This window comes from Niabella aurantiaca DSM 17617, from assembly GCF_000374125.1.
GTDB classification, from domain to species: Bacteria; Bacteroidota; Bacteroidia; order Chitinophagales; family Chitinophagaceae; genus Niabella; species Niabella aurantiaca.
Genome location: NZ_KB893628.1, coordinates 56898 through 114568, shown reverse-complemented (window position 1 = coordinate 114568; position 57671 = coordinate 56898). Strand labels below are relative to the sequence as shown.

The window sequence follows — 57671 nt, the reverse complement described above, 5'->3', positions numbered from 1 at the left end:
TGAGATAATCCGGAAGCTTTTGAAATCAAGGGGCTGTTTCAAAGTCGATTTATAACGTGTTGTCATTCGGCAAGACAGAATAAAGGCTTTGATACAGCTTCTTTTATTTTTAATGCGGTAGTCCTGAGCCATAGCGGCGGACATTAAAATAGACGCTTTATTTTCAAGCGGCTGTTGCGATCTTTTCGAAAATTCCGTTTAAAAAAGACCGGCATCCATGTTATTAAATGATTTGTGAAGGAACAAACCGCGGCCTGTGCTCCGGGCGGATCATACATTTATAAAGATCGTTTTGATACCGGTTCATTATAAAGCCATTTTTGAACGATAAACCTAATATTTATGCAACGATTAACTGCTACAGTACTGCTTATCATGATGATCTTAGGATTTTCCTGCAAAAAATCTTCTGAAAATGTTACAAAAGAGCATCAGAAGTTCTTGGGCGCCTGGAAGCTGACCGGTACAACGGGTGGTTTCGGTCAGTTGCTGACGCCCTATCCTGAAACGCCCCAATATGTTTTTTTGAATTCCAACGGAGTCATGGAAGTGTATAACGGCAAAAACAAAAAGACCGAACAGGCAGCGTTTATAATTTATGAAAAGATCGTATGCGGAGACGAGGAAAAATCGACCATGCTCCACACCACCTATAATTCCGGGAAAGAGTATGCTATCCGCTTAAATGGTGACGATCAATTGACGATCGGATCCCCGGCATGTGTGAATGATGGCGGCGTTAATATATTTGAACGGACATATCGGAACCTGCCTGCCGCCTTGTCTTCAAAGGCCGCGTTCTAAGCGATCAAAACAGTACGGGTCCTGTCCAAATTAAAAGCATGAAAACGCTTACAGACCGCCGTTACTTTTGCTTTGTTTTTCCTCGCGATGCATCCGCCCTAGCGGGTCCTTTTAAATTGAAATGGTCAGATAAAAGCGTATCCAATATAGTGAAACCATAAAAGAGATTATGGATAAAACCCGCGGCTCCCGGCTCTTGCAATCCTATTGGATTTAAAATGGAAGCGGGTCGTTAAGGTTGTTTTTTATAAACGGGGAATAATTGTATTTTTAGCAGATGCAAACTTTGACCATTACGAAGATCGGACTGTACAGGCTGTTTATTCCCTTAAAAGAACCCTTTATCATTTCCCTGGGGCCAATGTATAACGCAGAAAGCGTGGTGGTACAAATAGAGACCAATGCCGGCATTACCGGTTGGGGAGAGTGCAGCCCTTTTATGAGCATCAACGGCGAGTCGGCAGATACCGGCCTGATCGTAGGGCGGTATTTTGAGAAGGCGCTGCTGGGCAAAGACCCGCTGGGCATCGCAGACCGGGTAGCGGATATGGATCGCATTATTTATGGCAATAAGAGTATCAAAAGTGCTTTTGATATGGCCCTGTATGATATTGCGGCCAAACATGCGGGGCTGCCGCTTTACCGGTTCCTGGGCGGTGAAAAGAATAAGGAAATAGCTACCGACTATACTGTAAGCGTAGACGCTCCCGGGAAAATGGCGGCCGATGCCTTAAAGATAAAGGAAGCGGGTTTTCCGGTCATTAAAGTAAAGATCGGTAAAGGAGGCGCACAGGATGTGGAGCGGATACGGGCCATACGGGAAGCCGTGGGCAATGAGATCCCACTGCGTGTGGACGCCAACCAGGGCTGGGAAGTGACCGAAGCGATCGAAACCCTGAAGGCCCTTGAACCCTTTAATATCCAGCACTGCGAAGAGCCCGTACCCCGTTGGGAATTTATGCAGCTGCCCCGGATAAAAGCAGAAAGTCCTGTTCCTGTGATGGCTGATGAAAGCTGTGGTGATCAGCACGACGCAAAACGGCTGATCGATCTGGATGCCTGTGACCGGATCAACATCAAACTTGGAAAAAGCGGCGGTATTTATAACGCTTTGCAAGTGATCCGGCTGGCGGAAGCCGCCGGCATGGAAATACAGATCGGCGCCTTCCTGGAATCGCGGCTGGCCATGACGGCTTTTGCCCACCTGGCGCTTTGCAGTCCGAATATTGTTTATTTTGATTTTGACACGGCACTGATGTTCAGCGAAGATCCTGTTGAGGGGGGCATCCTTTATAAGGAGAAAGGCGTAATTGAAGTTCCGGAGGTACCGGGTATCGGGGCCATGATAAAGAATGCGTTTTTAAAACCGGAATGATGGTGGGGTTATCTAAACGGTTCTGTTTTTAGATAAACTAAAACCCATATGGGATGACGATTTGTTCCTTTGTTTTCAACGACATCGCAGATACAATATTCTTTAAGACGCCATATCGTATCCAATATTTTATTGATCATCTATGTAAAAGATTCGTATTTCATACAGTTGCTTTAACTATATAAAACACGAATCTTTATAATATGGTGCCGGATGGGGGTTTACTGCTGCTCTTTTGCCAGTTTCTGCTCCCATTCCCATGCGGTACGCATCATATCATCCAGGCCGTATCTGATCTCCCAGCCCAGGCTTTTTACGGCATGGTCGTTATTGGCATAGATGGCGATCACATCGCCCGGCCGGCGGGGACCGATCTCGTAATTCAGTTTTACACCGCTTACTTTTTCAAAGGATTGAATGGCTTCCAACACCGTAACCCCGTTCCCGGTTCCCAGGTTAAAGATCTCATAATTGCTCTTGTTTTTCGTTCCCTCCAGGTATTTTATGGCCAGGGTATGCGCATGGGCAATATCGCTTACATGAATAAAATCACGCAGGCAGGAGCCATCTCTTGTATCATAGTCGGCACCGTAAACCGTCATTTTGGGAAGCTTTCCGATGGCGGTTTGCGTAATGGCCGGCACCAGGTTCTGGGGACGTCCGATGGGCAGCTCTCCGATCCGGATGGAGGGGTGTGCTCCTACCGGGTTAAAATAACGCAGCGCAATCACATTGGCATCATATACTTTTGCAAAATCGGTCAGGATCTGCTCACCCATTTGCTTGGTAGCTCCATAGGGCGATTCTGCCGGTTTTGTAGGCGTGGTTTCCACAACCGGTATCTTATCCGGGTTTCCATATACTGTACAGGACGAAGAAAACACAAAATATGGGGTGCCAAAATCCCGGGCGCATTTTAAAATATTGATCAGCGAATTCAGGTTGTTTTCATAATACACCAGGGGCATTTCTACCGATTCTCCCACAGCCTTGTATGCGGCAAAATGAATGATGCCCGTTATATCCGGGTTCTCCTCAAAAATAGCATGGGTGTCATCAAAATTGCAAAGATCCACTTTGTAGTTCTTCACATTTTTGCCGGTGATTTTTCCAACGTTTTCCAGGACAAAAGGCTGCGAACGGCTGTTATTGTCCACCGAAATGACCTCGTATCCGTTTTCAATTAAGTCTACAATGGTATGCGACCCGATATAGCCACAACCACCTGTCACCAAAATCTTACTCATATAATTTTTATTGAGTCACAAAGGTGCGGATTTTTTTTTTAGATTCAGGATGCCCGATTCTCGATTTGAGAAAAATCAGTATCTGTTAAGATACAAAAAAAGTAACCGGGTTTCGGATACTTCTATTTGCCGTTGTATGATTTTGAATTTCTACTGGATCCCCGGAACGACCAGTTTCATGATGAAATAAACGAGGCTGGCCAGCACCGCGCTCACCGGTATGGTCAGGATCCAGGCCCAAACCAGGTTGATGGTTACCCCCCAGCGTACGGCAGATAAACGCTTGGTAGCGCCTACCCCCATGATGGAGCCGGTAATGGTATGCGTGGTGCTCACGGGGATCTTCATCGCCTCCGTGGCAAACAGGGTAAGAGCACCTGCGGTTTCTGCGGCTACCCCCTCAAAAGGGGTTACCTTGGTGATCTTGGTACCCATCGTCTTTACAATTTTCCAGCCGCCGCTCATCGTGCCCAGGGCAATGGCGGTATAACAGGCCAGCGGTACCCAAACCACCATATGGTTCAGGTTATAGGCACCGGGGTCATAGGCCACCAGCGCTGCCATAATGATGCCCATCACCTTTTGGGCATCGTTGCCACCGTGCCCGATACTAAAGATAGCGGAAGAAACCAACTGCAGCCGCTTGAACCAGATATTGGCCCGGTGTGCATTCAGCCCGCTTAAAAACAGGGAGAACAGGGCCATAATGATCAGGATGAGCCCCAGCAGGATGAATTTAAAGTTGTGGGAATAGAAAATAAGCTTCAGGAAATAGGATTCATAGTGCGATTTCAGCATGGCCGGATCTGTTTCCAGGACGAGGCTTAAAAAAACAAATACTGCAGCTACCACCAGGAAGGAAAAAAGTTTTACCCGCCAGCCTTTTTTAAATGAATTGATGAACCAGATGGAAAAAAGGAATGCGATGATCATCCCGATGATGGGGGCCAGGAAAATAAACGCGGCAATGGTAAGGATCACACTGGAGTTCACCGCCGTAAACGGGTTGCCGGCGCCCATTCCGATAGCGTGGGAGATACCCGCCCCGGCAAACCCGCCGATCAGCGTATGCGAGGAAGAAGACGGAATACCCCGCCACCAGGTAAACAGGTTCCAGATAATGGCCGCGATCAGCCCGGCAAAAATCACGTTGAGATCGATAAAGTTCTCTTTGACGGTTTTGGCAATGGTATTGGCTACCCCGTGGTCCTTAAAAATAAAATAAGCCACAAAATTGAAAAGGGCCGCCCATATCACCGCCTGAAAAGGGGTCAGCACTTTTGTCGATACAACGGTAGCAATGGAGTTGGCCGCATCATGAAACCCGTTGATGTAGTCAAATATTAATGCCAGGGATATGATAACAACGAGATAGGTAAACATGAAGAAGGTTTGAAGTTTTACGTTTAAAGTTTGATGTTAAGGAGCTGCTGGTTCGTATAGAAGCGCTCCCGGATCTTAACCTTAACCTAAATCTAATTTAGGCGTATTTGATAATAATGGATTCGATCACATTTCCTACGTCTTCACACTTATCCGTAACTACTTCCATTGCCTGATATACCTCCCGCTTCTTGATGACCTCTTTGGCATCTGCTTCGGTATCAAATAGATATTCGATACTTAAGTCAAAAACATCATCGGCCTGATTCTCAATACTGTTGATCTTTACAAGGGCCTCAGTAATATTCCGTACCTTTTTCATGTCCCGCAGTTCCATTACAGCGGCCTGTACCTCTTCTGCTGCCTGAACGATCAGCTCAGCCATTTTGTGCATACCGGTTTCATTGGGGTTTACCCGGTAGGTGGTGATCTTTTTTGCTGTAGCATAAATATAATCGGCAATATCATCGAGGGAAGTGGCCAGGGAGTGAATGTCTTCGCGGTCAAACGGAGTAATAAAGTTCCTGCCCAATTCTGTAAATACGCTGTGCGTTAATTCATCGTTACCATGCTCCATATCAATAATGGCCTGGGAAAGGGAATTGCGCTTGTCCGCATCGGTTTCATTGACCATCTGTTTTAAAAGTTTACCCATTGAAGCTACATTGGCAGCGATCTTCTCAAACAATTCAAAAAAAACGGTATTGCTGGGGGTGAAAATTTTTAGAAAAGAGTTAAGTCCCATGGTATGTTTTTAAAATTGGTGGCAAAATTATCTCCTTCATTGTAGTATAATTATAAAATTACAGGAATTAATAATTCCTTAATATAGGATTTGGACTTTCATTTGGGTTTTTTGATTAGGAGCGCCTGATTTTAACGGAAAAGACAACCGTTTTCAACAGAAAATGCAAGCAGCACCTGCGGCTTAACATTATGGTAATGCTGACGTGATGATTTGGTAACATGGCGGTAACAATGGGGTAACAATGTGATCTGAATCTTTGCAGAAATATTCAATATGCAAATTAGGCTGCTGCTCACAGGGCTTTTAATCATTCTCAGTAATTATATTTTTTCTCAGAATATTACGGGGAAAATAACAAACGCGGTAACAGGTGAACCGGTTGCCGGTGCTACGTTGTTGATCGAAGGATCCAATAAAGGCGCCATATCCGAGTCAGACGGAGCATTTCGCATAAACGTAGGAAGTAATCAATCGGCTACTATAAAAGTAACGGCGCTTAACTATATTACACAAACCATCCCATACAAGCAGGAGGCCTATGTTGCAGACAGCGGGCTGACCGTAACCCTAACGCCGGCCTCCGGGGAGCTGGCAGGTGTTGTGGTATCGGCAAGGGCACGTCAGCAGGGCACCGTAGCGTCTTTGTACCAGGCACAGCGTACCAGCGCTTCCATCTCAGACGGGATCTCGGCCGAGGCCATCCGTAAATCGCCGGACCGGTCGACCGGGGATGTATTAAAAAGAGTAAGCGGCACAACCATACAGGACAACAAATTTGTGATCATCCGGGGATTGAACGACCGTTATAACCTGGGCCTTACAGACGGTAGCTTACTGCCCAGCACCGAGCCCAACAGGAAAGCTTTTTCTTTCGATATCATACCTTCTTCAATGATCGATAACATGATCATTACCAAAGCGGGTACCCCCGACCTGCCGGCAGATTTTGCAGGAGGGGTGATCAATGTAATCACCAAGGAAGTGCCTACACGCAAGTTCATCGATTTCACACTGGGGATAGGGTATAATTCTGTTGCTACCTTTAAAGATTTCAGATCGGGATACCGGTCCGGGACGGACTTCCTGGGCTTTGATAACGGCGCCCGCCAGCTGCCCGCCAGCTTTCCGGGCACCGATGCGATCGAAGGAAGACAGCTTAGCCAGGAACAGGTCAACAGCGCGCTTTTGAGCCTGAACAACGATTTCAATATAAAAACAAGAAAGGCGCTGCCACAGCTCAACCTGCAGGCAAATATGGGCGACCTGCGGATCTTTGAGAACGGGAACAAATTCGGTTATACGGCAGGGATTACCTATACCCACTCCGAAACCGTAAAAAAAGATGTCTTACGCCAATATGACGATTATAATTATAATGACAATACATATAAATATTCCAGTAATATAGGGGCCCTGCTTAACTTATCTTATCAGACCGAGAAGGGGAAGTACTCTTTTAAGAATTTATACAACCGGATCTTTGATGACAATCTCCTCTACAGGGAAGGCTCCAACCTGGGCCGGGGCAGCGATATCCGTTTCTATGCCTTTGACCTGATCCAGAAATCACTGCTTAAGAATACATTTAAAGGAGAAAATAAGCTGGGTGAAAATGGCGTGGTGCTGGATTACCTGGCCTCCTTTAACCTGGTGACCAATAACCGGCCGGACCAACGTAAAGTGGGCTATTCCCGGTCTATGGGAACCAGCAATGCATTTATTGCAGACCTGGGAAACCTGGGGAGGGAGAACAACCGGCTGTTTGGCGACCTGAACGAAAAGATCTACAACGGCGCGGTGAACCTGAAAGTGCCCGTGAACCTGTTTGAAAAATCATCTGTTAAATTCGGCGGATTTGCGGCCTACAGGGATCGTGATGATAAAAACAGGATGATCGGCCCCGTGATCAATCCCGGAGGCCCCAATGAGGAAGAGGTATTGCGCAGCCCGATCGATCAGTTATTTACCCCCGGTGTGATCAACTCCGGTATCTACTCGCTAAAAGATCTTACCCAGGGGCAGGACCGTTATACCGCTAATGCCGGCAACTATGCGGGGTATGTGCTGCTGGACAACAAGTTCACCAACAAGCTGCGCCTGGTATGGGGTGTCCGGTACGAATACTATAAGCTGAACGTAAACTCATCGCAGAATTTCAGCAAAACGTGGACGGATGTTTTACCATCGGCGAACTTCACTTATTCGATAACACCAAAGACCAACCTGCGGGCCTCTTATTTCAGAAGCCTGGGCCGGCCGGAGTTCAGGGAGGTTGCACCGTTCTATTATTATGACTTTGAGCGGATGGCGAATGTATTGGGGAACCCGGATCTTACCCGCTCTCAAATTGACAACTTTGACCTGAAATATGAATGGTTCATGGCGCCTGGTGAAATTATTTCCGCCTCCCTGTTTTACAAAAAGTTCAGGAACACGATCGAAACATCGATCTACAAGGCACAAAGTGCACTGGAGGTAACCACCAACAACTTCCCATCGGCCACCAACATCGGGTTTGAAGCGGAGATAAGAAAGAAACTGAACTTTATCAGTGAAGGACTGAGGCAACTGGAATTTTATACGAATGTGGCGCTGATCCAGTCAAAGGTGAAGCTGGATGGACCGCTGTACCTGCCGGACGGGTCTACGATCACAGACAGACCGCTGACCGGCCAGTCGCCGTATGCCATTAATACCGGACTTTCTTATCAGACAAGAGACAATAAGTTTGGTGCAAATGTGCTGTACAACAGGATCGGACAGCGGATCGACCTGGTAGGCGGTAACCTGTATGGAATGGTATATGAAATGCCGCGCAACCTGCTGGATGCCCAGGTGTCGTACCAGGTAAGCCCCAGGAGCTCGTTCAAACTCAATGCAAAAGATATACTGAATGCGCCCATCCGGTTCTATTTTGATCAGAACGGAAACGAAAAATTTGACGGAAGCTCGTTCCAGAACGGAATGAATACATTGAACAAGGACTGGATCCTGGAAGAATACCGGCCGGGTACTACCGTAACCCTTTCCTATACCTATAAATTCTAAAGATCGTTAACACAATCAACACCCTCCGGTAATGATTTGGTAATATTTAACTTCTACTTTTAAAAACTTAAACATTAAGAATATGAAAAAACAAGTTACATTGTTGTTCAGCGTTGCAACACTGCTCTTCGCTTCCTGCGGCAGCGATAAAGGCGATACGATTGATCCTCCAAAAACAGGAACGGAGATCGTTGTAGGCCAGGCAAGCGGTTCCGGTGATCCCCTCCCTTCCACCATAACAGCGAATACGACATGGACAGCGAATAATAAATACCTGCTTAAGGGATTTGTGTATGTTGCTGACGGCGCTACACTTACTATAGAACCGGGTACCGTAATAAAGGGAGATAATAAATCCAAGGGAACATTGATCATTGCCCGGGGCGGAAAGATCATTGCACAGGGAACTGCTGATAAGCCCATTGTATTTACTTCTAATTTCCCCAAAGGGCAAAGAAAGGCCGGTGACTGGGGCGGGCTGATCCTTCTGGGAAAAGCGCCTTCTAATACAACGGCAGATAAATCCAAAGTGGAAGGTGGTTTAACCGTTCCTACAGGCACGACCCTCAACGAATATGGCGGCGACAATCCTGCCGATAATTCCGGGATATTAAAATATGTACGTGTGGAATTTGCCGGGGTGGAATACTCTACAGATAATGAAATTAACGGGATCACTTTTGGCGGGGTTGGATCCGGAACACAGGTGAGCTATGTTCAGGTATACCGTTCCGGTGATGATGCCATCGAATGGTTTGGCGGCACCGTAAATGCAGACCACCTTGTGGCTACCGGTACCTGGGATGATGATTTTGACACAGACAATGGTTATTCCGGTAAAGTTCAGTTTGCCATTGCCCAGCGCAACCCAGCTTACAGGGATAAATCAGAGTCGAATGGCTTTGAGTCCGATAACGATGGCAATGGTTCTACAAGAACGCCGCAAACAAAAGCCGTTTTCTCAAATGTTACCATCATCGGTCCCATGAATGGCACGGGCAATACCATTCATGAATATTTTAAACATGGAGCCCAGATCCGCCGTAACTCTTCCCTGTCTATTGTAAACTCCGTGTTCGTTGGATTCCCGATCGGTGTTTATATTGATGATACAAAAGGTACAGCCACTTCATTGAACTATCTCGCCGGCAGCCTGATGTTTAAAAACAACATTATTGCCGGTTGCCCGGAGCCGGTTAAAACAACGAACCCGGTGATCAAACCGCAGATCGAGAGCAATAATGCTGTTTTGGCTACGATCGCCGAAGCAAAAGTTGCTGATGCATACAAATTCAATGCAACCCCCAGCTTCCTGTTGGCGGCAGGTTCTCCTGCACTTACCGGAGCAAATTTTGACGGTATTTCCGGTTTTCAGGCCGTTGCTTACAAAGGCGCTTTTGATCAGACCAATGACTGGACAAAAACATGGACTACCTGGAATGCAGAGCAGAACGAGTATTAACAACTGCTCGTTTTGCATTGTAACATTTTTGAAAGAGGGCCCGCTGCGGTTCTCTTTCTTTTTTTAAACCCGGCTATATGATCACCCTTAAGCATATATTTGAATCCTCTGCATGGCAATTACAATAACCGCCTGTGCAAAGGAACAGCAACCTCAAAAAAATGCAGCCGGGCTGTGGACGCTTACAGAGACTCGTACCGGATGGGACGGTATAAAAAAGGAGCGGCGATCGGATATAAGCAGACCGTGCTGTTAAACCCGGACAGTACGTTCCAGGTAAAAAGAACCAATGGAACAACGACAAGAACGGAAGACGGGATCCATATTGTGTACACGAAAATGAACCATAACGGAAGGCTGCCGTTCCAGTCTGTATGATCTATTTGCTTTTGACGCTGGGGTGCAGGAAACCCTCCCGGCAATACGCCCTCTGTCTGCCGGGCTGTTTGGCGATATATACGGGGCGCTTCATACCGCCGCTCAGGTTCACAACACCGCATCGTTGCACGCATAACAAACCCCTCTTTTTCTTCGGCTCCGGACCCGTTCTTTTGAGTAGAAAGACCTTTGAGGCTTGCGGGTCTTTTCCTGTTGTAATAAGAAAATTGTAATAAAATTAATTATTACAAAAACTGTATCACAAATTTGTGATAAAAAGCCTGTAATAGTAAAAAGTATTACAAATTTTTGATCACAATAGCCTGCGTAAATTTGCAATAGCTAAAACGTAACATATGAAATACTTTAGAACTCAACTGCACCTTACTCAACAGGAGCTGGCGTTCCTCCTGGGCGTTTCGCAATCCCTTTTGAGCATGTACGAAAAGGACCTGCGTGAACTGCCCGACCGGGCCTCCCATAAACAGGCCCAACTGGAATGGGAACTGCACCAGTTTCAGCAGCAAAAAAGTATGCCGGATCCCCGGGAAGCGCTTCGTCAGCAAAAAAAAATGCGAAAACTGGAAAAACTGCTGGACAACCAGGCCCGCGAAGCGGAGGAGGATATACTGCGCATAGATGAGGCCCTGGATAAAATGAAGGAGCGGCAAAAACAACTCGACTTAAAACTGGCTTTTATAAAAAGGCTGATGGCGGCGGGAGGCCCCTGGCAGGAGGATAAAGACTTACTGCAGAACATGGCGCTCGGGGCAGAGGTTGCCCTGGATGGTTGCGACCCGGTGCGCCAGCAGGAAGTGGCGTATAAACTGCTGTTGTTAAAAGCCCGGATGAAGGCGGCGCGGCAAATACAAAGAGTGGTAAAGCAATCGCTGAACCCAACGGCGAGCGGGCGGTGAGGTCTGATGCCCGCGGCCTGCAGCGTTCACCAATCTGTCATGGATGATAGGCATATGCTACCTCGTAACGTATGTTTTTTAGTTGCGGCAGTAATTTACCCATGGGCAGGTCTTCCTTTTGGGGGGTGGGCTCACAAACGGAGTATTGCTCCCCGTTAAACAGAATGGAAGTGCCTACCGGCTTTTCCAGCTTTACGGCAATGGTCACATGCCGGGGATATACCAGTACGATCATGGGCCGGTTGTAGAGCTCTTTGACCAGGTAAAAAAAGAAGAGGACCCGGTCCTCGCAATCGCTGCCTTCGTAGAGCAGTGTTTGTTCCGGTGTCAGCCGTTTTTCCCGCCCAAACTGGCGGGTATCTTCTTCAAAGGGAAAGGCATACCGTGTAAAACGCATCAGGTAGTCGATACCGTCTTTTACCGAACGGCCCTTCAGTTCCTTTTTTAACATCGGAATAAGGGATGCCTGGGTGGCATTACTCACCGGTATGGAAAAATAAGTACTGTAATCTACTGTAGGGTAATTGGCGAACAGGTTTTTGATCTTGGGGTTTACCTTTACCCGGTAGTCGTAATCCTGGTCGTAAATGGTAAGTTTCAGGTCCCGGGTTACATAGTCCGAGGTTTCAAACCGGGGCAGCCGGGTGACCTTGTAGGAAAAGGACCGTTGGTGCCGGGGAATGGGCAGCGCTACTTCTTTAAAGGGTGTTTTTTCAAAATCAATATTACTGCCATAGTCATGGTAGTTCAGGCATACATACTGCTTACCCTGCTTCATACGATAAGGAATGTTGTAAATGTTCTCATCGCTCTGGATGTAGAACAGTAGCTGCCGGCCATGAAGGCTCAGCAGGGGGTCAAAACCGGATTGCAGCATAAAATACCACTTGTACAGGGTATAACGGATATAATTTTTTTCTTTGGGGCTGATCTGCTGCACAACGGCGCGCACCAGCTGGTAGTACAGCCAGTCGTCGGCACCTTCCTCGGCTTCGTATTTTTTTAATGCGGCAAGCACCGCGGAGTAATCCCTTTGCCGGATAGTCGTATAAAAATCAAGGATGGTGGAATCGGACAATGTGTTTTCATCAAAATCGACCCGCTGTGCCAGGTTGCATACAAATTGAATGCTATCGCCATAAAACAGGAACTGCACTGTTTTAGGGTCGTTGCCTGCGTGTACACGGGAAAGGGTCAACAGGAAGGAGCACCATATAAGCAACACTTTTTTCATAACTCCGGAATCTATCCAAGTTACAAAAATTAATGATTAGTTAATATTAAATTTTGGCGGGTTCTGTATAAAAGCTGTATCAAAAGTAAAGCGACTTTTGATACAGCTCCTTAAGATCATCAGACGGCTTTAATACCCCGGATTCTGTACCAGTGCCGTATTCTTATTCATTTCATCCCGGTCGATGGGTGCATAATACATCTTGTTGACCCATTTGCGGTTTTCATGCGCTTCGTTTACCACCGGTGTGTAGGTGTAATTATAAATGGATTCATCATGCCGGTAGCTGTCTGCCAGCTGTTTTCCGGGCAGGAAGGAGCCCACCACGTTAATGAAGCTGAGTTTACGGCCTACGGTCTCCTGGGGGATCAGCCAGCGGCGCACATCAAAGTAGCGTTGCTCCTCAAAAACCATCTCGATCCGTTTTTCATTCCGGTAACGGTTTTTCAATGCCGTTCCGGCATCGGTTATGCCGGGCATGCCGGAGCGGTAACGGATCCGGTTGAGCCACCGGCGGGCCTCGTCTTGTTCACCCAGCTCAATGCAGGCTTCGATATAATTAAATACGGCTTCCGTGTAGCGGAAGAAAGGCCAGGGCACCAGCTGTTTGGTGTTGGCATCCACGATCTTGGGGTCCGGGTCGGTGAACTTGCGCATATAATAACCCGTGCGGCTGCCATTCCAGTCTTCGATGGAGCTGCTGCGGGTATCCAGCCCGTTGAACGTTATCTTTTTACCGCCTACTATCAGGTCATACTGCCCGGTCTGGATCTGGTTGGCCGGGTCCGCATTTCCGGAGATCAGGTCACGGGGTTTCCAGGGCGCGCCATCATAGAGTATGGTGGCATAAAAACGAGGGTCGCGGCCCACATAAGGTTTTGCTTTTTGCGCCGGATTGCTCCAGCTGAAAGGAGTGCCGTTGGCCATTTCGTAATCGTCTGCCAGCAACCCAATGGGTGTGTTGCCAGCCCAGTTGTGGTACCCGTTAGGCCCGTTGTAGAGGTTAATGCTTACGCCGGCTCCTGTATTTACGTTCAGGTTATAGTAGCGGCCAAAGATGACCTCCGATCCTGCGTTGGCATCCATACCCAGCGCCTTGCTGTAACCGCTCATCGCAATGGACATATAATTGGTCTTGCCTTCGGCTGCGGAAACGGGGGCGGCCAGGTTCAGCTTGTATCCGGTGCCCAGTTCCATAACGGTTTCGGCTGCGGCCTTTGCGGCCCTCCAGCGGGCATTGCGGTCGCCACCGGTATAGCCAAACAGCTCCGGTTGCGGATGACTGGCCAGCTCGGGGATCTTTGTTTTTGCAAGGGGCAGATAACACAGGTCGCTGGCGGCGTATAAAAGTATCCGCGATTTGAGCGCCAGCGCTGCCAGTACGCTGGCCCGGCCCTTGTCCATTGCGGTTTCATTGATCAGCCAGATGGCACTGTCGCAGTCAGCTGTAATAAACCGGACACATTCTTCAAAGGTGTTCCGGGGCGCGCTGTAATCCTGGTTCAGGTCGTAGGCCCGGGTAATAATGGGAACGCCTCCGTAATAGCGCAGCAACTGGTGGTAAAAATAGGCTCTTAAAAAATGGGCTTCCCCCTTCAGCCGGTTGGCCAGGACCGTATCGATCCCCGGCTCCGCCAGCTTTTCCAGGGAAAGGTTGGCCGCACGGATATTGTCATAGAGGTTTTTCCATCCATAGCTTCCGGGGATCCATCCCGCACCGCTGGGACTGGCGCTGCCCTCCATTACCGTGTTAATGTTGCGCCCGGTATGGGTAAAAGTGGCCTCATCGGTGAGGGAGGCCAGCATCTGCTCATCAAACCCCCCTACCCCCAAACCATACACACCGGCGCCGCCGCTGTAAATGCCGGTTATAAAAGCCTGGGCCAGCGCAGGATCCTGCCAGGCCGTTTCCTCCGGTACCTGCCCGGTGGGGTCAATATTCAGAAAGTCTTTACTGCAACTCAGGAAGGTAGCAGAAAAGACCATTAGTAGAAAAAATGGCCGAAATATATATGTTTTCATTTTTTTAAATTTATAGTACATGGTTAAAAACTTACAGTAGCACCTACATTGATGATGCGCGACTGGGGGTAGTATTGACCGTTGCCGCTGGTAGATTCGGGATCCCATATCTTCATCTTATCCCAGGTGACCAGGTTTTGACCATTGGCAAAAACACGGACACTGCTGATGATGTTGCGTACCTGCTCCGGCATGGCCAGGTTGTAACCGATCTCCACGTTCTTCAGCCGCAGGTAATCGCTGCTCCGGAGAAAATAAGTATTGAAGCGTGCTGCGCCGCCGGTATAATAAGTATTGCCCCTGCTGGCGATCCGGGGATCCACGCTGCTGGGATTGTCGATGGTCCAGCGGTTGTCATAGGAGTATTTCAGGTAGTTCCCGATGTCTCCGGATTCGGTACCAATGAACAGCAGGCCGCCAACGGCTCCCTGGAACATAAAGCTCAGGTCAAAATTCTTGTAGCTTGCGCTCCCGTTAAAGCCACCGGTGAAATAAGGGTCACGGGTTTTGTCAAGCGCCACCATATCATCTCCGTTGATCTTATTATCCCCGTTGTAGTCTTTGATCTTCATATCGCCGGGACGGAGTCCGCTCGTCAGGGCGCTGTAATCCACTTTATTGGCATCAATTTCTGCCTGGTCGCGGAATACGCCGTCATACTCGTAAGCCACAATGGTAAAGCCGTTGGTACCATAGGGTTTACCCGTGGTCCGCTGCCATTCCGGAACACCGGCAGGCTCGCTGGAGTAAAGCACTTTGTTTTTAGCATACCCGCCGTTCAGCCCCAGAGAGTAGCTCACCTGCCCTACATCGTCCCGCCATCCGATCTTGAATTCACCCCCGCGGTTCAGCATTTTTCCTTTATTTACGGGAGGCAGCTTACCGGAGATACCGCTGCTTTGTGGTACCAGCCCCGTTTCTGCGATCAGCGCCTTGTCCCTCACATTCCGGAAATAGTCCAGTTCCAGCGTAAGCCGGCTGTTTAAAAAAGAGGCATCCAGGCCAATGTTCATGTTGTTTCCCACTTCCCAGGTAAAATTCTGGTTGGCTACGCGGTTCTCAAACAGGGTCTGTACCACGGCATCGTTGAGCACATAAGTGCTGAAGGGGTAAGCGGCAATGAACTGGTATTCGGCAAGGGTGTTCCCAAAGTAGGGTTCGGCCCCCATTTGCCCCCAGGAGCCGCGTAGCTTCAGGTTGTTGATAAATGCAACGCTGTTCTTAAAGAAGGGCTCTTCAGAGATCCGCCATCCGGCCGTTACACCGGGGAAAAAGCCAAAGCGTTTCGACGGCGGAAAAATATAGGAACCGTCATAACGCCACAGGAATTCGAACAGGTATTTTTCACTGTAATTATAACCCAGGCGACCAAAATAGCTTAGCCGTGCCCGTCGGTAGGAGCCGCCGCCGTTGTTCTTTTCCAGGTCGCCCCCCACATCCAGCACATCCAGTGCGTTGGAGAGGTAGTAACGCCGGTAAGCCCGGAAGCCCTCGTAGTCCTCGGTTTCCCGCTGCACACCAGCTAAAAAATTAACGGTATGTGCACCAAACTTTTTATCGTAGTTCAGCAGCCCGGAAAGATTGATGTTTAACGTATTCTCGGTCCACTGGTTCAGCCGGGGGTCTGTAAAAGTAGAGCGCAGTTCGCGGGTCAGCTGGGGTGTTACCCCATCGGCTTCATAGGAGCTGCGGTCCCAGGAGTACAGGTACCAGGGGGTTTCAAAACGTTTCTGGTTCTTGATGTATTTGTCGATAGCCGCCGTTCCGGTGATCTTCAGGCCATCCACACCGGGGATGAGGATCTCCAGTTTTCCGTTGGTCTGCACATAATCCCGCTTGTCGCGGTCATAGCCCGTTTGATTGGTGGCGATCACCACCGGGTTTTGGCCATACTCAATATCCCTGCCGGGCAAACCGTTGGGCCATACGGCCGGTTCGTTGGGTTTGCCCCGCATCAGCATCCGGAAGATCTCTCCGGCTGTTTCTGTGGGAAAGAAGCGGTATTCTTCCCGGGCGGCGATGCCCACGGTCAGGTTCATATACTGGTTCAGTTTGGCATCCAGGTTTAACCGCAGGTCATATTGCTTGTAACCGGTGGCAGAATTTTTATAGTAGGCATCCTGGTTCTGATAGCCGATGGAGCCCAGGTACCGGATGTTTTCGGATCCGCCGGTCAGCTGGATATTGTGCCGCACCTGTGGCGACCATTTTTTAAAAGTGGCTCCGAACCAGTCGGTGTTGGGGTGTCCCCAGGGATCGGACCCATCCCGGTATTGCTGCATATCGTCCGGGAAAAAGCCCACAGGAGAGCTTACTGTGGCGCCGTTATCGGTACGCTTATAAGTGCCGGTGGCGGTAAGGGCATCCCATGCGGCCTTCCATTGATCTACCGGTACGTTCTCATAAACGGCCAGCTCATTGCGCAGGGTGCCGTATTCCACCGCGTCCGACATTTTGGGGATGCGGGTGGGTTGGGCCCAGCCCTGGTTAAAGGTATAGGACAGCAGCGGCTTTCCGCTTTTGCCCCGCTTGGTGGTAATGAGGATGACCCCGTTGGCCGCCCGCGATCCGTAGATGGCGGCAGATGCATCTTTTAATACAGAAATGCTTTCGATATCGTTCGGGTTCAGCCGCTCCATGCCTCCTTCGCGGTCCGGCACCCCGTCAATAACGATCAGCGCACTGGAGTTCCCGAGCGAATTGGTACCCCGGATGCGGATGGTGGAGCCATCATACCCCGGCTCGCCGCCGGTATTGATGGCGGTAATGCCGGGAAGCCGGCCGGCCAGTGTATTGGTCAGGTTTACCGTAGGGGTTTTGGCCAGCTCGGTCCCTTTTACATCGGCCACCGCGCCGGTCAGCGTTACCTTTTTTTGCGTGCCGTAGCCCACCACTACCACGTCCGTCAGCAGCTCCGAGGCGCTGCTTTTGAGCGTTACATTGATGGTTGTCTGATCACCGATGGCCACTTCCAGCGCCTGGTAACCCACATAGGAAATAACAAGAGTGCCGCCGGTATCGGGAACCTTTATGGTAAAGGCGCCCTGTGCGTCTGTAACAACGCCGGTGTTGGATCCCTTTAATAAAACCGATGCCCCTCCGATGGGCAGGCCCGTTTCGTCGGTCACCTTTCCGGTGATGGTTTTTTCAGGAGGGGCTGCCCCGGTATTTTTTGCAAGGCTTTCCCGGGGAAAGACCCCCAGCGTTAGAAGAATAACAACGAACAAAAACGTACTTTTAAGCGGAGGGCGCTTAAACAGGGATGCATAGCCGGCATGGCTACGCAATTGCTGCGATCTGTACATAGCATTTCTGGTTTAGAGGTTTACATAAAAAAACGATGACGGCAAAGACAAGGGCTCCGGTCGATAGGGGCAGCGATCAACGTTACATTTCTCAATGTCTAAAAAACGAAAAAAGATTGAAATAATTGCAGAAAGGGTAAAATAAATAATTGTCAGGCTGACATAAAAAAAATCTGCGACGGAACGGCGCAGATTCTTGATGCATAAATGGCGATATTTTATTTTTTGGTGAACATCAGTTCTTTTACCTTTTCCTTGTCTTCTTTTTCTCTTTTCAGATCGAACATCGTCCCAAATACATGGTCCCAGATCGTGCTGCTTACACCAAAGCCCTTATGCTCGTCTTTATAATGATGCAGGTGGTGGTTCCTCCACAATCCCTTCATCCATTTAAAGGGCGGGTTCCAGGCGTGGATGGCATAGTGCATGGTGCCGTACATCAGGTAGCCCAGCATAAAGCCGGGGAAGAACATCAGCGCCAGTTTCCCGAGGATCAGGTAAAAGAGACCCAGCAGTGCAGACGCAATGATGATGCTGGGTACCGGGGGCATAAATAAACGCTGCCGGTCCCTGGGATAATGGTGGTGATTGCCATGCATAACATAGGCAACCTTTTGAGCCGTTGGATTATCGCCAACCCAATGGAAAATGAACCGGTGCGCGATGTATTCAAAAAAACTCCAGAAAAAGATGCCGATAAAAAAAATGAGGAATACATAGCCCACCGAATAGTTATAGGCATGGTGACTATAATACAACATATACGCAATAACAGGGATATACATTCCCCAGATGACCAACGGGTGTGTCTTTGTCAGCATCTCCAGGTAGTCGTTCTTAAAAAGTCTTGCCTGTCCTTTGTTATGAATTTTGTCGAACTGCATACTGCAAAATTAAATCAAAAAAAGTAGTGATTACTCTTATTACAGTCAATTGACAAATAACCCCTATGGCTTGTTGTAATAAATGGTTAAAATGTTGTTCCGGATCAACAATAAACGCCTTTTTGAGCACTTAGATGCATACAAACAATTGTTTGCCGGGGGTTATTCATAGCGGAATTTCCAGCGGTCAAGGTCCGGCAGCACCGGCTTTTTCTTATGAAGCTCGTGATCATAAATGATGTTTCCAACTTCCCTGAAGAACGGATATCCAATTTCTTCGTAGTCGTATTTATTGTCATTAAGGACACCATCCTTGTTTACATAAAGGGTAGCGCTGAGCATAAATTCCAGGTTGTTTTTAAAATCCACCACATAGCAATAGTCCGTGAGGTACCCGTAGCTCCATCCGGCCTTATTGAATACACGTATGTACCCGGGGATCTGCTCTTTGCCCGAACGGAAAAAGAAGAACTTGGTATAGCTGTCAAAAAACTCGGAACGGTCATAAGCAGGAAAGCGGCTTTCATGGGGAAGTTCCGACATATAGGTGTACAGCGTCCGGTAGTCGTCCTTTGTTAAAGAAAATCTTTGTGCGGATGGCACAGATTCGGGGAACAGCGCACTGCGCAGCAGGAGCTGCCCGTCTTCCAGCGGCAGGTTGTTGTGCGTGGTAAAATCCATGGGCTCATGGATGAGGCTGTCATTTTTATCCCAATGCGCGTCGCCTACCAGTATTTTTGTTTTGGGAAACCGGAACCGGATATTGCTGTATGCCGCTGGCTGGGTATACACCGTTTTCCCGTTGCTGACAAAACGAATGGGGTTGGTATGCCGGTTTTCTTCCGGCGTCATGGGAACAAAACGCCGGGTAATGCGGATATCGGCATATCCTTTTTTCCAGAGCGATTCGTTCAGCTCCTTTTGTCCCACAAACTCATAAAGCCGGTTATAGGCATCATTGTCGCTTACCAGGAAGATCTTTTTGACATAATGCTCCACCGACGGCAGTCCGTTCTCAGCGCTTGTGTCTTCCGTTACGGCGGTTTGTCCGCTGAATGCGCTGTCGGTAAGCATGGCTGTTTTAGCCGTCACCCTTTTTTTGAGGCGGTTCAATTTTTCAAGCGCGGCAAAGGCCACCGGCATTTTTACTGTGGAAGCCGGGTTAAAATAGCGGTTTCGGTCCACGTTCAGGTAATGATTGGTAAAAATGGGTTTTTGATGCGCATCCCGCTTTATTTCGGTGTAAATCAGCTGGTATTGATACACATCCGGTTGCTGCAGTACCGATTTTAGCAAGGGGGACGCCTTTTGTTGCAGCAGCTCCATAAGCCATGGATCATTTTTTACCTGTGCGGCAGCGATTGTGGTCATGATCGTTAAAAATAGAACGAAGATCGGTTTCATACAGGTAAGATAGGATTTTTCTGCTGCCCCTGTTTTTCATAGGGCGCCTTTCTTTATTTTATATTTTGCATTCTACATTTTTTCTCCCGCCCTATCCCGTAAATTTGCAGCCAAAATTTAAAGCCAAAAGTTTGTATATGAAGCAAACCCCGTTTACAAAAAAGCACCTGGAGCTTGGAGCCAAAATGGCTGAATTTGCCGGGTATAATATGCCGATCAGCTATTCCGGGATCAATGAAGAGCACCAGGCGGTTAGGAAGAATGCCGGTGTTTTTGATGTGAGCCATATGGGCGAGTTCATCCTGAAAGGACCCAAAGCCCTGGATCTGATACAGCGTGTAACCACCAATGACGCTTCCAGGCTGAAGAACAACCAGGCCCAGTACAGCTGTTTTACAAACGAACAGGGAGGCATCATAGACGACCTGATCATTTACTGCATCGAAGAGAACAGCGCGTACATGATCGTGGTCAATGCGGCGAATATTGATAAGGACTGGAAATGGCTGAATGACCACAATACGGAAGGAGTGGAAACGCACAATATTTCTGATAAAACGGCCCTGCTGGCCATCCAGGGGCCAAATGCCACGGGAATATTGCAGCCGCTTACAGAAACCGACATCCTGAATCTAAAATATTACACATTTGAAAAAGGCCGGTTTGCGGGGGTCGACAATGTGCTCATCAGCGCTACCGGCTATACCGGCGCCGGCGGCGTGGAGATTTATTTTGAGGACAGGGATGGCGCTGCGGATAAAATATGGGATGCCATTTTTGCGGAAGGAGCTCCCAAAGGTCTGAAGCCGATCGGGCTGGCGGCAAGGGATACCCTGCGCCTCGAAATGGGCTACTGCCTTTACGGCAATGACCTGAACGATACCACCAGTCCGCTGGAAGCCGGCCTTGGCTGGATCACCAAATTTACCAAGGAGTTTACGGCGGGCGACTTGCTGAAAAAACAAAAAGAAGCTGGTGTGGAACGGAAGCTGGTGGGTTTTGAGCTGCAGGACAAAGGAATTCCGCGCAATGGATATGCGATCTGTGATGAGCAGGGCAACGGCATAGGAACCGTAACCTCCGGAACCCAGGCGCCTTCTTTAGGAAAAGCCATCGGGCTGGGGTATGTACAGTCCGGTTTTGCAGCTTTTGAAACACCGGTGTTCATTAAAGTACGTGAGAAGCTATTAAAGGCAAAAGTGGTGAAGCTGCCCTTTGCCTGATTGAATCCGTCTGTTCGAAAGAAAATGTAACCGGAACCATACAATGAAAACAGTCGGACTGCTTATGTTGTCTCTGTTGCTGCTGCAAAATTCAGTGGCACAAAGAACGGAGAAAATAGCATCGGTTTTTTGGAAGATCGAGGCGCCATCGGGTAAGGTTTCATCTTATATCCTGGGTACTTTCCATGTATTCGGCAAGGAATGGTTCGATAAGTTTCCGGAGATCCGGGAAAAAATGAAGCATGCCGCGTTGTTTTTTTCGGAATCCAACGGATCTGGTCCGGATGCCGATCCGGTAACTTTTTACCTGGACTCAACACTGCCGGCTAAAAAATTTGAAACATTCTTTGGGGCAAGCTCCCCAAAAACAGATAGCTTCTTTATGGCCTCGTTCAATGGGCCGGAAAAGATCTCGGATCGTATAAATCGCAGTAAGAACCTGATGGAGCAACAACTGCTGCTGGGCTATTATTGTTTTCCAATGATGCTTCAGTACCGGGATGCCCTGCTGGGGCGCCCCTTTGATACGGCCGAACTTGAGTACTATATGCCTTTGGATAATTTGGTGGAACTGTATGCCGATTCATTGAAACTGCCCATGCGACCATTGGATGATCCGGAGTATATGAAAAAAAAATCGGCAGACGAGGGAATAATGGAAGCGGAGTTTGTAGGGATCATCAATCAGTTTATAATGCTGAAAACGGACGGAAAAAGCAAGGAAGTTGAAACAGACCGGGCAAGTTATCGCCTGTTCGACAAGGGATTATTTGATTTTTCTTTGGCGTATAATCAAAAAAGGGAGGAAATTGACTGGACAACAAACGTAGCCCGGAACAAACGATGGGCAACAATAATAACAGAGGATTTGATGACAAAAAACTGTTTTATTGCCGTAGGCATCGGGCATCTTTTTTTAAATAAAAAGTACGGATTGCTGGATTTACTGGAAAAAAAGGGATTTAAAATAACACCTGTTACGCTTCAGATGCATCATTAGTCTGAAAAGCTGCTTCTATTTAACCAAAACTGTATAAATTTATCGCCTTAAAAAAACAGCAGATGGATCATAAACCCACACTTTTTACTTCATTATCGCCCGCGCTGATCCATCTTTACGACCTTAACAATACCGTGGTGGTGGTCATTGATGTTTTCAGGGCCACTTCCACCATAGCGGCCGCCCTTTACAATGGCGCCCGGTACATCATTCCGGTTGATTCCGTGCCCAAAGCCGTCGAGATCAGTGCAACCGTGGGGGGCATTGCTGCCGGAGAGCGGGATGGAAAGCTGGCCGACGGGCTCAGCCACGGCAACTCCCCCATGGAATATAAAAGGGCATTTATTGAAGATAAGGTGCTGGTGCTGACCACTACCAACGGAACCCGGCTGCTGTCCATGGCCCTGGAACAGGGCGCGGGCGATATCATTACCGGTTCGTTTCCCAACCTTTCTTCCGTTTGTAACTACCTGATCGCACAACGCAAGAATGTGGTGCTGGCCTGTGCGGGATGGAAAGATAAATTTAACCTGGAGGACACGCTGTTTGCCGGAGCCGTGATCAACCGGGTAAAAGCGCATTTTTCTATCCATTGCGACAGCTCCTTTATGGCAGAATATATGTATGAGCAGAATAAGAATGATCTGCCGGGCTTTTCAAAGAACCTGACGCACTATCACCGGCTGGTGGACCGCTTTGGCTATATTGATGATATCGCCTTTTGTTTACAGGAGAATGTGGCAGATATACTGCCGCTTTACAAAGAAGGCCGGCTGATCCGGAAAGGCTAACCCCTAAAGGTAGTATTTTTTCTATTTAAGACCATATTATAAATTTTATCAAAATCTTGGGCAAATAGTAGGAAAAGCGGATAAGATTCTTTTATTTTTGCCGATTGTCCTTTTTGTAGCCCCAACCGGCAAGGTGTGGGTGTCTGCAGCAGCACACTCCCGGATGAGCGGTATCACAGCGGTGCCGGAAAACCAGTACGGGTGCATGTTTCCAATGAAAAAAGGAATGAAGAGGCATTATTTATTAAGCATAATAACAGCGGTTTGGCATTACCACATTTATTAAAACACGTTTACACCTACGGTACAGATGAAGTGATCCGCAGGGGCAAAAAAACATTTGCGCTTGGGTTTGTAGAGTTGATTGAGTATGATAAACTGACCGGAAGTATTTTTTTCAGGGTAAAGGATGACTCTTACAGCACCTTTTACAAAGTACACATCCAGAAGTTTAACGACCCCAAGAACCTGTCATTAAAATGCAATTGCCCCTACAACCTGGGAGAAGTGTGCAAGCATGAAGTGGCCGCCCTGTTCCAGCTGCAGGAGCTGATGGATAAAGGGCAGCTTGAGGATGAAGAAGTGTATTACGACCAGCGCCATACCGTAGTAAAGATCCGGAACCTCGACATCCGGACGATCCGGCATCTTTGCGCGCCTGAAACCTTTAATGAAGCCGAAAAATTTTTGCAGAAAAAGAAAGCAAAGATCGTGTACGCACAGGATGAAACCGTTAGAGCCGTGGTGGCGCTTGATGGAAAGGAATACAAAGTAGCCATCAAAAAAAATGAAGAACGGAACTTTGATACCAGCTGCGATTATGAAGATACCGATCATCCGCTTGGGTTACCCAAGGTCATCGTTTTCCTGCAGCTGATCAAACAGCACGGGCCGTTTTATTTTGACACCATCCGCAACCGGGATGTGGAAAAGAACAAATTGCTGGAAGCCTACGGATACTCGCTCAATGATGACCTGAAAGGAAAATTTGAGTTCGTTTTTAAAGACGGAAAGCCCTTTTTGCGGGTATTGGATCCAAAAATCAAACGCATCAATACGTTAAGCGCTGCAGAAAAGCCCGCAGCGTCGGCCGTCAGGCAGCCATTGCAGGCCATCGAAAAAGAAGAATCTGTTGTGGTTGAAGAGCAGCCCTCCAGAAAACTCGGCATCGTATTCGATTTTAATAAGACCACCTACCCTTATTTTCAGGTACATGCCATTTCCGGGGAAGTCAATGAGAACGGATCCGGTTTTGCGGGCAAAGCCGCCACGCTGGACATTACCCATTTCATAGATACCTCCGACTTTAATGAGGAAGACATCAGCCTGCTGAATGCGGTACGGAAGCTGCAGGATGCGGAGATCAATAAATATGTAAGCCGGAATACGCCGTTCAGCAACCTTTGGGAGCCGGAGGAGCCGGTTGTGGAAGCCGGCGATGAAACCCGGCAACTGATCAATGAATACATGCTGCCCCGGCTGCGGAAGCTGCTTACCGATGCCGGTGAGGACGGCCTGGCATTTATATTGCCCAAAGGAAAAGCATTTGTTACCGGGAACATTGAGCAGATCGATATTTTTACGGAACCCGCGGTTACGGAGTTTTTTGTAGACAAAGAGGCGGACGACCAGTTCAGCTGCGATTGCCTGATACGTTTAAGAGGCATGGTGCACGGGGTGGAACAGAATGAAAGCCCCTGCCCGCTGCTGTTCCTGTACAATCATCAGCTGTTCCTGTTCAGTAATGCAGAAAGCATCGGCCTGATCGAAAAATTCCTGCCCAATGGAAAAATGTTCATTGCACAGGACCAATGGGCAGAGACCCTGCATGAGTTCCTCCTGCCCCTGGCCCGCGAGTATAAAGTAGATTTTGATGCTTCCATGCTGCATGTGATGAAGAACATTGTGCCGGAGGCAAAACTGCTGCTGATCGAAAAAGGAGACCACCTTGTTTTTAAACCGCAGTTTTCCTATAAGGGATATGAGACGGACCTGCTGGGCAAAGAGGTGTTCCTGATTCCCGAAGGAGATAAGATCCTGTCCATACACCGGAACAAAGAAAAAGAAAATGCCTTTGTAGACCGGCTCAAAAACCTGCACTCCAACCTGGTGATGAACGAAGAGAACGGCACACTGGCTTTAAAAGGGAACGAGATCCTGAAGGATAACTGGTTCTTTTTATTTGTGGATGCCATGAAGGAGATGCAGGTACCTGTTTTTGGTTACGATGCGCTGCGGAACTTCCGTTTCAATACCGCCAAACCACAAACAAAGATCTTTATTTCCAGTAATACCGACTGGTTTGACGCCAAAGTAGATATTGTTTTTGGCAACCAGCAGGTTTCCATTGCGGATGTAAAGCGGGCCCTGGCCAATAAACAGATGTATGTGCAGCTGGGCGACGGTACGCTGGGCGTATTGCCGGAAGAATGGCTGAAAAAATACGCGCTCCTGTTCCGCGTAGGGGAAGGCGCCAATCAGAACCTGAAGCTCTCCAAATACCATAAGAGCGTGGTGGACGAACTTTTTGAGCTGAAGAATGAAGAAGAGCTGGTCTTTGAGCTGGAAGAGAAATACAACCGGCTGCGGGATTTTGAAAAAATTCATGAGATAGAACCTCCGCAGCACCTGCTGCCGATACTGCGGCCTTACCAGATGGCCGGCTTTCAATGGATCAACTATCTCAAAAATGTGAATTGGGGCGGCATTCTGGCCGACGACATGGGTTTGGGAAAAACCGTGCAGGCCTTGTCCTACCTGGAGCATCACAAATCACTGAACCCGGATGCACGGATCCTGGTGATCTGCCCCACAACCCTCATCTATAACTGGGAGAATGAGATCAAAAAGTTTACACCCTCCCTTACCTACCGCATTCACCACGGACCTTCACGTACCCGCAACTCAGAAGACATTCTGAAACAGGATGTAACCATCACTACCTACGGAACGCTGCGCAGCGATATCAAATTGTTTGTAAGCGTTCCGTTCGACTATGCGGTGCTGGATGAAAGCCAGGCGATCAAGAACCCGGCCAGTAAGGTTACAAAAGCGGCTTACCTGATCAACGCCAAGCACCGGCTTTGTATGAGCGGTACACCGCTGCAGAACAATACGTTTGATATTTATGCGCAGATGAATTTCTTAAATCCCGGAATGCTGGGAAGCATTGAGTTTTTCCGGCAGGAATTTGCCATCCCCATTGATAAACTGGGCGAGGCGGACCGGAAAGAACACCTGCGGAAATTGCTGTACCCGTTCATCCTGCGCAGAACAAAAGAGCAGGTGGCTAAGGACCTGCCGGAAAAGCAGGAAATGATCCTTTGGTGCGAGATGGAAAGCGAACAACGGTCTATTTATGATGCCTACCGCAACGATTACCGGGATAAGATCCTGGGCAATATCGAAACGCAGGGCATTGGCCGTTCGCAAATGACCATTTTGCAGGGATTGATGAAGCTGCGCCAGATCTGTGATTCTCCTGCGATATTGAATGAAGAAGAATCCTTTGAGAACCACTCCATAAAAATTGAAGAGCTGGTACGTGAGATCACCGAAAATATGAGCGACCACAAAGCGCTGATCTTTTCCCAGTTCCTGGGGATGCTGGGCCTGATCCGGCAAAAGCTGGAAGAGCTGGGCATTAAATACGAGTATTTCGACGGAAGCACCTCCGCCCCGGACCGGGAAAAAGCCATTCAGAGCTTCCAGCGGAACGAAGAAGTACGGGTATTCCTCATCTCCTTAAAAGCCGGGGGTGTAGGTTTGAACCTTACCGCGGCAGATTATGTGTACATTGTAGACCCCTGGTGGAACCCGGCGGTAGAGCAGCAGGCCATTGACCGGACACACCGCATCGGGCAAACCAAAAGTATTTTTGCCTACCGGATGATCTGCAAGGATACCATTGAGGACAAGATTCTCAAACTTCAGGAAAAGAAAAGAGCGTTGGCAAAAGACCTGATCGCCGATGAATCGGGATTTGTAAAATCATTGACAAAAGAGGATGTGGAGTATCTGTTCAGTTAAAGGGGAGTGGTCAATGGATCAATGGTGGATATGGATGGTCACTAGCAAATTGGATGCAGCCGGCAGGAACGAACCATCCCGCCACCCGCCATCATCATTGCACCATCAATTTTTCACTACAAACTTTTCACCATTCTCTCCCTGTTCTCTCAAATAATCAAAACATGAAATTCAGAAGAGGCATCTTGTTATTCATTGTAGGCGTTGTGCTGGCGGCCTATTTTACCAAACCGTCTAAGGAAGGGTTCATGAATTTGATTCGGCCGGCGGTCAATCGTACGCACCTCCCTCCTGTTGTGGATTACCAGGACCGGTTCCTGTATTCCTTTGTGACCGCCACCTATGTGGATGCCGGAAATCCCGTAAAAGAAAACGACCGGGTGGTTGCGCCTACACACAAGGAAACCTATGTTGGATTATTCGGGCGCTACTGGAAACAGGAACCTTAACGCCTTCCTTCAATCACCTGCCGCAGGGAGCTATTGCAGCGCCCGGCATAGAGCAGGTGTTCCGTTGGGCGCCTGAACAGGGCTGGCCGGCTTCACAAATGATGCGGATGGCAGCAGGTTAAAAGCCCTAAGAGGCGGCCGGCTATAAAAGTCCTTCTAACGGATTTCTCCCGGGCGGGATCTCCGGTGCTGCTCGCGGTAATGCTTGGGCGACTGCTCAAATTTCTTTTTAAAGATCCTCGAAAAATAAAAAAGCGTCTCAAACCCCGTTTGATCAGCGATCTCATTAATGGGCAGGCTGGTAGCCCTCAAGAGCTCGCTGGCTTTTCCCAGCCGCAGTTCCAGGTGGTACTGGTTGGGCGATATGCCCGTAACCTCTTTAAAATCCTTTCTGAATTTGGAGTAGCTTACGGTAAGCTGCTGGGCAACCTGCGTCATGCTGATATCGCTTTCCAGGGCCTCCTGCAGTAAAAACTTCGCCTTGGAAATATATTGCAGGGCATCGCTGATATTTTCCGTTTTGTAAACGGAAGCATTGTATATCAGCGACAGGATCTGCAGAACAGATCCTGCAATAAGCTGGTGATAACCGGGCGCTGCATTTTTAATGGTGTCGATCAGGCTGTGAAAGATCATCAGCAGCTCCTCGTTAAGGCCCACATGGATGACGGGACTCTTCTTATGGAAGAACCCCGATTTCATCAGCCGTTGCGGATAGTAGCCGTTAAACCCGATCCAGTATTCTTCCCATCCTATTTTCGAAAGCGGTTTGTAACGGTGCCAGACCCCGGGAAACAGCAGGAAACAGCTTCCCTCCCGGATGGTGCCGGCCGCCTGGTGCGCCGTTTCAAAAACGCCGCTTCCCTGCGATATGAATACGATATAATAGTCATTCAGGATCCGGCCCTTGTTCCAGGTAAAACGATGCGTGCTGGGGTGTTCCTTGCTCAGCGGGTAAGGCTGGTGCTCCCGGATCTTTGTATAACCCACCGTAGTAACATAAAGGCCCCAGTTGTCCTCGATGGTTGTTTTTGCGAGATATTTATGAAAATTCTTCACTGATTAAATATACGTGAAATATCAAAAAGTATAAATTAAAAACGGGATAGTGTATGTGTTTTGGAAAAGAGGATGTGTAAATTTGAAACGGAAGATTGCTGATCATAGGCCGGATATCCAACCGTTGATCCGGTAAGAACGTAACGATTAAAAATTGAAGAACGATAGCAAGGTTTTAGCGTCGGAGCGTTCTCCGGTCGCAGACGGGTGCGGCAAGACGCTGGCAGTAAAAAATTAAATTTTTTTTGAACAGGTCAGAAAATGTAAATTTAATCCTGTCCGGAACCCTCTTCTTTTGAAAGGCCCCCGGCCTGATTCAATATTTAAACAAGCCAATTATGACAATGCACAAACTGCTAGAAAGATCACTGCTGCTGCTGCAACAGGGCGTATTGTTCCTGCTCTTTTTTTCCTTTTGCAGCGTAGCGGGGGCCCAGGAAACCCAACAAACCATCCGGGGTGTGGTTACGTTAAGCCGCTCCGGTGATGATCTTGCCGGAACCTCCGTTAATGTAAAAGGAAAAATAGAAGCAACAGCAACCGACAGCAAAGGAGGCTTTAACCTGAAGGTCCGGCTGCCGGCAACACTGGTCATATCCAGGGTGGGGTATGGTACCCTGGAAGTTCCGGTAGTTTCCGGGGGGGACCCGCTAACGGTATTGCTTACAGAAAGCAGCAACAACATGAATGAAGTGGTCGTGGTGAGCTATGGCACGCGGCTGGCGAAAGACATCACCAGCGCGGTAACTACCTTTAATGCCGCCAAAGCAAAAGACGTCCCTGCCGCCGAATTTGGTCAGCGCCTGCAGGGGCGGGTGGCCGGCGTACAGATCAATATGGCCAATGGCCGCCCGGGGCAGGGCATCGATATGCGCATCCGTGGCGCCGCCTCGCTGGGCGCCGGTTACCAGCCGCTGATCGTGGTAGACGGGCAGCCTCTTTCCGGCAGCAACACCCGGTCGGGCGATATGAATGTGGTGAACCCGGACGATATCGAAACCTTTACGGTGCTAAAGGATGCTGCGGCTGCGGCGCTTTATGGTGCGCGGGCTGCAAATGGCGTGATCCTGATCACCACCAAACAGGCAAAAGCGGGTCGCACCAGCGTTACTTTCGATACCTATTACGGCTGGCAAAAAGTGCCGCAGAAAGGACGCCCGGATATGATGAATGCCCGGGAATTTGCCACCTACATGAAAGGCTTTTATGAAGATAAGATCAAATATGAAGGCTATACAAAAGGAATTCCGGCGGAGTATGACCATCCGGAGCAATACGGGGAAGGGACGGACTGGTACGGTGCACTGCTGCGTACCGCACCGATGAAGAATTTTTCGGTCAACCTTTCTTCGGGTACGGAAAAATTATCTTCCTCCTCCACCATGTCGTATTTTGATCAGGATGGTGTGCTGCTCAATACCAACCTGAAACGGTTTGCCTTCCGGAGCAACAATGAGTACCGGCCGGGCAATGCCTTTAAGATCGGTTTAAACCTGGCACCCTCTTATCAGCTGGAGCACAATACAAGGAATTTTACAGATGGCAACCGGCAGATCATTGCCAACGCCACAGCGGCTTCTCCGCTGCAGCCCATCTACAACCCGGACGGGGCATTTAACAGCAAGGCATCCTCCTTCGGAATGCTGAACCTGAACAACCCGGTACAGCAGTTATTGCTGGCCGATGCCAACTATAAGACCTTCCGGTTGCTGGGCAATGCTTATGCCGACATTGCGCTTCTGAAGAACCTGCATTTTAAAACAACGATCAATGCCGATATTGCAGCGTATCAGCAGGACTGGTATCAGGGAACCATGTATGGGATCGGATTGAGCGCTACGCCGGTGCCCCGTCCGTTCTCCAATTCATCCGCCACCCATAGCTCGCATAATTATGTTTCCTGGCTGAACGAAAATACGCTGAATTATAACCTGTCGGTAAACGATCATCACCTCGATCTCCTTGCAGGGTACAGCGCCCAGAAATGGGAGCGGGAATACCGCGCCATAAGCGGTTCTAATTTCGCAAACGACGGCATTCCCTGGATCTCCGGCGCAGCGGTCACCAGCGGGAACAACAATAAAGAAGCATGGAGCATGGCCTCGGGTTTTGGCCGCCTCAGCTACGACTTTAAAGGAAAATACCTCTTAACCGCAACATTCAGAAGAGACGGGTCTTCCCGGTTTGGACCGAATGTTAAATATGCGGATTTTCCCTCTGTATCGGCCGGGTGGATCATAAGCGATGAAGGATTCTTTAAGAAAAATGACGCCGTAAGCTTTTTAAAGCTGCGGGCCAGTTATGGTAAGACCGGTAATTTCAACATCGGGTACTACCAGTTTGTGACCAATGTAAATGCCGCAAACTATGTGTTTGGCGGAACGCTGACCCCCGGTTTTGCCCTGAGCCCGACGCTTGGAAATCCACAGGTAACCTGGGAAAGCTCGGCCCAGACCGATATCGGGGCGGACATTAATTTCCTGGGGGACCGCATCGTTTTTTCCTATGACTATTACGACAAAACAACCAGCAAAATGCTTTATTTGGTAAACCTTCCCTATCAGTCAGGTTATTCCAACATACAGCTGAATGTAGCCAAGTTCCGGATGTGGGGGCATGAATTTATGGTAAGCTCCCGCAACCTGGTGGGCAAATTTGAATGGACAACCGACTTTAATCTTTCGCTGAATGATAATAAACTGCTGGAGCTGCCGCCCAATACCCCTTTTATTGGCAACAATACTACCTATGCCGGTTATAACCGCACGGTAAAAGACGGGCATATCGGAGAATTTTACGGATACGTGTTTGACGGGGTGTACCGGACCCAGGCGGAGGTAGACAACCAGCCAAAGCACTCCTCGTCCGCACCCGGCTCCGTCCGGATGAAAGATGTAAAAGCCGACGGTGTGATCAATGCCGATGACCGGACCCAGATCGGTAATCCCAACCCGAAATACAATTTTGGGATCACCAATACCTTCCGGTATCAAAACTTTGATCTGAACATTGTAGGGTACGGACAAGGAGGCAACCAGATCCTGAATGCCAACCGTGCCGACTGGACCAACCTGGACGGGGTGATGAATGTGGCCACCGACATGATGGATCGCTGGCGCTCAGAAGAAAACCCCGGCAACGGAAAAGTGCCCGGCACCCGGGCAAATACAACAGAGCTGTATCGCCTGGCCAATTCTACCTGGGTGGAAAGCGGCAATTTCTTTACCATTAAGAACATTGCATTGGGCTATACCTTCCGGCAGGACCGTCTGAAGTATGTGAAGGCTGCCCGGGTTTACGCCAGCGTGCAGCAGGCCTTTGTATTTACCAAATACTCAGGAATGAACCCCGAGGCCAACTCCACAAAAGATGATGTTACCGGGATCTATGGCCAGGACCTGAGCACGTTTCCCATCCCGCGCACATTTATGGTCGGCGTCAATTTTAGTTTTTAAGATTAAAAGCAGTTTATAATGAAAAATTACAAATATATCTCCGGACTTTGCGTGATCGCTGCGGTTGCCTTTTCATCCTGTTCCAAAGACTTTCTGACCCTTTACCCCGAGGGCAACCTGAATGAAGGGATCTTTTATAAAACACCGCGCGATTTTCAGCTTGCCGTTGTGGGCGCCTATACGCCCTTGCGCGATATTGCCAACAATGCCTTTTGGATGGATGAGATGCGTTCGGATAATGCCACATTCGATTATTATGCCAAAGACCGGGGAAATGCCGCGCGCGAAAACATCTCCACTTTTATGGATGAAACCACCAACGGAGTTACACAGGTGCGCTACCAGGCCGCCTACACAGGCATTGGCCGTGCAAATGCCATCTTGGATCACCTCGGAGGGAACACATCCCTGACGGATTCCTTAAAAAACCTCATTGCCGGGGAAACCAAGGCGCTGCGGGGACACTACTATTTTGACCTTGTGCGGAACTTTGGCGGCGTGCCCCTGCTCCTGCATGAAGTGCAGCAGGTTTCCGATGCCTATTTACCCAGGGCCACGGAAGAAGAAGTATATACACAGGTGATCAATGATCTCAAGGATGCCCTGACCCTGCTTCCGGCCCCCACATTCAAAGTGCCGGAAACCGGGCGTATGAATAAAGGGGTTGCAGCCACTGAGCTGGCAATGGTTTATATGCAGCGGAAGGATTATGAAAACGCCTTACCCCTGCTGCAATCTGTTACCACTATGGGGTACACCCTTATGACGAACTTCAATGCCATTTTTAATCCGGCCAATAAAAGTGCCGATGTCAATAAAGAGCTGATCTTTGATGTGCAATACCAGTCCGGGACCACCGGCCAGTCCAGCAGTTTTATTTACCGCTTTATTCCGCACATGCCAAAGACCACCAATGTATTGGGCGTTACATTCAATACCACAGGTTATGGGGGCTGGAATGTGCCCACGGATGACCTGATGAGCCTGTTTGAGCCGGGCGACAGCCGGTTTAACGCCTCGGTAGGCATCGTGGAAGGCACTTTGAACGATGCGCAGGATTTTGAGGCGAGCGGGGTTGTAAGCGCTGTTGGTTATACGCCCAAGCCGGGCATCGTGGCCAAATATTTTTGTAAAAAATACTACTACCTCCCCGTTCCCGACATCAATCAGAATACCGATCAGAACTGGCCCCTGTACCGCTACGGAGAGGTATTGCTGATGCTGGCGGAATGCCTGAACGAAACCGGCAAACCGGGAGATGCGCTGCCCTACTTCAACCAGATAAGGGTACGCGCGTTCGGCAATACGGATCATAATATTGCCACGACCGACCCGGTACAGCTGCGTACGGCCATTGCCAAAGAGCGCCGGAGGGAGCTGGCGTTTGAAAATAAAAGGTGGCAGGATCTGATCCGGACCGGGCAGGCCATTTCAGTAATGAATGCCTATGGGGTCATCGCCAAACAAAAATATCCTTACCTGCTGCCGCAGTCCTTCAATGTTACCCCCGAGCGGCTTTTGTATCCCATTCCGCAACGGGAAATGGAGCTGAATAAGAACCTCATACAAAACCCGGGGTACACCAACTAAAGAACGGGTGTGAAAAATGAACGGATGCAGGAATGGTTTCCCGGTTATTTGACCGGCTGCCGGGGAGGGATGCGATGAAGACGGATCTTTTAAGGAAACGGTTTTTGAGCCTGTAAATAGCGTTGCGTTGAAAATAAGATTTCTCTGTCCGCGCTGGGGTGCGGAGCAAATAGCGTGGGGCCCCTTTTTGAAAGAGGTAAAAAAAGCCGGGTATGCCGGTATTGAGTGGTTCCCTTTTGGTGAGGTTTGTGATCCGCAGGAGGTGCTGGCCCTGCTGGAAGAAACGGACCTGGATTTTTCCATCGTGATGCAGGTGGTCACTGCGCATCAGGATGTTGAAACCTACCAGGCTGCGCTGAAAGCAGACCTGCTGCAATTGGCGGGGCTCCGCACGTCTAAAAAACGGCCGCTGTTCATCAGTGCGCAATGTGGAAGAGAGTATTTTACCACCGGGCAGATACTGGATTGTTTGGCGGTTTGCGAAGCGGTAACCCGGGAAACCGGTACGGCCGTTTACCAGGAAACGCACCGCAACAAATGGTCCTACGCCGCGCATACGGTTTTTCCGCTGCTCCAAAAGAAGCCGGATCTGCAGCTCACCCTGGATGTGTCGCACTGGTTTTGTGTGTCAGAAAGCTACCTGGAAGATCAACAGGAAGCCGTGCATGCAGCCATCCGGCAAACGGCGCATCTGCATGCCCGTGTAGGGCATACAGAAGGTCCCCAGGTATTTGACCCCTCACTGCCCGAATACGCGATGGCCCTGAACGAGCATCTGAAGATATGGGATCAGTGGCTGGCCTGCAGGGAACAGCAGGGATTTACTGAAAGTACCATAACACCGGAATTTGGTCCGCCACCCTATCTCACCGGGGCCAACCGGAACATCGACCTGCAGCAGGAGCAATGGCGGTTGAATTTATGGATGAAAGATCTTTTGAACGAACGTTATCAAAAAACAGACGCATGATTTTTTTCGCTGCTGCGCGGCCCTTGCCGGCCGGCATGAATGCGATGATAATAATATAAAATACCGGTTGCTGCCCGTGCAGAACGCATAGGTGCACAAAACAAAACTGAAACATGAAGCGCAGATCCTTTCTGGAACGTGGTTCCATCCTCACGCTTGGGGCAGTCATGTATGACCATGTTGCCTGGGCATTTCAAAATAACAAGGTACAGGTGGGCAGGGATCCGTTATACGGGCTTTTTAAAAACCCCCTGCCCGTATACCGCCCCTTTGTGCGCTGGTGGTGGAATGGCGACAAGGTAGAAAAACAGGAGCTGCTGCGCGAGCTGCAACTGCTGAAAGAGGCCGGCATCGGCGGTGTGGAGATCAACCCCATTAAGTTTCCGCAGCGGACAGATGATATGGGGATCCCTTCGCTGACCTGGCTGAGCGACGAATGGATAGCGGTGCTGGATTTTACATTGACCGAAGCGAAAAAGATGGGGCTGACCTGCGATCTAATTGTAGGCTCCGGCTGGCCGTTCGGCGCCGAATACCTGGAAGGAGAAGAGCGGGCGGATGTCATGACCATCGGTGTAAAAAAGGTGGTGGGCCTGATGGATTTTGAAGCGCCGTTGCTGGACTTTATCAAAGAAGCCGACCCCGCAACCACCAGTCCATATGCCCACCGGCAGCTGGAGATCCAAAAAGTATTTATGGTTCCGGACCCCATGAATTCCCTGGACGAGGTGATCGATCTGTCGGACCAGGTTCCTTCCGGTTTTATTAAGGCAAAGATCCCCCGAGGCAGTTACACCATTTATGCGCTTGTAAAAACAAAAGCATTCCTGCAGGTGATCAACGGGGCTCCGGGCGCCAACGGGCAGGTATTGAACCATTTTAATAAGGCGGCTGTAGAAAAATACCTGAACCACATGACGGACCGGATCCAGGAAAGGATCGGCCCTCTGAAAAACAGGGTGCGCGCGTTGTTTGTAGACAGTATGGAACTGGAGGGCGCCAACTGGACGGATGATATGGCGGAAGAATTTAAGAACCGCAGGGGTTATGACCTGATGCCCTATCTTCCCCTGATCCTGGCAAAGACGGGGGGCATGGGAAATGTATATGACTATAATTACGGTACCCGTTTTACACCGGAATTCCAGGATGTTATTGAACGGGTACGCTGTGATTTTGACCGCACAAAGGTGGCGCTCTTAAAAGAACGCTTTGTAACAACCTTTCAGCAATGGTGTAAGAAAAACGGGATGCTGTCCCGCGCGCAGGCCTACGGAAGAGGATATCATCCTCTCGAAGGCAGTATGGGCATGGATCTGCCGGAAGGCGAAACCTGGATTAAATACGGGATCGGCGAGGAAATGCCCGAGACCGATTACCGGATCGGGCGCGCCTATACCATGATCAATAAATTTGTTTCCTCCGGCGCGCATCTTGCCGGAAAACGGGTGATCTCCTGTGAGGAGGCCACCAATACTGATATGGTGTTCAATGCCTCTTTACAAACCCTGAAGCTGGCCTCGGATCAGAGCCTCATAACCGGCATCACGCATTCCGTTTATCATGGGTTTAACTATTCGCCCAAAGAGGCGCCTTTTCCCGGCTGGATCCGCTACGGCAATTTCATGAACGAACGCAATACCTACTGGCCGTTCTTCAGGCGGATCAATGATTATAAGGCCCGGGTATCCGCACTGCTGCAGCATGCCGATATGTTTGCCGATATTGCGATAATGCCGCCGCTTTATGATGCCTGGGGAAAATTCGGAGCGCCCAATGAACCCTTTCCCTCACTTACCTATCCCAGCAACCTGTCATTGATATGGGAAGCCATGCAGCAGCACGGCAACGGCTGTGATTATATCTCGGACAATATCATCAATGATGCAACTGTTGGAGAGGGTTTCCTGCACTACGGTCCCCGTAAATACCATACGATCTTCCTGGTACACGTGCAAAGTATGGAACCGGAAACAGCCGGCAAGCTGTTGGAATTTGTACGGTCCGGGGGGAAAGTGATCTGCGTGCAAAACACGCCGGATAAATCGGTAGGCCTGTTTCAGGCAGCCGGGCGGACCGAGCAGGTGCGTGGCATTGTTAAAGAGCTGCAGACCTTTAAGGACCGCTTTGTATTTGTAGAGCACCCGGAAGAAAACTATCCGGACTGGTACCGGGGACTTCAGCAAAAGTATAAGATCCGGCCCTATGTAACCATTACTGACGGAAACCCGTTTATACAGCAGGTGCGGTACACCAATGAAACGATGGAGCTGCTGCTGGTATTTAACTCCAGTGCCAACCACCCCTTCAGGGTGACCCTGCAGCCGGATGCAGCTATCTGTGAGGGCAGGTTCGGACACTATTGGGATGCGGTTACCGGTCAGCTGTACCAGCTGGAAAACGACCGGCGGATCGCCCTTACCCTGTACCCGGCAGATATGCGGATCTTTGTTTTTGAGAAGACCAAAAGAAAAAAGGCGCCTTTTTATAAAGAGGTACCGGAATCAGCCGGGCAGTACCCGGCCGTTGCAACACCCTGGCAGGTGGAGCTCCGCCATATAGATGGTACGGTAAAGCATACAACGTTCATAGGGTTAAAAGACCTGAACGAAATACCCGGGTATAAAAATTTTGCCGGTACCGTTGTTTACCGGAATGCGATCACAAAAACAAAAGAGGGCCCTTCTTATGTGGACCTGGGAACGGTGCTGGGTATAGCCCGGCTGAAGATAAACGGAAAAGACCTGGGCGTGCGCTGGTTTGGCCGGTACCTGTATCATGTGCAGCCGGCGTTGCAGCACGGCGAAAACACGATCGAGATCGCCGTAACCACCACCATGGGCAACTACATGAAATCGCTGACGGATAACCCGGTGGCGCAGTACTGGACAAATGGAAAAAGGAAGCCACAACCCATGCGCGCTATGGGTTTGCTGGGCCCCGTTACTGTATTTTAAAAAAAAGAACAATGCAAGGAAAGAAATTTTTTTTAGGAACGCTCTCTACCCTGATGGTCCTGACAGCGCTGGCAAAAGATTACTCCGTAGAGCGCTTTGGCGCAAAAAAGGACGGAATAAGCCTCAACAGTGCCGTGATCCAGGGGGCGATCGATTACATTCATGAGAACGGCGGCGGCCGCCTGGTATTTGAAGAAGGGAAATACCTTACCGGAACGATCTTCCTGAAGTCGAACGTGACCCTTCACCTGGAGAAAGGTGCTGTGTTGCTGGGCTCGGTGAATCCGTTTGACTATGAAAAGAACAAATATATCGGCTGGACCTCCATGATCTTTGCCATCAAACAGGACAATATCGGCATTACGGGGCAGGGAATGATCGACGGGCGCGGGGCCCGTACGGCAAACAACATGGTGGCCAATATCCAGAAAGGGCTGGTATCCGATCCGCTCAAATACGACCGGCCCAATGAAACCAACCGTCCGCAGAATATTTATTTCCGTGAATGCACCAATGTGCGCATAACCGGCATCACGCTGAAAAACCCGGCCAGCTGGAACCAGACCTATGATCAATGTAAGAATCTGTATGTGGACAGCATTACCGTAGACAGCAAGAACTACTGGAACAATGACGGGATCGATGTGGTGGACTGCGACAGTGTGATCATTAAGAACTCTTATTTTGATGCGGCGGATGATGTAATCTGTTTTAAATCGCACGATCCTGCGAAGATCTGCCAGAATGTGATCGTAGATAACTGTACGGGAAGATCCAGCGCCAACGGGCTGAAGTTTGGGACCGTTTCCCGCGGTGGCTTCCGGAACTTTAAGGTTACCAACCTAAAGATCGTGGATACCTATCGCTCCGCCATTACGTTTGCGGCTGTAGATGGCGGACTGGTGGAGAACATCGAAGTGGATGGGGTAAGATCGATCAATACCGGCAATGTTATTTACCTGCGCATTGGCGACCGGTGGAGCAACGGCAAGCAGCCGTACATGAAAAACATCCGCATTTCCAACGTGTATGCAGAAGTACCGGCTACCAAGCCGGACGCCGGCTACAGCTATGAAGGACCCATCGAAGACCTGCCGCGGAACATTTCCCCGGCAAGTATTGTGGGGCTGCCACAATATAAAATACAGGGGGTCACGCTTAAGAACATCGAGATCGTTTATCCCGGTGGCGGTAACCCGCATTATGCCAAAAGAGGCCTGAGCGAAAAAGAGCTGGAAAGTATTCCCGAAATGCCCGCTGCCTACCCGGAGTTTTCACAATTTAAAGAGCTGCCGGCCTGGGGCTTTTATGTGCGGCATGCAACGGGTATCCGCTTCGACAATATCGTATTGCGGGCAAAGGAAAGCGATTACCGCCCGGCCATAGTGTTTGATGATGTGCAAAAAGCTTCCTTTAATAAGATACGGGTGGAAGAACCCGGGGCTAAAGGGAAAAAACAGCTGTTCCTGCACCATACCACGCGAACAAAATAATTTTAATTATTCTTAAAAAGCCTCATAATGCGCGTATTACAATTATTGCTGGTTATCGCACTGTTTCCCTTGTGCGCCGCCGCTAAAGATTACAATGCCTCGCTGTTCGGGATCCTGTCGGATGGCGTTACCAACAACACCCGGTCCATTCAAAAAGCCATTGATTTTATCCACGAAAAAGGGGGCGGGCGACTGGTATTTTATGTGGGGCGTTATATAACCGGTGCGGTACAGCTGCGGTCGAATGTGACCATTAAGCTTGAGGAAGGTGCGGTGCTGGTAGGCGCGGCCTCTGTATATGAATACCGGAGCTCCGGTACGATCAGGGCCATCATCAGTGCAGATGGTCAGCAGCATATAGGCATTTCCGGCAAAGGAGTTATTGAGGGCAATGGCCGTGCAGTGACCGCCTCCGCCGCGGCTTTGCAAAAGAACGGTTACCTGCATCAAAAAGATCTGGCAAAGCCCGCACTGATGGGGTTCACCAATTGTTCGGATATAAAGATCGATTCGGTGAATCTCTGGAACGGATGTGGCAAGGCCCAGGTCTTTGACCGGTGTACGGATGTGGTGGTGGAGCGCGTAAACATAAGCAGTAAGCAGGAACCCGGCGCCGGGGGCATCCGGCTTTCCGGATCCGGAAATGTGCGCATCAGGGATTCGTTTATCGACGTACCGGAGCGGCCCCGTATTGAAGGCCGGAACAATAACCAGTCGGTACAGGTCGATCGTACGATTGATCCTTCCGGAAAGCTTCTGAGTGTTTCGGAATAGGGACTATTTCAATTTCTTTAAAATGCGTTGCGCATTTTTATAATAGATATTGTTGCGCGGAACGGCGGCCGCATATTTTTGAGCCAGTTCCTGGTTCCCCGTTTTATAGGCACAGAGGGCCGCAAAAAAATAGCTGTCTTCCTGGTAGGCCGAGCTGCTTTGGAGGAGCTGCTCAAAAATGGGCAGGGCAACCACGGGCGCCTCTGTTTTCAGCAAACAGACGCCATAATAGAATGCAGCCATAACATCACCCGGATCGCTGGCTGCGGCGGCTTTCAAATAAGGAAGCGCGGCCTGGTATTGCTGATCATTAAAGAGCTGTCCGCCTTGTTTGCCCTGGTCTGTTGCGCCCCGCACCACCACGTTGGGCATTGGCGCCAGCGGATAGCGGTCTACACTGGCGGGAGTAAAGATAAACAGGAGCAGGATAGCAGCCACTGCCACAGCGGCCAGCATCAGTTTCCGGACACGGCCGCTCCGGTGCGCCACCATTGGCTTTTCATTGAAATGCTCCCGGGTTAGCGGTTCCAGCAATGCTCTTAATTGGGGTACCTGCTGTTCTGCCGCTTCGTGTTTTTGAACAATGGCTTCTGTATAAAGCCAGTCTTCATATGCTTTTTTAATCTGGGGGTCCTGTGCCAGCTGGCGCTCAAAATCAGCGCGTTCCGCCGGGGAAAGCGTATCCGAAAGATACGCCTCTATTTGTTCATAAAAATTCATTCGGTGCGGTTGTGATTTACTAATTCAATTAATTCAGACATACAGATGGATTTCTTTTTCCGGAGATACGCATAGCTTACTCCCAGCTGTTCGGCCAGCTTCTGCTGCGAATCGCTGAGATAAGAAGCCCGGATGATCTCCCGGCAACGCTCGCTGAGCTGTTCCAGCAATTCCATTACCAGCTGCTCCTGCTCCAGTTGGCGGGCATGTACCGCAGCCTCTTCCTCTGTTCCGTCTTCCAGATAATGATATCCTTCATCCAGGCTCTTTGTTACCCCCGATCTGGATTTTTTCTTCAGCAGATTGATCCATTTCCGTTTGCAGATCAGCAAAAGAAAGGCTTCAAACGGACAGGTAAGCACAAATTTGCCGTCTGCCGCCAGCTTAAAAATATCGATCAGCGACTCCTGGAAAATGTCCCCGCATTCTTCTGTACCGGCCCCCTTTGATTTCAGGTAGGCTTCAATGGAAGGGGCATACTTACGGTAGATCTCGGAAAGCAGGACCGAATCATTGTTTCGTAAGGCTTCTATATATCGTTGGTCTGTATGCAATCTTCTAAAATTAAGATGATAAAAATCTATATGTTCCAGGAAACATGCATTTGCTCTGGTTTATTTTCGTTTAAAAACAGGGTGGCTGACCGCTTCAATATTTGGAATGCGCGCCCCTTCATTACTCCTGAATCTCAAAAATATTGAATATATTTACCTTGCAGCATGTTTTTTACAGCGCCTTAAAAATTTGCCCCTCTGTTCTGGCCCGTTAACACATTGACCCGGACGGTTGGCTTGCTTCCGGGGGGTGATCGGACTTGCTGAAGAAAATGCAGGTATCCGCCTGTGCAGGAGCGGTAACAATTTCGGGGATCAACTGATTTATGAGTATGTGGCGATTAAACTTGAGACCAGCACTTTTTTTGTTCGGACTATTGCTTGTGGCTGCCGGGGCTTATGCCCAGACGGGAGGCCCGCATCCGGCAGACAGTTCCATTCAGACCGTTGCAGACACGGGCGGGGTTCGTTTTTCGGCGCTGTTGCCGGCCCTTACCCAGATCCCCGGCGCTCCCGAGCCTTTTTATACCCACCTGTGGGATTTTGGAGACGGTCATTTCAGCACCGAAGCATCCCCCCAACACCGGTACGCCCAGCAGCGCGACTATGATGTGTATTTATATGCCGTAAACAACTATGACGACGGAAAAAAGCCGGAAAGGAAAAAGAAAAAGGTTTCGGCTAACGGAAACAATGCCAGCATAGCCGCTGTTTCCACCGCAGAGCGGGACTTTTTTAAAGCCAACGGAGTGTTTGAGCTGAAGTACAATTGTATGGCCAAGCCCGGCGATACCATGGTATTGCTGGCAGGCTGGAGAAATACCGGCCGGGAAGAGGACCAGGGCAAGCTGTACCTCTTCCTGAACGAGAAGATCTTTGACCAGACCTGTTTTGAAAATGCCGGTGACAACTGGGGCTTTCGCTTTTTTAACAGCGGCGACAGTCTGGTTGCCGGAGAGCCGGCGCTCATGGCGGATCTGGGACCGGAAAAACAACTGAAAATTACGGAAAGCGGCAGCCCGCCTTCATCCATTGTCAGGGTACAGAACTATGCAGAAGCTTCCCGCACATTGCTGAGCACCATGATGGCTTACAAAAACAGCTATGTTATTGAGCTGGGCGCGATTGCTCCCGGCGCCACGCATTTTACCCTGGCAGAGCTGAAAGTAACACCGGAAATGATCAAAGATACCAATGCCACGGTGACCGTTACGGGAGTATATGTTCCTAAAAAGGGAAACCCCGTGATGCACCGGCTCAATATCCCGGTGGTAAATTCGCACGATCCCAATAAAATGAACCTGAAAGGGGGCCGGCTGGGGTATCGTTTTTTAAGCAAGCACAAAGAGCTTACTTACAAGGTCCGCTTTCAGAATACCGGGAAAGGGCCTGCGCGCAAAATTGCACTGGACATTACCACCCCCGGCGCGCTGGATCCGCAAACGGTACAGGTCAAAGACGTATCGCCCTTCTGCCCACCCTGTCAGCCGGGTGCAGAAAAACGCGGTTGCTGGGAGCTGGAAAAAAAGAAAACCGGCCTGCTCTTTACCCTTCATGGCATCTACCTGCCGGGAACCAATCAGAAGGGAGTGGAGGATAAAGACAGCACCAAAGGATTTATGGAATTTTCCATGGTCACCAGAAAAAAACTGGACCCCGTTCCTTTCAGGGCGCACACAGCCATTTACTTTGATAAAAATGAACCCATATTTACCAATTATGCCACGGGCCGGTTCAAAAAAAGCATATCGCCTGTTGTAATGGCGGGTTTCGAAAAGGCCTGGGGTAAGGAGCGGGCGGGCGATGGCCTTGTGACCGGCGTGGCATTAGCTCCCCTGGCGCCCTTCCGTCCTTTTTTACAGGCGGAGCTGTATTATAAACAGGGCCTCAAAACCAATACCGGTTATTATACATTGGACAGGAATGGAGTGATCCCGGTAGATGGAAGGAAGGAATTTGTATACAACAAAATGGACTCTTCGGTGACCAACACCGTTTCGCAGATAAAGCTGGTCCCTGTACAGCTGCGTCATAATTTCGGCAATTATTTTTCCGCGGGCGCAGGGCTCAGCCTCACGGCAAACATGGGCGGTGCTGTGGAGCAGGATCTGGCCTACCACGGTGTATCGGCCAACGGAACGGCCGGCGAAGTATATAAAAAGCAACTTACCGAAAAAATAAAGACCTTTTCTGATATACGGGTGCAGCCGTTTATTGACCTGCAGTTTGGGAAGGTCAAGCTTGGCCCCCATTTAGGCATCCGGTATTACTATAACGATAAAAAGACCGGGTACGGATTCTTTTACGCAGGATGGCGGTTTTAAACACACAAAGAACGGAGGGAACTACCTTGTTCCGCAATGCTGATGTTCCGCAATGCAGGATCCTTGGCCCCGGCAAAGGAAAACAGTTAATCTGTTGCCTGCGCAATTTACTCACCGGTATGGTGATGATTGTTTGCTGCTCCGGAACACCGCCGGCAGACAGCCTGGAAACGGTGTACCGGCAATTGAAGCAGAAAGACGACCTGGAGGCCTGCGCCAATTTTCTTTTTGATCAGCTGGATGCAGATCCGGGACTGGCTGTTAACCGGGAGGACTTTTTGAAAAAGGCGCTTTGGCGGGCACCCCGGTCAAAAGAAGAAAAGCTGGCCTGCTTTCAGTTCTTCATCAATACCGGCTGGCATTTGCTCACCCAGCGACAGGTACCGGCATCGATCGCCTGGTACGAGCGGGCTTATGCTTTTTATGAGCAGCATAAGCAGGACCCCGGGCTAAGACCGGATATGGACTTTGAAGAATTTATTGCAAAACCGCTGGGAAACAACTATACCCGTGTGGGAGATTTTTCCAAAGCGATCTATATTCAGCGGCGGGCGATCGCGGAAGCCGTTGCCGCGCACCGGCATGCGATCATACCCGGACTGTACCTGAACCTGGCCACCACCTATTTCCGGATGCATGATGAGGCCGCGCTCCGGAGCACGATTGCCCTGGGTTTACAGAGCGTAAAAAGCGGGAGCCCCAATGACGCGTTGCCGCTGTACAATTTAAAGGCAGAGTCGTTTATTGAAGCCGGTAATACTGATAGCGCAGGGATCTGGAACCACAGAGCAATGCAGCTCGTACGCAGGCTTCCCGGCTCCTCCACAGCGCAGCAAACAACACTCCTGGCCCGTGCCCGCTTACTGAACCTTTCCGGGAAGCACCGGCAATCGTTTTACTACCTGCGGGAAATCGAAAAGAACACCGCCGCAGACAATATAGAGCTGAGGGTGGAAACCGCTATCGAAACCGGTAATGCCTATTTGCTCCTCCATCAGCCAGACAGCGCCTTCTCCTGGCATCAGAAAGCGCTTCATTATTTCCGGCTGAACGAACAGGGATTGTTCCCCGATTTTAAAGTGACCACCGCGCTCTTTGGAGTGGCTACCTCCCTGCTGTACAAGAAACCGCTGGAGGCTGCACAATGGTTTGAAAAAGCCGTGTTGAACGACTATTATACGGAGCAGTTATTGCCGGCCTCTTTAAACAGTAATACAGCTGTTTACGCCAACAAAAGATATTCAGAAACAGCAATTGCCCTGTACCACCAGCTGTTTGATCAATACCAGGACCCGGAATACCTGGTAAAAGCGCTTTGGCTTACCGAGTTATCCAAGGGCAGGGTATTGCTCAATGAGCAGCGCCGGACTGCGTTCTGGAAGCAGGATGCCCTGCTTTCCCATAACAAGAAATGGGTAGACCAGCTCCGTTCTTTATACGTGCTCCTGGCAGAAACGCCGGAAGGAAACTACCGGCAGCAGATCCGGCAAAACATCCGGCGGCTGGAGTTTGAGCTGAATCTGAAGGAGCGGCAAAGCATTGCGCTGCCGTCTTACAGTATATTTAAGAAGTGGGTGCAAACGGCAGCCCTTAAAAAAACGATCATCAGCTATTATCTGGGCGACAGTTATGCCTATACCGTCCATATTCAAAAAGACCATTTCCGGCACCGGCTCGACACCAATACCCGGGCGCGGGTACAGGCGCTCAATGGTTTTATGCAAGCCTATTTTTATACAGGCCCGGCAGCCTTTAACCGGGATCCGCATGCCTATTATGCGCGCTCTTCTGAGCTGCTCCATACCTGGAACCCCTGGCTGTCCGGCACCGGGGGCACTGTTTTGATTTCGCCGGACGGGGCGCTGCACAACCTCCCCTTTGAAGCGCTCAGTACCGCAAAGGAAAAACCGTCCTATTGGGGCGCAACCACAGCGATCGGGTATAGTTTTACGTTCCTGCAAAATGCGTTTTCCAGCGCAGGCAGCAATACTCCCAGGCCGGTAACCGTGTTTAGCTTTGAAAAGCCGCACCTTGGGTTCCCCGCCCTTCCGCAATCGGCAAAGGAACGTGCTTTCCTGGCGGGGCAGTTCCTTACCCGGCAGTACCCTGCCGAACAGACAACCGATTCCGCTTTTATGGCCGCATTAAATGCCGGTAATATTATTCACCTGGCTTCCCATGCGGTAGCCAATACCATAGAGGGGCAGCCATATCTTGTTTTAAAAGATAAGCTGTACCTGGGTGCGCTTCAATACATTACTACCCGCTCTCCCCTGGTGGTGCTGGCCGCCTGCGAAACGGGCTCCGGTGTGCTCTTACAGGGGGAAGGTATGCAGAGCCTCGGCCGGATCCTGTTGAGCAAGGGTGTTGACGGAGTGCTTTCCTCCCGGTGGGAGGTGGATGATGCCGCATCGGGTGCGCTGCTCCGGAATTTTTACCAGGCCCTGTCTGCAGATCCGGATCCCGTAACGGCGCTGAAATCCGCCCGTGCTGCGTACCTTGAAGAACACCGGAGTGTGGCAGCACAGAACCCGTTGTTTTGGGCAGCTTATTTTTACCAGGGCAACGGTGCGTCGCTGCGGATCCGGCAAAAAAGTACATCATCCATTCCGTTATCGCTTTTGCTTATAACGACAGCGATAGCAACGGCTACACTTTTCTTCTGGCGAAAAAAGTGGCTCTGATCAGAACAGGCTATCGATGATCTTCCCGATCCAGTACCCAAATTGTATTTTAAAACACAAATACCAGTTGATGAAATCGGATGGCTTTATAAAGTCAAATGCTGCGTGCCAGTTGTGACCAAGCCGTAAATAATAACCATCGCTAATACAAATTCGGCATCTCTCTCTTCTTCTCAAAACTTACTTTATCAAAATACCATCCACATACACTTCAAAATCATCAAACCATGCTTTACCTTTACCGGTCATTTTGCAGCCAAAGCCAACCGATTGCACATCGGCGGTGAGCGGAAGCTCTATCGTGTATTTCGTCCAGTCCGAATTTCCCCTGGCAGTTTTATCATCGCTGTTTTTGTCAGAAATGATTCCGGTTTTCCCATTCAATTGCATCCATAAACTGGCCGCGCCATCTTCTAAGTTTTCAGTCTTGATATAGGCACTAATCGTTACTTTCTTTTTCCCGTCAAGCACATTTTTTGTTATAATGGTATTAAACAAGCCGCTACCTCTTTCTCCTTCGATATTGCGCTTTGACATAATAAGAAGGGAAACGATACCACTGCGCGCCGATGGAGTAGGTACAATAATATATCCGTTTTTGGTGTTTTGAGGCACCCAACTCACAATTTTAAACTGTGCGTCGAAATATTCAAATCCATAATTTCTGATTATTTCTGGCGGCTTGGCAGCCGGCTCCTTTACTTCAAAAGTCATAGGTTGGGTTCTAATTGATTTTATAACCTTTCCGCCTTCAATAATGGCCGGCTTCCATTTACCTGATGACAACTTTATAACACGCACCAATTCTTCAGCAGCACCGTAGCCCGGATCGCTAATAATGCTGACATTACCTACTGTGCCATCTGTATTTATCAGAAACCGAACTTTTACAGGATACCTTCCTGCCGGGGCCCCCTTTTTCCGGGGTACATCTCCCTGCACATTTTTTTGTAAAAACAATTTCCAGGCCTCTTTGCCACCTTCAAACTCGGCTTCAGATTGGATTTTGTAAGTAGGGGCCGGGGGAATGGTATCTATCCGAAGAAATGAATGAACAATCCAGCCCCTCCCATAAGACGATGACAGGAGAAGAGAAAAAAGAAGTACGATGGAAGTTTTTCTAAAAAACAAGAATGGCATTTGAATAAGTGTTTAAGTTATTTAAAACCTGAAAAGCTAATAACAAGTATATCTTACGACAAAACATACCAATAATACAAGACAGAGCAACAAAATTGCGTATTTTATGTTCTTTCTATATACCAGGGATAATAGGCCATTTATCAATATAATCAACATAATTAAAACACCTCTGGGTTCTAATATTTCTAACCTGTTTATTACTAAAAAATAAGTCTCAAAAAAAACCAGGGGTACACAAAGAAGGATAAAGATGAATTTATACACTTGTTCTGTTTGAAAATGGTTGATTCGTATCTGAAAGGCAAATGAAGCAGTTTCTTCTTTCTTAATAACTAAATCGTACCCAAGTTAAAACCGTCTGCTGTTTCTAATTTGCGTGAAATATAAGTATTGGCACCAAGGTCAATTTCCTCAATTGAAGTTACAATAATGTTTCCACTCTGAATAGGGTGCAATTCAAATTGTCATAGTCATGCTGAGTTTTCCATTTGTGAACACGAAATCAATGGCGCCATGACAAACCTGCTTCGGGTCATCCTGAATTGGTTTCAGGATCCGCGTGAACCTTGTATAGATGCCGAATAGATGCTGAAACAAGTTCAGCAAGACATCGTTGCCAATGACAGATGATAGGATACACTGATAATCAATGGCATTCTCTTTCCACTTTTTCCCGGCAAAAAGTGGAGCGAAAGCCAGGGTCATCTGCCGCGGCGGGCAGCGTGGGAAAGTGTGTGGTCCCTCGCCAGTGCCTGAAGCGCCGCTTTCCCTGGTCCCGCCACCCGCAGAAGAACAGACCGGCGGGAGCGACGAGATTTTATTCGCCTGCTTATTATTTTTTATGGCCCTCATGGGCTCCCTTCGGTCGGTTGCTCCACTTTTCATCTTAAGTTGACGGCTATGGCATAGGCATAAACCCTGGCCTACGCCCGGGCAGTGTGCTCACCGACCGGCCAAATTTGATACCGGGTCATTATCATACCGAAATGCCATCTGATCTTTTTCCATACGGGTAACAATTATTCCGGCCGGTTGATATACCGGCAGAACCCTCTTTTTTAAATTTTAAAAACAATGTTTATGAAAAAGAATATGTTTCCGCTCCTGACTTTATTGTCTTTGGCCGTTTTTCTTTTTGCCTGCAGGAAGGACAATACACCGATCGATCCGCAAAGCACTTATCAGAAAGATGTAGAAAAGATGCTTCGTTTTTTTAAAGACCATGAACCTGTTGTTGAAAAATTTATGGTTGATGCCGGCACCGGCGCTACCATCGCCCTGCAGAACGGCACCAAGATTACCTTTAGCCCGGATGCTTTTATAAATTCCGGTGGTGGTGTGGTTACAGGAAATGTGACCATTGGTGCCCGCGTTTTTATAAAGCCCAGCGAAATGATCCTGGCAGACAAACCACCGGTAACCGATGCCGGGCAGATACTCGAAACATTTGGTGAAGCCCTGGTTACCGCAGAGCAGAACGGACAGCCGCTTGCATTGAATCCGCAGCAAAAACCTCCGAATGTTCAGGTGCCCCTCCCTGCCGCCAACGCCAATGGTGCCAACCGCGAGATCCCCATGTGGGATGGTGATACAACGGTGAACGTGGAGTACAGCGGCTATAACCATGAAAATGTGTTCACCACCATCACCCAGGCTTATACTATTAAAAAGGGAATGGAATGGACGCAGATACCCGGCTCCTTTGGAGTTGGCAATGCCGCGGCCACTTATTTTCCGCTGGATAACCTGGGCGATTGGAGAAACTGCGATGCACTCTACAATATTGCTGCACCCAAAACAACGGTACTTGGCTATTTCGGGGATAAATTCAATATCAAAACCGGTAATAACTATTCCGGGCAGGATCCCACCCAGTTGTTCTTTAAGGTGTCTGGTGTAAATACGCTCGTAAAATTATACAACCCCATCTTCAACCCCATCCCCGGCAAAGAAGGTCTGCTGAGCTATCAAAACAGCATCCCTGTTGGAGCAAACGGAACCTTCCTGGCCATGAGTACCGTTAATGGTAAATTTTATGCCGAGATGCGTGATGTGACGATCGCCCCCGGAAGCGGGACAAATTACATGGGGATCAGTTTTAACCTGCAGGAGGTTTCTGAAGCACAACTGCTCCAGCTGATCGAACAGATGAATTCCAAATAATACTGATTGAATAATACATTCCGGCAACCATTTCAATAGATACCTTTCCTTTCCGGGAGATTGTTAAAAACGGTCTCCCGGTTTTTTTAGTTGCCTGGTTTAGCCACAGAGCGCTGAATGACAAAGGTTTAGTGGGATTGCCCCCCGGGATGATAAAAGCCTGAAAAACAATGTTTCAGCGCCTCTGCGGTTTTAGCAATATTATTATCCGGCCAAAAAAAAAGGTCTTTCTGTAGAAACAGACCGACCTCTAACGATTGCTTGCCATATGAAAAAGTTAATGAATAACTTCTGAATACAAAGATAGTCATAATTCATGCCATTTTGCAAGGATGCCATTTTTGCAGGGGGTCTCTGAAACCAAAACGTCTAATTCTCAATGCGATTTGTTTAGATAATCGGGGATGCTTAACGATCAGCATTGAAAATAAATTAAAAAGCAGGCAAAAAATTTCGGAATTTTAAAAAAAACAGTTGTTAGTTAATTTATTGTTAATAGAATCCCTTATTTTAGTGCTCTATAACCGTTGAAACAAAACTATTGTGACCTCTAACGATTGTCTCGGCCTAAAAATGAACAAGGAAGCGGATCTCTTATATAACAGGGATCCGCTTTTTATTGCTGACCCAGAATACGCGGTATTATTCGGTTTGCATAGATTGGTTATATTTTTAACAGGGATCTTTCCATTTACGAAACGGGCAGAACAGGATAAAAGTCCATGGGTGTTATTTTCCCGCCGGAAGCAATAAAAGACAGTGCAAAAAAAAGGTCCTTCCGTAGAAACGGACTGACCTCTAACGATTGCTTGCCATATGAAAAAACTTAAAAAACGCTTTTGTTATGCTGCCTACAGCTTCTGTCTCTCTTTTCCTATTCCCTCATTTGTTACACAAAGATATACAGGGTTTACACATTCAAAAACACAATATGCCGCAGGTTCTATCATATTCAATACCTGCTGATTTCCCTGAAAGTACTGTAGATACAGCCTTTCAGCAGAAAATGGATCGCATATCCAACGCTTAAAAGAGAACGAAAAAATCGTTGAAAATTGTATAAATAAATGCCCAAACAATGGAGAAAATCGAAAAGTTTAAAAAAAGATTGGGGAAAAGAAGCCCCAATTCAGAAAATACTGTTATTTTAGTTGCCTGTAATCAATTAACTTTTTATTAACCGGTATCAGGTTTTTGATTACAGTGTAAATAAGGAAGCGTTTTTATTTACTCGAAGATGACCTCTAAGTTTGATTGCCTCTGACGGTTGCTTCTTTTTTTTCTTAATGAACACACCTAAATAGCCCGTTTTATAGATTGTAATAGTTTAGCAGCAGCTTGCCGTTGAATTTAGAATGTACTGAAAACAAAAAAGGTCCTTCCGTAGAAACGGACTGACCTCTAACGATTGCTTGCCATATGAAAAAACTTAAAAAACTCTTTTGTTGTGCTGCCTACAGCTTTTGTCTCTCTTTTCCTATTCCCTCATTTGTTACACAAAGATAATACGTTTTAGAAGGGCACTCCAAACCAACTATTGATGAAATCTGGTATGTCTAACCTGTTATAAAAACATTAAAGTGCCCGTTATTACTGCATTACAGCTTAATTTCGTGGAGATGCCCAAGGGTATTTTGGGCCTTTTTAATGTTTTTGAAAAGTTTGCATTTAACTTTGTAACTATGCCGAATAAGCCGGGAGATATCCTGTTTCAGTTAATAAAATCGTTGGAAAAGTCGGAAAAACGACACTTTAAGCTTTATATTACACGAAGCTCTGGTAATGAGGACCTTAAGGTGATCAAGCTGTTTGATGCCCTGGACAAGTTGCAGCAATATGATGAAAAGCTGGTGCTGAAAAAGCTGAAGGATGTAACCAAGCCCCAGCTATCCAATCTGAAATCCCATTTATATAAGGAGATACTGGCCGGGCTGCGCCTATTGAAAAGCAGTGAAAGTCTTGATCTTCAATTAAATGAATTATTCGATTCAGCGCATATACTTTATAAGAAGGGGCTGTTCTACCAGAGCCTTCGGGTGATCGATAAGGTCAAGGAAATGGCCAAACTCAACCAGAAGTTCTTCTTTCTTCCGCAGATATTGTCACTGGAAAAACGCATCGAGGCGCTGAATGTGACGGACAGTTTTGTCAGCCGGATGGACGAATTGGCAGAAGAGTCCAACGAGGTCAATACCAAACTGAACATGGTCACCCGCTTGTCGAACCTTTCGCTGCAGGTATACGGATTTTATATTGCCAATGGTCATGCCCGGAATGAAGTGGAAGAAGATAAGGTGAAGAAGTTCTTTAAGCAGAACCTGCCCTCGGGATCGGCCCAGCAGGAAGGGTTTTACGAACGGCTCTATTATTATCAAAGTTATACCTGGTTTGCGTTTATCCGTCAGGATTTTCTCCTGTACTACCGGTATGTGCAAAAATGGGTGGACCTGTTTTATGAAAAGCCCAATATGCAACGGACGGAAACCGGTCATTTCATCAAGGGGTATCACAATCTGCTGAACGCGCATTTTGATCTGAGGAATTACGAAAAATTCAGCATCGACCTGCAGCGGTTTGAGGAATTCAGCCATACCAAAAGAGTGCAGAGCAATGAAAACTTCCGGGTGCAATCCTTTGTGTACATTGCCAGCGCCAAGATCAACTACTTTACCATTACCGGGCAAACCGCCGCCGGGTTGAAGGAGGTGCCGTTTATTGAAGAGAAGCTGACGGAGTATACCTTATTCCTGGACCGGCACCGGGTAATGGTGATCACTTATAAAATAGCCATGCTGTATTTCCTCTCGGGAGATTATGGCACCAGCATCGATTACCTGCAAAAGATCATCAATGATTCGTCCGGGCTCAGAACGGACCTGCAATGTTATGCACGGCTGGTACATTTACTGGCACATTATGAAATGGGTAACCTGGAGCTGATGGATTCGCTGACCCGCTCCGTTTTCCGCTATATGTCCAAAATGAAGAACCTGACAGTGATCGAGCAGGAGATCTTCCGTTTTTTCAGGGGATCCTTCCGGTTTACCAGCAGGGAGCTGATACCGGAGTTTGCCCGCTTCCTTGACAAGGTCAAGCACCTCGAGAAGAACCGGTTTGAGACCCGCTCCTTTGCCTACCTGGATATCATTTCCTGGCTGGAAAGCAAGGTAGAGCGCAAGCCGATGCGGAAGATCATTGAAGAAAAGTTCCAGCAAAGCAAGCACCGTAAAAATGTAGTGCCTGTGCTGGTAGATCAGTAGCAGTGGTCAGCTGTCAGTGATGGTTCCGGAGCATTTGAGAATGTGAAAATGCACCAAGCATGAAACCGGGTCTGACGTGAAACCTTAAACTTCAAAGAAAGAATGATCAGTGAGACGTGTAACGTACACAGATTTAACCGAAACCAGAGAAAGTAACATTGAGCATAAAAACAGACCTCAAATATTAAACGTCAAACCAAAAACCTGTTTGCGTTGTTGCCAATGACAGATTGTTTCAGCATCTATTCGACATCGATGCATGATTTAGGCAGATCCTGAAAAAAGAATAGACCCTGAAATAAATTCATGGTGACACCTTCCGGATGACCCAAAGCAGATTTGTCATGACTTCATTGATTTTGCAACGCAAATTGAAAACTCAAGGGGTCAGCGGGATCACTTTCCGTTCGCGGCTGCTTAGCAGGGCCGCATCGATCACCTTCATGGTAAGAATGGCATCTGATGCAGGTACCGGGTTGGGCCGGTCATGACGCAATGCTTCATATACTTCTTCATAATAATCCATATAGTTGCCCATTTCGGAGCGTGTCTGCTTTCTTATATCCTGCCCGTTAATGGTGGTATGGAGCACCCCGTCGAACCCTTCGGGTGTTGTGATCCAGGTTTCAATGGCCGGCGTCACGCCTTCCAGCAATTTTGTTTCCTGAAGATCGGAGCGTTGCTGCAGGAAAGTGCCGTTCTCTCCTTGTAAAATGAACGGGTAGGGCGATTCTTTGGCAAAGACGGTTCCTTTGATGCGTACGCGGAAGGGGCGGGGATAATACAGCAGCACTTCAAAATAGTCATTTGCCTCCATACTCTTCCGCATGGTGAACACATCGGCAAAAACGGCCTCGGGAAATCCGAACAGCTGGATGGCCTGGTCGATGAGATGGGCGCCCAGGTCGTGCAGGTTGCCGGCACCCGGTTTGTTCCCTTCTTTATGATCCTTGCCGCTATGCCCGGTGCGGTAACGGTCGTAACGCAGTTCCACTTCCTTCAGTTCTCCCAGCATATTTTCGGTAACCACGTCCCTGATGGCGCGAAAATCGCCGTCATATCTCCGGTTCTGGTAAACGCTCAGGAAAAGGTTCTTTTCCCGGGCCACCCGGTCGGCCTCTTCCGCTTCCGCGGCAGTGACCATAAAGGGCTTTTCCACTACGATGTTTTTACCGGCTTCCAGCGCTCTGACCGCATATTCAAAATGGGTTTGCACGGGCGTGTTTACGATCACCAGTTCAATATCCGGGTCGGCGATCAGCTCTTCAAAAGAGCGGTATAACCGCGAGTCGGGATAACGTTCCCGCGAGTCGTCTTTATGCCGTTCCACGATGGCCCTCAGCTCATAGTGCGGATTGGCGTTGATAAACGGGGCATGGAACAGCTTGCCGCTCATGCCAAAAGATGCGATTCCCGTAATAATTGGATGACTCATTATTTATTTGATTTTTGAAGGGATGTAAAAGTACCGAATAATTGAAACGTTGGGCCGGTTATGCCGGGCAAATGCATCATTTTCTTCACCACAACATGGGCATTGGGGGGAAACGATCCTGTTTTTGTTAAAATACGATATCGGGCCGCCCGGGTCAGAAGCAGCGCCTTACCGCTGCTGGGCCCTGAACCAGCGGTCGGGAATTTCGTCCTGCGATGCCAGGAGGTAATCTTTATAGCTGCAGGGCACCAGCCGGTTGCCCGGCAGCTGCATCCACCAGCGCCCGGTCTTTTTACTTTGATAAAACGTGGTTTCTATTTCCGAAAAGATCATCTGGTATTCATTAAAAGCTTCCTTGTCCGTAAGCGCGGCTTCTTTTTTCCTGCGGTGCAAACCATCCAGCGCATACCATAACATATGACCGATTTGTTTAGCGGTCAGTTCATCCCGGTCTTTTTTTACATCATACCCGTAAATACCGATGGTATTCACGGCGGCACTCATCCCGGCATATTGCATGAGGATACAGGCTTCTTCCCCATTGAAGCCATTCGGGGTAAGCTGGTTGGCAGGAGCATAAGCATGGGCAATGGCATTGATGTCGAACGAGAACAGCTGGCTGCTCCGGATCGCCGGCTCAATCTGCTCGATGTCCTCTTTTACATGCCCTACCCGGTAAAAGTCAAATTTTAGTTTATCCAGTGTCTGTAGCATCCCGGGGTGCACCAGATAACTTTGAAAACCGATATGATTGTAGTGCCGGATATAATTGGGCTCACCGGTAAGCATCTCCATTAAAAAATGATCATTGGCAAAGGGCGATTCCATGTCCAGGTCGATCACGGCGTCTATGACCGATGCCTCTATAATGGTTTTCTGCAGGCCATAAGCGCCATACTGCGCCATTGTAAGATCATGTGAGCCACCCAGGATGATCACCGTTTTTCCTTCTTCGATCAGAGCGGCGATCACCGTTCTTAAAGCGGCAACCGTGTCGGTGTAGGACGCGCCCTGCCGGATATCGCCGATGTCGGCGATCCGGATCCCGTCGTGCCAGAAAAACAACGAATAGAACTGCCGGCGGATGAGATCCGGCGCAGCGCTGGGAGTGCCCAGGATGCCATTCCCCCGCTGCTCACCACATCCTACCAATACAAGGTCTGCAAGTTCCAGATCGGGAAAAAGCGCTTCATGAATATCAATGCTGCTGCCCATTTGATCGGGTTTATAACGTTCATCACCGGCGATCTCCCTGAGGTTCACAGGTGATAAGAATGCTTCAATATTCATGTGGTCTGACATGCTTGCAAGATAGTATAAACGGGGAAAGATTTGAAGAACCGCTTATAAAGTTTTTGGGCGATTTGCAAAAGAAGCACCTGTGCGTTGGCCCTTATAAAAAAGGAACACTTATTTTTGAGGCCAAAATCAATCACTATGAGGAAACTTTTATTGATCGTCCTGCTTTTCAATTCCGTTTCATGGTTGCATGCGCAGGATGAGACCGTTAAGAAATTGCAGGCCGACTCCGACCGGAAAATTGCGAAGGACGCTAATGATACCGCGCAGATGACCTGGAAGACCGGTGGTGTATTTAACTTGAATATCGCGCAGGGCTCATTGAGCAACTGGTCTGCAGGAGGAGATAAATTTTCGCTGGCGCTGAATTCATTGCTGAGCACCTATGCGTTTTATCAAAAAGGCAGGCATCACTGGGATAATACGCTCGATCTGAACCTGGGTTATATGAATACAACCTCGCTTGGTACCCGGAAAAATGATGACCGGATCGACCTTGTATCGAAATATGCCTATGATATCGGTAAAAAATGGGATGTGGGTGCGTTATTCAATTTCCGCTCCCAGATATTGAAAGGGTACGACTATAATGATTCTTCAAATACGCTTACTTCCCAGTTCCTGTCGCCCGCCTATGTGCTGCTGAGCCCCGGGGTTACCTATAAGCCGGTAAAGAGCTTTTCCGTATTTGTTTCGCCGGTAACAGCACGCTGGACCATCGTTATGAATGATTCGCTTTCTGCACGGGGGGCCTATGGTGTAGACAGCAGCAAGCATGTAAAAACAGAATTTGGTGCTTTTGCTACCGTAAACTTCTTTAAAGAATTCAGCAAGTCCATCTCGTTCAAAAGCCGTGCTGACTTCTATTCCAATTATCTTCATAATCCGCAGAACATTGATGTGTACTGGACCAACCTGCTGACGATGAAGCTGGGCAAGCTGTTTGCGATCAACTATGCGCTGGACCTTATTTATGACGATGATGCCCGTTTGTTTGGACCAGACAGGGAATCGGCCCGCCCGCAGATACGCTCAATGCTGGGCATCGGACTTTCTTACCGTTTTAGCAACAGATAATGGCGCAAAAGAAGCTGGTACGTTTTGCAGAGCTCAACACATTTCATAATGTGCTGCAGTTTCCCGGGGACATGACGGGAAAATGGAAGGCGTATTTTAAAAATGAACATCCCATAACCCTGGAGCTGGCTTGCGGAAAAGGGGAATATGCCCTGGGACTGGGGCGGCTGCACCCCGGCCGCAATTTTATTGGTGTGGACATCAAAGGCAACCGGCTATGGGCAGGAGCAAGGAAGGCACTTCATGAAAACCTGGATAATGTGGCCTTTTTGCGGGTGCAGATCGAGCAGCTGCACCAGTACTTTGCACCGGGTGAGGTGAGCGAGATCTGGATCACCTTCCCGGATCCGCAGTTGCGGTTTTCAAAGGCGAAGAAGCGCCTTACGCATCCGCGGTTCTTAAGGATTTTTAAGCAGGTGATCCGGCCGGACGGCATCATTCATCTGAAAACAGACAGTCCCAACCTGCACCGGTTCACCAAAGAAGTGCTGGATATGTATCAGTGTACTATCCTCAAAGAGACCGATGATCTCTACAGCGCGGCAAACCTTCCGGAGGAATTGAGAATAAAGACCTATTACGAGAGCCTGGACATTGCCGAAAGCAACCGGATCCATTATCTGGCCTTTCAGTTGCCATCCGTGCTTTCCGGTGAAGAAAAGGACCTGGAATTAAAGGAAGCGATCCGGTATGAGCTTGATTGAGGGGGAAGATTATTATGTGAATGAGGACGGTAAGATGGTGCTTACGGAAAAATATCATTTACAACGGGGATATTGTTGCAGCAACGGCTGCCGGCATTGTCCCTATGATTATGAAAATGTTTCGGAACCCAAAAAAACACAGTTGTTGAATGCGCGTAAAAAAAAGCAGCAGCAATCCGGCGAAGCTGAAGACCGTTCGGCCCTCGGGTAAAACGGACGACAGTATTTTTGACCTGATCTACGATATTGCCCGGCTGGTCCCGAAAGGAAGAGTGACCTCTTATGGCGCCATTGCAAAAGCCATTGG

Annotated in this window: 40 protein-coding genes (2 of these 40 cut by a window edge); 26 read left to right on the top strand and 14 right to left on the bottom strand. The window is 48.7% G+C overall.

Going from position 1 to position 57671, the window contains the following annotated elements; all coding sequences use genetic code 11:
• The 3 genes from B160_RS0109560 to B160_RS0109540 form a co-directional block, all read left to right on the top strand.
• Window positions 1–8 carry the end of a S46 family peptidase gene (locus tag B160_RS0109560; protein ID WP_018627690.1) on the top strand. The gene continues 2155 nt to the left of window position 1, outside the view, so the window shows 8 of its 2163 coding nt (coding positions 2156–2163); the start codon falls outside the window, past its left edge; the stop codon is at window positions 6–8.
• Window positions 9–342: 334 nt separating this feature from the next.
• Window positions 343–804 carry a hypothetical protein gene (locus B160_RS0109550; protein WP_018627689.1) on the top strand — a complete coding sequence of 154 codons (462 nt, stop codon included), beginning with the start codon at window positions 343–345 and terminating at the stop codon, window positions 802–804.
• Window positions 805–1081: 277 nt separating this feature from the next.
• Complete coding sequence (locus B160_RS0109540; protein WP_018627687.1) at window positions 1082–2179, top strand: mandelate racemase/muconate lactonizing enzyme family protein; 1098 nt, start codon at window positions 1082–1084, stop codon at window positions 2177–2179.
• 221 nt (window positions 2180–2400) lie between these two features.
• On the opposite strand, the gene galE is transcribed toward B160_RS0109540, so the two are convergent.
• The 3 genes from galE to B160_RS0109525 form a co-directional block, all read right to left on the bottom strand.
• Entirely contained in the window at window positions 2401–3426 is a 1026-nt protein-coding gene (gene galE, locus B160_RS0109535) for a UDP-glucose 4-epimerase GalE (RefSeq protein ID WP_018627686.1), read from the bottom strand.
• 150 nt (window positions 3427–3576) lie between these two features.
• On the bottom strand, window positions 3577–4809 hold the full coding sequence (locus B160_RS0109530; protein ID WP_018627685.1) for an inorganic phosphate transporter: 1233 nt from the start codon (window positions 4807–4809) through the stop codon (window positions 3577–3579).
• Between the two features lie 97 nt (window positions 4810–4906).
• Window positions 4907–5554 carry a DUF47 domain-containing protein gene (locus B160_RS0109525; protein WP_018627684.1) on the bottom strand — a complete coding sequence of 216 codons (648 nt, stop codon included), beginning with the start codon at window positions 5552–5554 and terminating at the stop codon, window positions 4907–4909.
• Between the two features lie 276 nt (window positions 5555–5830).
• Between B160_RS0109525 and B160_RS0109520 the strand changes: the two genes are divergently transcribed.
• From B160_RS0109520 to B160_RS0109505, 4 genes are all read left to right on the top strand, one after another.
• Window positions 5831–8605: a TonB-dependent receptor gene (locus tag B160_RS0109520; RefSeq protein WP_018627683.1), complete on the top strand. Its 2775-nt coding sequence runs from the start codon at window positions 5831–5833 to the stop codon at window positions 8603–8605.
• A gap of 82 nt (window positions 8606–8687) precedes the next feature.
• The gene (locus B160_RS0109515) at window positions 8688–10067 is read left to right on the top strand and encodes a hypothetical protein (protein WP_018627682.1); all 1380 of its coding nucleotides are present in this window, start codon (window positions 8688–8690) and stop codon (window positions 10065–10067) included.
• Between the two features lie 174 nt (window positions 10068–10241).
• A complete protein-coding gene (locus tag B160_RS0109510) occupies window positions 10242–10445 on the top strand; it encodes a hypothetical protein (RefSeq protein ID WP_157557981.1) in 204 nt (67 codons plus the stop codon).
• Between the two features lie 356 nt (window positions 10446–10801).
• A complete protein-coding gene (locus B160_RS0109505; RefSeq protein ID WP_018627680.1) occupies window positions 10802–11362 on the top strand; it encodes a helix-turn-helix domain-containing protein in 561 nt (186 codons plus the stop codon).
• Window positions 11363–11399: 37 nt separating this feature from the next.
• Here B160_RS0109505 and B160_RS0109500 read toward each other — a convergent pair whose 3' ends face one another.
• The 5 genes from B160_RS0109500 to B160_RS0109475 all read right to left on the bottom strand — a co-directional run bounded on the left by B160_RS0109500 (window position 11400) and on the right by B160_RS0109475 (window position 20211).
• Window positions 11400–12596: a hypothetical protein gene (locus tag B160_RS0109500; protein ID WP_040679681.1), complete on the bottom strand. Its 1197-nt coding sequence runs from the start codon at window positions 12594–12596 to the stop codon at window positions 11400–11402.
• 129 nt (window positions 12597–12725) lie between these two features.
• Window positions 12726–14618 carry a RagB/SusD family nutrient uptake outer membrane protein gene (locus B160_RS0109495; protein ID WP_026309666.1) on the bottom strand — a complete coding sequence of 631 codons (1893 nt, stop codon included), beginning with the start codon at window positions 14616–14618 and terminating at the stop codon, window positions 12726–12728.
• Between the two features lie 23 nt (window positions 14619–14641).
• Window positions 14642–17923 carry a SusC/RagA family TonB-linked outer membrane protein gene (locus B160_RS0109490; RefSeq protein WP_018627677.1) on the bottom strand — a complete coding sequence of 1094 codons (3282 nt, stop codon included), beginning with the start codon at window positions 17921–17923 and terminating at the stop codon, window positions 14642–14644.
• A 218-nt stretch (window positions 17924–18141) separates the two neighbouring features.
• On the bottom strand, window positions 18142–18807 hold the full coding sequence (locus B160_RS0109485; RefSeq protein ID WP_018627676.1) for a sterol desaturase family protein: 666 nt from the start codon (window positions 18805–18807) through the stop codon (window positions 18142–18144).
• Between the two features lie 162 nt (window positions 18808–18969).
• Entirely contained in the window at window positions 18970–20211 is a 1242-nt protein-coding gene (locus tag B160_RS0109475) for a serine hydrolase (RefSeq protein ID WP_026309664.1), read from the bottom strand.
• A 137-nt stretch (window positions 20212–20348) separates the two neighbouring features.
• Between B160_RS0109475 and gcvT the strand changes: the two genes are divergently transcribed.
• The 5 genes from gcvT to B160_RS0109450 all read left to right on the top strand — a co-directional run bounded on the left by gcvT (window position 20349) and on the right by B160_RS0109450 (window position 27703).
• Complete coding sequence (gcvT, locus tag B160_RS0109470; RefSeq protein WP_018627674.1) at window positions 20349–21434, top strand: glycine cleavage system aminomethyltransferase GcvT; 1086 nt, start codon at window positions 20349–20351, stop codon at window positions 21432–21434.
• A gap of 64 nt (window positions 21435–21498) precedes the next feature.
• A complete protein-coding gene (locus B160_RS0109465) occupies window positions 21499–22434 on the top strand; it encodes a TraB/GumN family protein (RefSeq protein ID WP_018627673.1) in 936 nt (311 codons plus the stop codon).
• 62 nt (window positions 22435–22496) lie between these two features.
• Entirely contained in the window at window positions 22497–23225 is a 729-nt protein-coding gene (locus B160_RS0109460) for a 2-phosphosulfolactate phosphatase (protein WP_018627672.1), read from the top strand.
• 264 nt (window positions 23226–23489) lie between these two features.
• A complete protein-coding gene (locus tag B160_RS0109455; protein ID WP_026309662.1) occupies window positions 23490–27254 on the top strand; it encodes an SNF2-related protein in 3765 nt (1254 codons plus the stop codon).
• 164 nt (window positions 27255–27418) lie between these two features.
• Complete coding sequence (locus B160_RS0109450) at window positions 27419–27703, top strand: hypothetical protein (protein ID WP_018627670.1); 285 nt, start codon at window positions 27419–27421, stop codon at window positions 27701–27703.
• A 156-nt stretch (window positions 27704–27859) separates the two neighbouring features.
• Here the strand turns inward: B160_RS0109450 and B160_RS0109445 are convergent, their stop codons facing one another.
• On the bottom strand, window positions 27860–28762 hold the full coding sequence (locus B160_RS0109445) for a helix-turn-helix domain-containing protein (protein WP_018627669.1): 903 nt from the start codon (window positions 28760–28762) through the stop codon (window positions 27860–27862).
• Between the two features lie 344 nt (window positions 28763–29106).
• Between B160_RS0109445 and B160_RS0109440 the strand changes: the two genes are divergently transcribed.
• From B160_RS0109440 to B160_RS0109410, 6 genes are all read left to right on the top strand, one after another.
• Window positions 29107–32217, top strand: a complete 3111-nt coding sequence (locus B160_RS0109440) for a SusC/RagA family TonB-linked outer membrane protein (protein WP_157557980.1) — start codon at window positions 29107–29109, stop codon at window positions 32215–32217.
• Between the two features lie 18 nt (window positions 32218–32235).
• Complete coding sequence (locus B160_RS0109435; protein WP_018627667.1) at window positions 32236–33807, top strand: RagB/SusD family nutrient uptake outer membrane protein; 1572 nt, start codon at window positions 32236–32238, stop codon at window positions 33805–33807.
• A gap of 127 nt (window positions 33808–33934) precedes the next feature.
• Entirely contained in the window at window positions 33935–34777 is an 843-nt protein-coding gene (locus tag B160_RS0109425) for a sugar phosphate isomerase/epimerase (protein ID WP_157557979.1), read from the top strand.
• 113 nt (window positions 34778–34890) lie between these two features.
• Complete coding sequence (locus B160_RS0109420) at window positions 34891–37734, top strand: glycosyl hydrolase (RefSeq protein WP_018627665.1); 2844 nt, start codon at window positions 34891–34893, stop codon at window positions 37732–37734.
• A gap of 11 nt (window positions 37735–37745) precedes the next feature.
• On the top strand, window positions 37746–39227 hold the full coding sequence (locus B160_RS0109415; protein WP_018627664.1) for a glycoside hydrolase family 28 protein: 1482 nt from the start codon (window positions 37746–37748) through the stop codon (window positions 39225–39227).
• Window positions 39228–39254: 27 nt separating this feature from the next.
• Window positions 39255–40001, top strand: a complete 747-nt coding sequence (locus tag B160_RS0109410; RefSeq protein ID WP_018627663.1) for a glycosyl hydrolase family 28 protein — start codon at window positions 39255–39257, stop codon at window positions 39999–40001.
• 3 nt (window positions 40002–40004) lie between these two features.
• On the opposite strand, the gene B160_RS0109405 is transcribed toward B160_RS0109410, so the two are convergent.
• Together B160_RS0109405 and B160_RS0109400 are read right to left on the bottom strand one after the other, a co-directional pair.
• Complete coding sequence (locus tag B160_RS0109405; protein WP_018627662.1) at window positions 40005–40721, bottom strand: tetratricopeptide repeat protein; 717 nt, start codon at window positions 40719–40721, stop codon at window positions 40005–40007.
• The gene (locus B160_RS0109400; RefSeq protein WP_018627661.1) at window positions 40718–41275 is read right to left on the bottom strand and encodes an RNA polymerase sigma factor; all 558 of its coding nucleotides are present in this window, start codon (window positions 41273–41275) and stop codon (window positions 40718–40720) included. The genes B160_RS0109405 and B160_RS0109400 overlap by 4 nt, the downstream gene beginning before the upstream one ends.
• 347 nt (window positions 41276–41622) lie before the next feature.
• Between B160_RS0109400 and B160_RS0109395 the strand changes: the two genes are divergently transcribed.
• Both B160_RS0109395 and B160_RS0109390 read left to right on the top strand, forming a co-directional pair.
• Window positions 41623–43599 (top strand): PKD domain-containing protein, encoded by a 1977-nt coding sequence (locus B160_RS0109395; protein ID WP_169540026.1) that lies wholly within the window; start codon window positions 41623–41625, stop codon window positions 43597–43599.
• A 119-nt stretch (window positions 43600–43718) separates the two neighbouring features.
• Entirely contained in the window at window positions 43719–46283 is a 2565-nt protein-coding gene (locus tag B160_RS0109390; RefSeq protein ID WP_169540024.1) for a CHAT domain-containing protein, read from the top strand.
• Window positions 46284–46463: 180 nt separating this feature from the next.
• On the opposite strand, the gene B160_RS30535 is transcribed toward B160_RS0109390, so the two are convergent.
• A complete protein-coding gene (locus B160_RS30535; RefSeq protein ID WP_018627658.1) occupies window positions 46464–47423 on the bottom strand; it encodes an energy transducer TonB family protein in 960 nt (319 codons plus the stop codon).
• A 1083-nt stretch (window positions 47424–48506) separates the two neighbouring features.
• Here B160_RS30535 and B160_RS0109370 point away from each other — a divergent pair.
• Together B160_RS0109370 and B160_RS0109345 are read left to right on the top strand one after the other, a co-directional pair.
• On the top strand, window positions 48507–49589 hold the full coding sequence (locus tag B160_RS0109370) for a hypothetical protein (protein WP_157557976.1): 1083 nt from the start codon (window positions 48507–48509) through the stop codon (window positions 49587–49589).
• Window positions 49590–51271: 1682 nt separating this feature from the next.
• Window positions 51272–52849, top strand: a complete 1578-nt coding sequence (locus B160_RS0109345; RefSeq protein WP_040679703.1) for a hypothetical protein — start codon at window positions 51272–51274, stop codon at window positions 52847–52849.
• 379 nt (window positions 52850–53228) lie between these two features.
• Here the strand turns inward: B160_RS0109345 and B160_RS0109340 are convergent, their stop codons facing one another.
• Complete coding sequence (locus B160_RS0109340) at window positions 53229–54284, bottom strand: Gfo/Idh/MocA family oxidoreductase (protein WP_018627647.1); 1056 nt, start codon at window positions 54282–54284, stop codon at window positions 53229–53231.
• 168 nt (window positions 54285–54452) lie between these two features.
• A complete protein-coding gene (locus tag B160_RS0109335; RefSeq protein ID WP_018627646.1) occupies window positions 54453–55586 on the bottom strand; it encodes an arginase family protein in 1134 nt (377 codons plus the stop codon).
• Window positions 55587–55721: 135 nt separating this feature from the next.
• Between B160_RS0109335 and B160_RS0109330 the strand changes: the two genes are divergently transcribed.
• The 4 genes in view from B160_RS0109330 to B160_RS0109315 are tightly spaced (each overlapping or abutting the next) and all read left to right on the top strand, a layout consistent with a single transcriptional unit that may run on beyond the window.
• A complete protein-coding gene (locus tag B160_RS0109330; protein ID WP_018627645.1) occupies window positions 55722–56660 on the top strand; it encodes a DUF3078 domain-containing protein in 939 nt (312 codons plus the stop codon).
• Window positions 56660–57364, top strand: a complete 705-nt coding sequence (gene trmB, locus B160_RS0109325) for a tRNA (guanosine(46)-N7)-methyltransferase TrmB (RefSeq protein ID WP_018627644.1) — start codon at window positions 56660–56662, stop codon at window positions 57362–57364. The genes B160_RS0109330 and trmB overlap by 1 nt, the downstream gene beginning before the upstream one ends.
• Complete coding sequence (locus tag B160_RS31955; RefSeq protein WP_018627642.1) at window positions 57351–57575, top strand: C1orf53 family protein; 225 nt, start codon at window positions 57351–57353, stop codon at window positions 57573–57575. The genes trmB and B160_RS31955 overlap by 14 nt, the downstream gene beginning before the upstream one ends.
• Window positions 57514–57671 carry the start of an MGMT family protein gene (locus tag B160_RS0109315; protein ID WP_018627641.1) on the top strand. Its footprint extends 235 nt past the window's final position, so only the first 158 of its 393 coding nucleotides appear in the window; the start codon lies at window positions 57514–57516; its stop codon lies beyond the right edge, outside the window. Before B160_RS31955 ends, B160_RS0109315 begins: the two co-directional genes overlap by 62 nt.

Bases quoted from the DNA above. Each gene is read 5' to 3' on its own strand.
- B160_RS0109550 (WP_018627689.1), top strand. From the start codon at position 343: ATGCAACGATTAACTGCTACAGTACTGCTTATCATGATGATCTTAGGA.
- B160_RS0109540 (WP_018627687.1), top strand. From the start codon at position 1,082: ATGCAAACTTTGACCATTACGAAGATCGGACTGTACAGGCTGTTTATT.
- galE (WP_018627686.1), bottom strand. From the start codon at position 3,426: ATGAGTAAGATTTTGGTGACAGGTGGTTGTGGCTATATCGGGTCGCAT.
- B160_RS0109530 (WP_018627685.1), bottom strand. From the start codon at position 4,809: ATGTTTACCTATCTCGTTGTTATCATATCCCTGGCATTAATATTTGAC.
- B160_RS0109525 (WP_018627684.1), bottom strand. From the start codon at position 5,554: ATGGGACTTAACTCTTTTCTAAAAATTTTCACCCCCAGCAATACCGTT.
- B160_RS0109520 (WP_018627683.1), top strand. From the start codon at position 5,831: ATGCAAATTAGGCTGCTGCTCACAGGGCTTTTAATCATTCTCAGTAAT.
- B160_RS0109515 (WP_018627682.1), top strand. From the start codon at position 8,688: ATGAAAAAACAAGTTACATTGTTGTTCAGCGTTGCAACACTGCTCTTC.
- B160_RS0109505 (WP_018627680.1), top strand. From the start codon at position 10,802: ATGAAATACTTTAGAACTCAACTGCACCTTACTCAACAGGAGCTGGCG.
- B160_RS0109500 (WP_040679681.1), bottom strand. From the start codon at position 12,596: ATGAAAAAAGTGTTGCTTATATGGTGCTCCTTCCTGTTGACCCTTTCC.
- B160_RS0109495 (WP_026309666.1), bottom strand. From the start codon at position 14,618: ATGAAAACATATATATTTCGGCCATTTTTTCTACTAATGGTCTTTTCT.
- B160_RS0109490 (WP_018627677.1), bottom strand. From the start codon at position 17,923: ATGTACAGATCGCAGCAATTGCGTAGCCATGCCGGCTATGCATCCCTG.
- B160_RS0109485 (WP_018627676.1), bottom strand. From the start codon at position 18,807: ATGCAGTTCGACAAAATTCATAACAAAGGACAGGCAAGACTTTTTAAG.
- B160_RS0109475 (WP_026309664.1), bottom strand. From the start codon at position 20,211: ATGAAACCGATCTTCGTTCTATTTTTAACGATCATGACCACAATCGCT.
- gcvT (WP_018627674.1), top strand. From the start codon at position 20,349: ATGAAGCAAACCCCGTTTACAAAAAAGCACCTGGAGCTTGGAGCCAAA.
- B160_RS0109465 (WP_018627673.1), top strand. From the start codon at position 21,499: ATGTTGTCTCTGTTGCTGCTGCAAAATTCAGTGGCACAAAGAACGGAG.
- B160_RS0109460 (WP_018627672.1), top strand. From the start codon at position 22,497: ATGGATCATAAACCCACACTTTTTACTTCATTATCGCCCGCGCTGATC.
- B160_RS0109450 (WP_018627670.1), top strand. From the start codon at position 27,419: ATGAAATTCAGAAGAGGCATCTTGTTATTCATTGTAGGCGTTGTGCTG.
- B160_RS0109440 (WP_157557980.1), top strand. From the start codon at position 29,107: ATGCACAAACTGCTAGAAAGATCACTGCTGCTGCTGCAACAGGGCGTA.
- B160_RS0109435 (WP_018627667.1), top strand. From the start codon at position 32,236: ATGAAAAATTACAAATATATCTCCGGACTTTGCGTGATCGCTGCGGTT.
- B160_RS0109420 (WP_018627665.1), top strand. From the start codon at position 34,891: ATGAAGCGCAGATCCTTTCTGGAACGTGGTTCCATCCTCACGCTTGGG.
- B160_RS0109415 (WP_018627664.1), top strand. From the start codon at position 37,746: ATGCAAGGAAAGAAATTTTTTTTAGGAACGCTCTCTACCCTGATGGTC.
- B160_RS0109410 (WP_018627663.1), top strand. From the start codon at position 39,255: ATGCGCGTATTACAATTATTGCTGGTTATCGCACTGTTTCCCTTGTGC.
- B160_RS0109405 (WP_018627662.1), bottom strand. From the start codon at position 40,721: ATGAATTTTTATGAACAAATAGAGGCGTATCTTTCGGATACGCTTTCC.
- B160_RS0109390 (WP_169540024.1), top strand. From the start codon at position 43,719: ATGGTGATGATTGTTTGCTGCTCCGGAACACCGCCGGCAGACAGCCTG.
- B160_RS30535 (WP_018627658.1), bottom strand. From the start codon at position 47,423: ATGCCATTCTTGTTTTTTAGAAAAACTTCCATCGTACTTCTTTTTTCT.
- B160_RS0109370 (WP_157557976.1), top strand. From the start codon at position 48,507: ATGAAAAAGAATATGTTTCCGCTCCTGACTTTATTGTCTTTGGCCGTT.
- B160_RS0109345 (WP_040679703.1), top strand. From the start codon at position 51,272: ATGCCGAATAAGCCGGGAGATATCCTGTTTCAGTTAATAAAATCGTTG.
- B160_RS0109340 (WP_018627647.1), bottom strand. From the start codon at position 54,284: ATGAGTCATCCAATTATTACGGGAATCGCATCTTTTGGCATGAGCGGC.
- B160_RS0109335 (WP_018627646.1), bottom strand. From the start codon at position 55,586: ATGTCAGACCACATGAATATTGAAGCATTCTTATCACCTGTGAACCTC.
- B160_RS0109330 (WP_018627645.1), top strand. From the start codon at position 55,722: ATGAGGAAACTTTTATTGATCGTCCTGCTTTTCAATTCCGTTTCATGG.
- trmB (WP_018627644.1), top strand. From the start codon at position 56,660: ATGGCGCAAAAGAAGCTGGTACGTTTTGCAGAGCTCAACACATTTCAT.
- B160_RS31955 (WP_018627642.1), top strand. From the start codon at position 57,351: ATGAGCTTGATTGAGGGGGAAGATTATTATGTGAATGAGGACGGTAAG.